At 36.8% G+C, this 57671-nt stretch carries 52 protein-coding genes and 1 riboswitch (2 of these 53 running past the window's edge); of the genes, 11 read left to right on the top strand and 41 right to left on the bottom strand.

Going from position 1 to position 57671, the window contains the following annotated elements; genetic code table 11:
- The 3 genes from RBQ61_RS04330 to RBQ61_RS04320 all read right to left on the bottom strand — a co-directional run.
- A protein-coding gene (locus RBQ61_RS04330; RefSeq protein WP_308139296.1) for a sigma-54-dependent Fis family transcriptional regulator crosses the window boundary here: on the bottom strand, nt 1–1761 show its 5' portion. The gene continues 3 nt to the left of window position 1, outside the view; 1761 of the gene's 1764 nt are visible here — the first part of the coding sequence; its start codon is at nt 1759–1761; the stop codon falls past the left edge of the window.
- Nucleotides 1762–1848: 87 nt separating this feature from the next.
- The gene (locus tag RBQ61_RS04325) at nt 1849–2847 is read right to left on the bottom strand and encodes an ornithine cyclodeaminase family protein (protein ID WP_308140092.1); all 999 of its coding nucleotides are present in this window, start codon (nt 2845–2847) and stop codon (nt 1849–1851) included.
- Between the two features lie 188 nt (nt 2848–3035).
- Nucleotides 3036–4721: a formate--tetrahydrofolate ligase gene (locus RBQ61_RS04320; protein ID WP_308139295.1), complete on the bottom strand. Its 1686-nt coding sequence runs from the start codon at nt 4719–4721 to the stop codon at nt 3036–3038.
- A 216-nt stretch (nt 4722–4937) separates the two neighbouring features.
- A riboswitch (THF riboswitch) is annotated at nt 4938–5030 on the top strand.
- Between the two features lie 75 nt (nt 5031–5105).
- On the opposite strand from RBQ61_RS04320, the gene RBQ61_RS04315 reads away from it, so the two are divergent.
- Complete coding sequence (locus RBQ61_RS04315; RefSeq protein WP_308139294.1) at nt 5106–5852, top strand: folate family ECF transporter S component; 747 nt, start codon at nt 5106–5108, stop codon at nt 5850–5852.
- Nucleotides 5853–5885: 33 nt separating this feature from the next.
- Here RBQ61_RS04315 and RBQ61_RS04310 read toward each other — a convergent pair whose 3' ends face one another.
- The 3 genes from RBQ61_RS04310 to RBQ61_RS04300 all read right to left on the bottom strand — a co-directional run bounded on the left by RBQ61_RS04310 (nt 5886) and on the right by RBQ61_RS04300 (nt 10096).
- Entirely contained in the window at nt 5886–7106 is a 1221-nt protein-coding gene (locus RBQ61_RS04310; protein ID WP_308139293.1) for an NAD(P)/FAD-dependent oxidoreductase, read from the bottom strand.
- Nucleotides 7103–8167 (bottom strand): hypothetical protein, encoded by a 1065-nt coding sequence (locus tag RBQ61_RS04305; RefSeq protein WP_308139292.1) that lies wholly within the window; start codon nt 8165–8167, stop codon nt 7103–7105. The genes RBQ61_RS04310 and RBQ61_RS04305 overlap by 4 nt, the downstream gene beginning before the upstream one ends.
- Before the next feature lie 81 nt (nt 8168–8248).
- Complete coding sequence (locus RBQ61_RS04300; protein WP_308139291.1) at nt 8249–10096, bottom strand: S-layer homology domain-containing protein; 1848 nt, start codon at nt 10094–10096, stop codon at nt 8249–8251.
- Nucleotides 10097–10329: 233 nt separating this feature from the next.
- Here RBQ61_RS04300 and RBQ61_RS04295 point away from each other — a divergent pair, with 233 nt between their 5' ends.
- A complete protein-coding gene (locus tag RBQ61_RS04295; protein ID WP_308139290.1) occupies nt 10330–11484 on the top strand; it encodes a GGDEF domain-containing protein in 1155 nt (384 codons plus the stop codon).
- A gap of 246 nt (nt 11485–11730) precedes the next feature.
- On the opposite strand, the gene RBQ61_RS04290 is transcribed toward RBQ61_RS04295, so the two are convergent.
- From RBQ61_RS04290 to RBQ61_RS04185, 22 genes are all read right to left on the bottom strand, one after another.
- Nucleotides 11731–13287: a sodium/proline symporter gene (locus tag RBQ61_RS04290; RefSeq protein WP_308139289.1), complete on the bottom strand. Its 1557-nt coding sequence runs from the start codon at nt 13285–13287 to the stop codon at nt 11731–11733.
- 221 nt (nt 13288–13508) lie between these two features.
- Nucleotides 13509–14552, bottom strand: coding sequence for a nitronate monooxygenase family protein (locus tag RBQ61_RS04285; RefSeq protein WP_308139288.1), 1044 nt, complete (start codon nt 14550–14552; stop codon nt 13509–13511).
- A gap of 146 nt (nt 14553–14698) precedes the next feature.
- Nucleotides 14699–15394 carry a V-type ATP synthase subunit D gene (locus tag RBQ61_RS04280; protein ID WP_308139287.1) on the bottom strand — a complete coding sequence of 232 codons (696 nt, stop codon included), beginning with the start codon at nt 15392–15394 and terminating at the stop codon, nt 14699–14701.
- A 16-nt stretch (nt 15395–15410) separates the two neighbouring features.
- The gene (locus RBQ61_RS04275; RefSeq protein WP_308139286.1) at nt 15411–16787 is read right to left on the bottom strand and encodes a V-type ATP synthase subunit B; all 1377 of its coding nucleotides are present in this window, start codon (nt 16785–16787) and stop codon (nt 15411–15413) included.
- Between the two features lies 1 nt (nt 16788).
- A complete protein-coding gene (locus RBQ61_RS04270) occupies nt 16789–18561 on the bottom strand; it encodes a V-type ATP synthase subunit A (protein WP_308139285.1) in 1773 nt (590 codons plus the stop codon).
- 37 nt (nt 18562–18598) lie between these two features.
- Nucleotides 18599–18919 carry a V-type ATP synthase subunit F gene (locus RBQ61_RS04265; RefSeq protein WP_308139284.1) on the bottom strand — a complete coding sequence of 107 codons (321 nt, stop codon included), beginning with the start codon at nt 18917–18919 and terminating at the stop codon, nt 18599–18601.
- Nucleotides 18912–19919: a V-type ATP synthase subunit C gene (locus tag RBQ61_RS04260; protein ID WP_308139283.1), complete on the bottom strand. Its 1008-nt coding sequence runs from the start codon at nt 19917–19919 to the stop codon at nt 18912–18914. Before RBQ61_RS04260 ends, RBQ61_RS04265 begins: the two co-directional genes overlap by 8 nt.
- 24 nt (nt 19920–19943) lie before the next feature.
- A complete protein-coding gene (locus RBQ61_RS04255; protein ID WP_308139282.1) occupies nt 19944–20525 on the bottom strand; it encodes a V-type ATP synthase subunit E in 582 nt (193 codons plus the stop codon).
- Between the two features lie 46 nt (nt 20526–20571).
- Nucleotides 20572–21054, bottom strand: coding sequence for a V-type ATP synthase subunit K (locus tag RBQ61_RS04250; RefSeq protein ID WP_308139281.1), 483 nt, complete (start codon nt 21052–21054; stop codon nt 20572–20574).
- Nucleotides 21055–21079: 25 nt separating this feature from the next.
- Nucleotides 21080–23038: a V-type ATP synthase subunit I gene (locus RBQ61_RS04245; protein ID WP_308139280.1), complete on the bottom strand. Its 1959-nt coding sequence runs from the start codon at nt 23036–23038 to the stop codon at nt 21080–21082.
- Nucleotide 23039: 1 nt separating this feature from the next.
- Complete coding sequence (locus RBQ61_RS04240; RefSeq protein WP_308139279.1) at nt 23040–23366, bottom strand: RNA methyltransferase; 327 nt, start codon at nt 23364–23366, stop codon at nt 23040–23042.
- A 381-nt stretch (nt 23367–23747) separates the two neighbouring features.
- Nucleotides 23748–24191 carry a 3-hydroxyacyl-ACP dehydratase FabZ gene (fabZ, locus tag RBQ61_RS04235; protein WP_308139278.1) on the bottom strand — a complete coding sequence of 148 codons (444 nt, stop codon included), beginning with the start codon at nt 24189–24191 and terminating at the stop codon, nt 23748–23750.
- A 3-nt stretch (nt 24192–24194) separates the two neighbouring features.
- A complete protein-coding gene (gene fabF / locus RBQ61_RS04230) occupies nt 24195–25433 on the bottom strand; it encodes a beta-ketoacyl-ACP synthase II (RefSeq protein WP_308139277.1) in 1239 nt (412 codons plus the stop codon).
- A 50-nt stretch (nt 25434–25483) separates the two neighbouring features.
- Complete coding sequence (gene fabG / locus RBQ61_RS04225) at nt 25484–26215, bottom strand: 3-oxoacyl-[acyl-carrier-protein] reductase (protein WP_308139276.1); 732 nt, start codon at nt 26213–26215, stop codon at nt 25484–25486.
- A 56-nt stretch (nt 26216–26271) separates the two neighbouring features.
- Nucleotides 26272–27213, bottom strand: a complete 942-nt coding sequence (fabD, locus tag RBQ61_RS04220; RefSeq protein ID WP_308139275.1) for an ACP S-malonyltransferase — start codon at nt 27211–27213, stop codon at nt 26272–26274.
- A complete protein-coding gene (gene fabK, locus RBQ61_RS04215; protein WP_308139274.1) occupies nt 27206–28165 on the bottom strand; it encodes an enoyl-[acyl-carrier-protein] reductase FabK in 960 nt (319 codons plus the stop codon). The genes fabD and fabK overlap by 8 nt, the downstream gene beginning before the upstream one ends.
- A 101-nt stretch (nt 28166–28266) precedes the next feature.
- Complete coding sequence (acpP, locus tag RBQ61_RS04210) at nt 28267–28497, bottom strand: acyl carrier protein (protein WP_308139273.1); 231 nt, start codon at nt 28495–28497, stop codon at nt 28267–28269.
- 158 nt (nt 28498–28655) lie between these two features.
- On the bottom strand, nt 28656–29777 hold the full coding sequence (gene wecB / locus RBQ61_RS04205; RefSeq protein ID WP_308139272.1) for a non-hydrolyzing UDP-N-acetylglucosamine 2-epimerase: 1122 nt from the start codon (nt 29775–29777) through the stop codon (nt 28656–28658).
- Nucleotides 29778–29805: 28 nt separating this feature from the next.
- Entirely contained in the window at nt 29806–30834 is a 1029-nt protein-coding gene (locus RBQ61_RS04200) for an MraY family glycosyltransferase (RefSeq protein WP_213923927.1), read from the bottom strand.
- 1 nt (nt 30835) lies between these two features.
- On the bottom strand, nt 30836–31297 hold the full coding sequence (rpiB, locus tag RBQ61_RS04195) for a ribose 5-phosphate isomerase B (protein WP_308139271.1): 462 nt from the start codon (nt 31295–31297) through the stop codon (nt 30836–30838).
- Nucleotides 31294–31794, bottom strand: coding sequence for a low molecular weight protein arginine phosphatase (locus tag RBQ61_RS04190; protein WP_308139270.1), 501 nt, complete (start codon nt 31792–31794; stop codon nt 31294–31296). Before RBQ61_RS04190 ends, rpiB begins: the two co-directional genes overlap by 4 nt.
- A gap of 8 nt (nt 31795–31802) precedes the next feature.
- Nucleotides 31803–32861: an L-threonylcarbamoyladenylate synthase gene (locus RBQ61_RS04185; protein ID WP_308139269.1), complete on the bottom strand. Its 1059-nt coding sequence runs from the start codon at nt 32859–32861 to the stop codon at nt 31803–31805.
- Nucleotides 32862–33021: 160 nt separating this feature from the next.
- Between RBQ61_RS04185 and RBQ61_RS04180 the strand changes: the two genes are divergently transcribed.
- Nucleotides 33022–33759, top strand: a complete 738-nt coding sequence (locus tag RBQ61_RS04180) for a ZIP family metal transporter (protein WP_308139268.1) — start codon at nt 33022–33024, stop codon at nt 33757–33759.
- On the opposite strand, the gene RBQ61_RS04175 is transcribed toward RBQ61_RS04180, so the two are convergent.
- The 7 genes from RBQ61_RS04175 to RBQ61_RS04145 all read right to left on the bottom strand — a co-directional run bounded on the left by RBQ61_RS04175 (nt 33760) and on the right by RBQ61_RS04145 (nt 41433).
- Entirely contained in the window at nt 33760–33984 is a 225-nt protein-coding gene (locus RBQ61_RS04175; protein WP_308139267.1) for a DUF3343 domain-containing protein, read from the bottom strand.
- A gap of 113 nt (nt 33985–34097) precedes the next feature.
- On the bottom strand, nt 34098–34682 hold the full coding sequence (gene yfbR / locus RBQ61_RS04170) for a 5'-deoxynucleotidase (RefSeq protein ID WP_308139266.1): 585 nt from the start codon (nt 34680–34682) through the stop codon (nt 34098–34100).
- Nucleotides 34683–34725: 43 nt separating this feature from the next.
- Complete coding sequence (locus tag RBQ61_RS04165) at nt 34726–35826, bottom strand: FAD:protein FMN transferase (protein ID WP_308139265.1); 1101 nt, start codon at nt 35824–35826, stop codon at nt 34726–34728.
- An 88-nt stretch (nt 35827–35914) separates the two neighbouring features.
- On the bottom strand, nt 35915–37300 hold the full coding sequence (locus RBQ61_RS04160; RefSeq protein WP_308139264.1) for an FMN-binding protein: 1386 nt from the start codon (nt 37298–37300) through the stop codon (nt 35915–35917).
- A gap of 239 nt (nt 37301–37539) precedes the next feature.
- On the bottom strand, nt 37540–39771 hold the full coding sequence (locus RBQ61_RS04155; RefSeq protein ID WP_308139263.1) for a beta-propeller domain-containing protein: 2232 nt from the start codon (nt 39769–39771) through the stop codon (nt 37540–37542).
- A 206-nt stretch (nt 39772–39977) separates the two neighbouring features.
- Nucleotides 39978–40286 (bottom strand): DUF1540 domain-containing protein, encoded by a 309-nt coding sequence (locus RBQ61_RS04150; RefSeq protein ID WP_308139262.1) that lies wholly within the window; start codon nt 40284–40286, stop codon nt 39978–39980.
- A 79-nt stretch (nt 40287–40365) separates the two neighbouring features.
- The gene (locus RBQ61_RS04145; RefSeq protein WP_308139261.1) at nt 40366–41433 is read right to left on the bottom strand and encodes a DUF3810 domain-containing protein; all 1068 of its coding nucleotides are present in this window, start codon (nt 41431–41433) and stop codon (nt 40366–40368) included.
- A 149-nt stretch (nt 41434–41582) separates the two neighbouring features.
- Here RBQ61_RS04145 and glsA point away from each other — a divergent pair, with 149 nt between their 5' ends.
- Complete coding sequence (gene glsA / locus RBQ61_RS04140; RefSeq protein ID WP_308139260.1) at nt 41583–42500, top strand: glutaminase A; 918 nt, start codon at nt 41583–41585, stop codon at nt 42498–42500.
- A 45-nt stretch (nt 42501–42545) separates the two neighbouring features.
- On the opposite strand, the gene RBQ61_RS04135 is transcribed toward glsA, so the two are convergent.
- Both RBQ61_RS04135 and RBQ61_RS04130 read right to left on the bottom strand, forming a co-directional pair.
- Nucleotides 42546–45122: a heavy metal translocating P-type ATPase gene (locus tag RBQ61_RS04135; protein WP_308139259.1), complete on the bottom strand. Its 2577-nt coding sequence runs from the start codon at nt 45120–45122 to the stop codon at nt 42546–42548.
- Nucleotides 45123–45134: 12 nt separating this feature from the next.
- Nucleotides 45135–45398 carry a metal-sensing transcriptional repressor gene (locus tag RBQ61_RS04130; protein WP_308139258.1) on the bottom strand — a complete coding sequence of 88 codons (264 nt, stop codon included), beginning with the start codon at nt 45396–45398 and terminating at the stop codon, nt 45135–45137.
- A 275-nt stretch (nt 45399–45673) separates the two neighbouring features.
- On the opposite strand from RBQ61_RS04130, the gene RBQ61_RS04125 reads away from it, so the two are divergent.
- Nucleotides 45674–47068, top strand: a complete 1395-nt coding sequence (locus RBQ61_RS04125) for a tryptophanase (RefSeq protein WP_308139257.1) — start codon at nt 45674–45676, stop codon at nt 47066–47068.
- Between the two features lie 124 nt (nt 47069–47192).
- Here RBQ61_RS04125 and RBQ61_RS04120 read toward each other — a convergent pair whose 3' ends face one another.
- The 3 genes from RBQ61_RS04120 to RBQ61_RS04110 form a co-directional block, all read right to left on the bottom strand.
- Complete coding sequence (locus RBQ61_RS04120) at nt 47193–48098, bottom strand: glycyl-radical enzyme activating protein (protein ID WP_308139256.1); 906 nt, start codon at nt 48096–48098, stop codon at nt 47193–47195.
- A gap of 8 nt (nt 48099–48106) precedes the next feature.
- Nucleotides 48107–50476 (bottom strand): pyruvate formate lyase family protein, encoded by a 2370-nt coding sequence (locus RBQ61_RS04115; protein WP_308139255.1) that lies wholly within the window; start codon nt 50474–50476, stop codon nt 48107–48109.
- A gap of 102 nt (nt 50477–50578) precedes the next feature.
- Nucleotides 50579–51127, bottom strand: a complete 549-nt coding sequence (locus RBQ61_RS04110; protein WP_308139254.1) for a helix-turn-helix domain-containing protein — start codon at nt 51125–51127, stop codon at nt 50579–50581.
- Between the two features lie 189 nt (nt 51128–51316).
- Between RBQ61_RS04110 and RBQ61_RS04105 the strand changes: the two genes are divergently transcribed.
- Together RBQ61_RS04105 and RBQ61_RS04100 are read left to right on the top strand one after the other, a co-directional pair.
- On the top strand, nt 51317–52849 hold the full coding sequence (locus RBQ61_RS04105; RefSeq protein ID WP_308139253.1) for a polysaccharide biosynthesis protein: 1533 nt from the start codon (nt 51317–51319) through the stop codon (nt 52847–52849).
- A 107-nt stretch (nt 52850–52956) separates the two neighbouring features.
- Nucleotides 52957–53508: a putative ABC transporter permease gene (locus tag RBQ61_RS04100; RefSeq protein WP_308139252.1), complete on the top strand. Its 552-nt coding sequence runs from the start codon at nt 52957–52959 to the stop codon at nt 53506–53508.
- Between the two features lie 58 nt (nt 53509–53566).
- Here the strand turns inward: RBQ61_RS04100 and RBQ61_RS04095 are convergent, their stop codons facing one another.
- Nucleotides 53567–53809, bottom strand: a complete 243-nt coding sequence (locus RBQ61_RS04095; RefSeq protein ID WP_308139251.1) for a hypothetical protein — start codon at nt 53807–53809, stop codon at nt 53567–53569.
- Nucleotides 53810–54376: 567 nt separating this feature from the next.
- Between RBQ61_RS04095 and RBQ61_RS04090 the strand changes: the two genes are divergently transcribed.
- The 4 genes from RBQ61_RS04090 to RBQ61_RS04075 form a co-directional block, all read left to right on the top strand.
- On the top strand, nt 54377–55318 hold the full coding sequence (locus RBQ61_RS04090) for an aminotransferase class IV (RefSeq protein WP_308139250.1): 942 nt from the start codon (nt 54377–54379) through the stop codon (nt 55316–55318).
- A 146-nt stretch (nt 55319–55464) separates the two neighbouring features.
- On the top strand, nt 55465–55845 hold the full coding sequence (locus RBQ61_RS04085) for a Na+/H+ antiporter NhaC family protein (protein ID WP_374049898.1): 381 nt from the start codon (nt 55465–55467) through the stop codon (nt 55843–55845).
- A gap of 37 nt (nt 55846–55882) precedes the next feature.
- A complete protein-coding gene (locus RBQ61_RS04080; RefSeq protein WP_308139249.1) occupies nt 55883–56647 on the top strand; it encodes a sulfite exporter TauE/SafE family protein in 765 nt (254 codons plus the stop codon).
- Nucleotides 56648–56879: 232 nt separating this feature from the next.
- Nucleotides 56880–57671 carry the 5' portion of a Xaa-Pro peptidase family protein gene (locus tag RBQ61_RS04075; protein ID WP_308139248.1) on the top strand. It continues 270 nt past the right edge of the window, so only the first 792 of its 1062 coding nucleotides appear in the window; the start codon lies at nt 56880–56882; its stop codon lies off the right edge, out of view.

The following is a 57671-nucleotide window of genomic DNA, read 5'->3' as shown; positions in this document are numbered from 1 at the left end:
TTCAATAGTATACTGTTTTAATTTATAATATAGAGTGCTTCTTGGAATATTTAGCATTTCAGCCGCCTTCTTTTTGTTATTTTCATTAAGTTTCATAACTTGAGTTATTATTTTTTTTTCAGTATTTTCAAGTACTTTCTGAAGATTGTACTGGTCAAGCTCATTAATGCTTTTTTCGTTTACATTTTTTAAAATGTCTTCAGGAAGCGCCTCTATATTTATTGATTTGTCATCTGACAATACCACAAGACGCTCTATTGTATTTTTCAGCTCTCTTATATTTCCCTTCCATTCATAATCCAAAAGTATCTTAAGAATTTGAGGGGAAATGCTCCTTACTTCCTTATGGTGCCTCTCTGAAAACTCTTTAAGAAATTCATTAATAAACAGCGGTATATCCATTGACCTTTCTCTTAATGGCGGAAGATACAGTGTAACAACATTAAGCCTATAATAAAGATCTTCCCTGAACTCTCCATTATTCATCATTTTTTGCAGATTCTGATTCGTTGCCGCTATAATTCGCGCATCGACTTTTATCGGCTTTTCCCCTCCCAGCGGATGGATTTCTCCATCCTGAAGAACTCTCAAAAGTTTTACCTGCATATCAAGCGGCATCTCACCTATTTCATCTAAAAACAATGTTCCCTTATCTGCAAGAAAAAATTTGCCCTTCTTACCTTTTGAAAGAGCTCCTGTAAAAGCGCCCCCTTCATATCCAAACAATTCACTTTCAAGCAAATTTTCCGGAACAGCTCCGCAGTTTATTGCAACAAAGTCGCCTTTACGCCCGCTTTCAGTATGTATCGCTCTGGCAAAAACTTCTTTGCCCGTACCGCTTTCACCGGTAATCAATACGTTCACGTCTGTTTTGGACAGCTGCTTAGCTAACACAATAACTTCCGTAATCTTTTTGCTTCTGCCTATTATTGATCCCATTTGGCAGCAGTCTTCCGTAAGCTTCTTATATTCTGTTTCAAGAAAGCTCACTCTTTCTTTTGCTTCTTCAAGCTTTATAGTTAGATTTGCTCTCTCTGTAATATCTGTCTCTGATGACACAGCCCCAATAATACAATTGTTTGTCATAATAGGCTTTGCCGATATAGCCACGACAGAATTTTCTCTCGGCGAATGATAAACATTCTCTATGGCTTTTTTTCTTTCCAAAACTATATTTAACAGCGCAGTAGGAAAAAAATCTTTTAATTTCTTTCCCATGATTTCGTCTGAGCTTACATTATACAACTTTTCTGCACTTTTATTCCAAAGGCCTACTACACCGTACTTATCTACCACACATACGCCTTCATGCAGGTGATCTATTATTTCGATCAGTTCATTTCTCATTTCAATTATTGATTTATAGCATCCGTATTCAATAGCATGATTTTCAATAATGCCTACAATTTTACCATGATTGCATACAGCTGCGCTCTTAGCTTTTTCCTTAAGCATAAATTTCTGCGCATCTTCAACATGTAATTCAGGTGATACAGTAAGCACAGAAGAATTCATAGCAGCACTTACAGGAGTCCTCAATGATTTATTTTCCTTTATAAGCTTATAAATTCCACTCATTGTGAGCATTCCCTGTATATTTTCCGCACCATCAGAATCAGTTTCAATCACAAAGGCTTCACCGCAGTCTTTTTCCGCAAATTCTTCTATTATATCCGCAACTGTTTTGCTTGGTGGAACCTTAATGATATTAGTGTCCATGATATCCATAACCTTAAATTTGACATTCATATTGAGAAACATAAATGTACCTCCTGTTTTTTGTTTGTCGCATCAATGGTAAGTGCGTCATTATAATCATAATTTAATATTTTAGTTTTTACTTTTTAGTTAAATTTCTACAACCTTCCCTATTCTGCTAGCTAATGCTTTTTCGTAAATTCTACGGGATGTTACAATATCTAAAATACTGCTTCCCACAGTTTTAAACAAGGTAACTTCATCCTCATTCTCTCTGGAAGGAACCTTTCCTAAAATTACTTCGCCAAGTTCTCCTGTCACAATATCCTTAGTAAATTTACCTTCTTTCATAGGTATAATAAAATCCCCGCTCTCATTGAGAACACCATCTCTTGTGTCAACGTATACCTTGTCCGCATTAAGAAGAGTCCATTCATCTAACTCCTGCATAGCAGGCGTATATGAGCCTACTCCGTTTATATGAGCACCTTTTTTAATCAGCCTTCCGTCAAATGTAGGCTGCATTGACGTTGTTACAGTAGTAATAATGTCTGCACCAGTTACGGCTTCTCCTGAGGATAAAACTGCTGTAATTTCAATGCTTGGTTTATATTTATACTTTTCTCTCATTTTATCAGCAAATTTTCTTGCATGTTCAATATTTTTACTGTGTATTCTTACTTCCTTAATATCTCTCACGCTTAGCACGGCATCCAACTGACTTTCAGCCTGTCCTCCTGTACCTATTAAAGCAAGTACAGCTGAATCTTTTCTTGCCAATATATCAGTTGCCGCGCCGGAAACAGCACCAGTTCTTATTTGCGTTAGGTATGTTCCGTCAATAATCGAATTTACCATGCCTGTTTCTTCATCAAGCAAAACCATGGTAGAAGGAACTGCTGTCAATCCACGTTTAACATTATTGGGATAAACAGACACAATTTTTATCCCAAGAGCATTCGCTCCTTCGGCATATCCCGGCATATAAAGGCTCTGACCTCCTTTACCGGCAATATCTATATTTGTTCTAAGCGGTATCGAACTTCCTCCTTCAGAATAAATTTTCAGCGCGTCCCTGCAAGCCTTAATAGCATCCTTCATGGAAAATATTTTACAAATATCATCCTTTTTTAAAATAATAACGTTCATCATGCATTCTCCGTTAAATTTTTTACTATATAATAACATTGTTTTTTTTATTATTCAATAAAATTTGTTTTAAGTAATCATCATATTTATAAAAATAAGTAATGACAAAATAATACAGATAATTAAAAAATCATAGGCTTAGAGGTTTTAATTACCTGTATATTGTAAAATTTATATTTTATTATTTATTAGAACAATCCCTTAATTCGTCCATCAACATCCACATCGATGTTTTCTGCAGCAGGAACCTTAGGAAGCCCAGGCATCTTCATTATATCTCCTGTCATTGCAACTAAAAATCCTGCTCCCGCAGATATTGTTATATCTCTGATTGTTATTTTGAAACCGGATGGTCGTCCCAATATCTTAGGATCGTCTGTCAATGAATATTGATTTTTAGCCATGCATATTGGAAGGTTTCCAAATCCAAGCTTTTCGAAATTTGCTATTTCTTTATTGGCCTTTGTTGAAAATTCAACATCATCTGCACCATAAAGCTTTCTGGCTATGGCCTTTATCTTTTCTTTTATTGTCATCTCCAGCTGGTATGCGTATTCCATACTGCTTTCTTTTTCTGTCAACCTCAATACTTCTTGCGCTAACTCTTTTCCGCCTTCGCTTCCTTTGCCCCATACTTCTGACAATGCTACATTTACTCCTAGCTCGTTACACTTACTTTCAATCAATTTCAGTTCTGCTTCTGTATCTGTGGGGAATCTGTTTATTGCTACTACTGCCGGAAGCTTAAATACCTGTGTTATGTTTTCAACGTGCTTTAATAAATTTGGAAGTCCTTTTTCCAGCGCATCCAGATTCTCTTCTGCAAGCTCTGCTTTTGGTATTCCTCCATTGTATTTCAATGCCTTAACTGTTGCTACTATTACCACTGCACTTGGGTTTAATCCTGTTTTTCTGCACTTGATGTCTATGAATTTTTCTGCTCCCAAGTCTGCTCCGAAGCCTGCTTCTGTAATTGTGTATTCTGCAATTTTGCTTGCCATCTTTGTTGCTATTACACTATTGCAGCCGTGTGCGATGTTTGCAAATGGCCCTCCGTGTATAAATGCCGGTGTTCCTTCTAATGTCTGAACTATATTCGGCTTAAGCGCATCTTTCAACAGTGCTGCCATTGCTCCCTGTGCTTTTAATTGTCCGGCTGTTATCGGTTCGCCGTCTCTTGTGTATGCAACTATTATTTTCGCCAGATTTTCTTTTAGTTCTGTTATATCATTTGACAAACAGAATACTGCCATTACTTCTGATGCTACTGTAATGTCAAACCCGTCTTCTCTGGTTACTCCTTCTGTCTTTCCTCCAAGGCCGTCTACTATATGTCTTAATTGTCTGTCATTCATATCAACGGCTCTTCTCCACACTATTCTTCTTGTGTCGATATTCAATTTGTTTCCCTGGTGTATATGGTTATCTATCATTGCTGCCAAAAGGTTGTTTGCTGCTCCTATTGCATGAAAGTCACCGGTAAAATGAAGGTTTATATCTTCCATTGGAACAACCTGTGCATAGCCTCCGCCTGCTGCTCCTCCCTTAACTCCGAATACAGGTCCAAGGGACGGCTCGCGAAGCGCTACTATTGTTCTTTTGCCTAGTTTTGTAAGTGCATCTCCAAGTCCTATTGTTGTAGTTGTTTTTCCTTCTCCGGCAGGTGTTGGATTTATTGCAGTAACCAGTACCAGTTTAGCTTCTTTGTTATCTTTTAATTCATTCTGCAAATATCTGTAATCGATTTTTGCTTTGTACTTGCCGTAATTTTCCACGTATTTATCAGGTATTTCAATCTTATCGGCTATTGTATTGATTACCTTCATTTCTGCCTGCTGTGCTATTTCTATGTCGCTTAAGTATTTTTCTGACATGTTTCCTCCTGATTAATATTTTGAAATCGTTAGCTTATTCTTTACCCTACAATTATAACAGATAAAAGCAACGACAACAAATTCAAATTATTAAATAATTTTAAAACAATACTTCTTCATTCTTGCGCTATTATTTAACTATTTTTACATTCTTAAAAATTCAATTGTATATTGGTACATACTGTGGTAACATATATAAAAAATCAATATTAGCATAACAGAGTAGACAAGATGCGTAAAGTGTTAAGGGATGGGATGTCGCCCTTGAACGAAAGACCGTGTCTGCGGTGTCTTGTCGCTTCCGCTGTATTCGAGAACCTATTAATTATAGGATTATTCTCCTGTATTGTGCGGAGGTATTATTGCTCAATAAAGGAGGATAATATGAGAGGTAATACTGATTCACAGAAATTTACATCACTGACAATAGTGAGGGCAGGGCTATTCATAGCAATGAGCCTTGTATTGAAAATTATTTTTGAAATTTATATACCGCTTGCAGGTATTCCTGCACTGCGTATAAATTTTGCATCTGTTCCACTGATAATATCGGGAATGTTATTAGGGCCTGCAGCCGGTTTTATATCCGGTGCCGCTGCAGATATAATTAACTTCATCGCCAAGCCGGGCGGACCATTTTTCCCTGGATTTACATTAGTAAGTGCATTGTCCGGTTTCTTGCCAGGTCTGATATACAAGTATATAAAAAAGGATTTAAATTATAATCTGTTAAATACAATATTTATTTCTTTGTTGTCTGTTGGGTTTGTTTCCGTATTTTTATATAAAGGTTTGATTACATTTGACGGCGGAATATTTTATGACGGAAAACCATTAAGCATTTTATATATTGCCGGATTCTTCACTTTAGTTGCAATTTACATTATGATTCCAATAAAAATGACATCGGCAAACAACAATTTAAACATGAACAAAATAGTTTTTACTGTTAGTGTCACACAACTTATTACGTCTGTAATACTGAACACCTATTTTCTGTCGGTTGTCTACGGCAAGGGAGTTATGATATTTCTGCCGGCGCGAATACTTGCAAATTTTTTCATGATTCCTTTGTATTCGGTAGCAATAACCGCAGTATTGAACGTAGTTAAAGGAAGGTTTAAAATATAAGAAAAAATCACCTTGGAATCCCACCAAGGTGATTTATTTTTTATTTATGCTGTCAGCAGCCAGCTTTCCTGTTGAAAATGCTGCCTGAATATTGAATCCACCCGTATCACCGTCATAATCAACTACTTCTCCGGCAAAATACAGACCTGGCCTTATCTTTGACTCCATGGTTTTAGAGCTTATTTCACGTGTTGAAACACCGCCGGCAGTTACCATTGCAGTATTAAAACCACCAAGTCTCTCAACTTTGAATTCGTGGGCAGAAAGAAGTCCGCACAAGTTCTTTCTTTCAGCTTTCTCTAATATGCTGCATAGTTTATTTTCATTTACACCTGCCAGCTCCATAATCTTTTCAGTAAAACGCTTCGGAATATTCATCTGCTTTAGAACCGTTTTTACACTTAATTTACCGGAGCTTAAAATTAAATTATCAAAATACCTTTTAAACTCTTCTGAATTCTTAAAAGAAGTAAAATTAATTTTCAGAACGTCCCCTTCTTCGATGTATCTTGAGTTATTAAGAATTACAGGGCCGGATATTCCGGTATGAGTAAAAAGAAAATCTCCGTTAAATTCATCTGACTTTCTGTTGTTTCTCCAAAGTGAAACCTTAATATCCTCAAAAGATATCCCTGCCAGTTCCTTAAATTTATAGTTTACGGTATAGACAGGCACAAGTGCTTCTTTTGGCTCCACTATAGTGTGTCCTAATTGTTCAGCTAAATTGTATCCGTCACCTGTAGACCCAGTGCGGGGATATGATTTGCCTCCTGTCGAAATAATAAGATTAGTTGATGCATAGGATGCTTTATTTGTCTTAATCAAGTACATTTTATTCAATTCATCATAGGCAGCTTTCTTTGCTCCTTCATCATAAAGTATATCAACTCCTCTTTTTTGCAAACAGTTAATAAGCACATTCAATACGTCTGATGACTTCATAGAAGCAGGAAAAACTTTTCCGTCCTCCCTTATAAAGCTTTCAAGACCATTTTCACTGAAAAAATTCATTGTATCAATGTTTGTAAAATTATAAAGTGCAGATTTTAAAAACCTGCCGTTCCTGCCGTACCTTTTCAAAAAATCTTCAATATCCATACTATTAGTATAGTTGCATTGTCCAAGACCCGAAATAAGCAACTTTCTTCCGGGCTCTTTATTTTTTTCCAAAACCAATACTTTTTTATTTTTAACAGACAACGCACTGAGCAGACCCGCAGGGCCTGCTCCTATTACTATAACATCATATTTCATTGTAAATTTCCTTCTGTTTCTTCTGCTTTTCCTGTTTCCGAATTTTCATCTGTGCTTGCACCATCATTTACTTCTTCTTCCGGTTTTGATTCTACCATACTTTTTTCCTGCTCTTCTGTACCGTCATCTTTTAACTCCAATGACTGATTCAGTGTCAAAACATCATATTTTTCTTTCAGCGTATCAATTTTAACTGTTGCCTTAAATAAATACGAAACTTCATTTTCATCATTGTAGTATCCTTCAAAAATCAGGTCGCCTGATGCATCATCACGCTTAAACGAAGTAAACCTGCTTTTCTGATCCAGATCTATTTCCTGTTCTTTCAAGCTTATAAAGTCGTACAACTCAAACAAATTTGTTTCCGGTTTTTGAATTATAAACGTAGATGTGTCCGGCAACAAAAAAACATTTTGCACTGAATAAAAAGTATTCACTACTAAATTATTCTCAATGTCCAATATTTTATATTCTTCGTTGTTCCCTGTATCAATTAACAGAAACTTTTCATCAATGGCAGAAATATTTCCTTTCTTTGAAAATGAAGCATTGTCAATTAATTCAGGTTTTTCCTTTCCTGTTTCCCATATAAAAATCTGATTGAAGCTTTCGCCATAGCCAGTTGTATAAAACAGCACTTTATCATACGCTGAATTATCGATTATCTCAATTCCTCTCAGACTTTTGTCCAGTACTTTTTTGTTGTTGTTCAAATAAGCCATAATACTATTCTTGTCAGTTTCCTCGGAAATAAACTTAGGAACACCGTCATTTTCTAAAATATCCAGCTTTGCTTCCGCATCGCTCAGCTTTGAATCAAGTGAATCTTTATTTTTAGATAACTTCAAATAATCTTTTTTTATTTTTTCTAGTTCTGTATTTAAGTCTTCTATCGTTGTCTTTAAACCTTCGTTCTCCTTTTTCAACTTTTCTGCTTCCCTCATTTCAGCATATTCCTTAGGTCCAACCCCGGTTTCTTCTGATGCGGGAAGTACGGTGCAGCCTGATAGAATAAGCACAAGCAAACTTGCTATAATAAAAATCGAGAAAATTCTCTTCATAATAATCCCCTCCGCTATTATAAATAGGTTAGCCTTTCATGATTCTAGTAAAAAAGCATCTAAAAAGATGCTTTTAATTCTTTATTGTATCATAATACTTATAGCTGTATATTCACCGTTTTGAGATATGGCAGTACTCATTATGCTCTGCCCTTCTTCCAGGTTCTTTAAATACTTTGTATCACCCGATGTATTAAATATCCTGGTATTGTTTGTAACTCTTAAATAAATCAGTTCCGTCTGACCGTTTCCGTTAACATTCTGCATCATTACAAGCTTATCGTCTGTATTTACAAATATTATTTTACCGGCAAAATTCATGGCTGCCTGAATTTGAGCTGCTTCGATAGTTACAATTTCATCTCCTGATGTATTAATATCAACATTGTATCCAACACGAAGATCATTAATTGATGCATTCTTATCCCCGATGGTTATAACAGCATTGCTGCTGACTATATACTGTTCAACATCCCCGTTGCTGTCAGATATCTTAATTTTATTTTCGGTACCTATGATGATTTCTTTAATTGTACCGCTCATTTCGGCTTCCTTAGCAACAGTGTTTATCTTTGTCATTTCATTGTATTCAGTAGTAACAGTAGCCTCATCTCCTACTCTGACTCTGTCAAAACTTGATTCCTTGTCGTTTCTTGTAACTTCAACTTCGCTGTCAAATTCGAAGATTTTAACTACATCTTTCTTTGTTTTCAGCGAAACCTTAATAGGATATGATTTATAATCGATTGATGCTATAACTCCTTCATAATCTTTAATTCTGCTTACAGAATTAATTTGATAAACCTTATCGTCTTCAACCAAAAGAGTAGCTTCATCTTTTTTATCAAGATCCCTTAGTGCAATTTCTTTTCCGTCAAGAAAAACATCCGCACTGCTTAAAACATCATATACAACCTTATCATCATCCTCGTCATAAATAGTAATAGATGCAGGTGATGAATATGCTACATAATATATGATCCCTCTTACAACATCTTTACTTTTATCAGCTTCAATTTTAACGGCAAGTCTATCTTCGTCAATCTTGCATTTAACAATCATTTCTTCCTTCAAATCAGAAAATTTTCGTACTCTATCATTAACATATATCTTTGTATCATCGTCAATCCTTATAATGCTCTCAGTTCCGTCAATATCTTCAATATAGATATATGATTCCGAGCTTTTATCCTCCAATTTAGTGATAATTCCCTCTTCTACAGTTGTAGGTACATAATTTTCAAATTCAGGATATATATCATTATCTTCTATGTAATCGCAAGCCTTGTCCAAAACAGTAGCAACCTCGGCCCTTGTTATGTTATCCTTCGGATTTATATTTTTCTTAGTGTCTCCCTGAAGAATTTCCTTGTCGTACATAATGTATATGTATGGTCTTGCTGCTGTTGAAATGTCTTCCGCATCAGTAAAAGGCAGAGTATACACCTTTAATTTTTGCGCTTCATCCGCAAGCATCATGGCCTTTGTAAGCAACACGGCTATTTCTTCTCTTGTTGCATCCTGAAAAATAGTCTTTTTTGAAAACATGTCTTTTAGGCCGTTTTCCGATACAACACCCATTTCTATAATAACTGACAAATAATCAAATGACCATTCGTATCCCTTAGTATTAGACATCGATTCTAAAGTATCTTCATAGTTCTCTATAACTTCATCCTTTAAATCGTCGTCAATATCGTAAAGCCTTGATAACATCACTAATGCTTCCAAGACTGTGACATTGTTGTCGGGTTTAAATGTCTTGTCATCGTAACCTGATACAATCCCTTTTTCAGAAACTCTTTCTATATAACTTTTTGCCCAATGACTTGATATATCTGTAAATACAGCGGCTTCCGCAGCCATTGTAAATAGAAGAGAAAGGACAACAACAAGCATCAATATTTTATTTATTTTACTATTTTTCATAATACCTCCTAACCAGCCATAATATAATAAATTATACCATACACCAAATAAATCTGCAAATTAATTTAATCTTCAACGCAAAGCATTGGTAAATATGACATCCTTCTAAAATACGTCATTTCTCACTTGAATAATTTTTATGTTAATAATATAATTGAAATCGTATAAAATCTCTAGCTCTATTTTCGAAATATAATTAAATCATACGTGCAAATGATTAAGGAGGACTCCCCATGGAGCTTCAAACACTTCAATATATTGAGTTGAATTGCTTTTCTATAATAATACTATTACTAATATTTATAAGTATTTATCATCAATGCAATCACTGTATAACTGGCAAAGAACTTTTTTTAGTTCTGATTTTTACTGATATTCTTATTCTGTTTTTTGACACTGCAATGTGGTCATTAAACGGAATTCAAGGAAACCATACCAGATTTCTGCATATTCTATCAGCTGTAATGTATAATATTCTTAACCCGTTAATATGTATCACATGGTATTTTTATGTAGATTTTTACATTAACGGCAGTAAAGAGCATTTGAAAAAGATGTTTTTCCCGATGCTTATACCTGTTTTAATCAACTTAATATTGTCAATTGCAAGTATTTTTGAAAATATTTATTTTATTATCGATGACAACAACATCTATAATCGTGGGAAATATGTCCATCTTTTGCTGATTATATGTCTTTTAATAATAATTTATACAACTTCGTTTATGGTGCAAAATAGAAAAAATGTAGAAAAAAAAGAATATTTTTGTTTGATTTCATTTGGAATTATAACTGCAGTCGGAGGCATTATCCAATATTTTTTTTACGGTGTTATCATTATTTGGACTTGCGTAACCGCATCTATATTGATTATTTTTATAAACATTCAGAATAATCAGCTTCACAAAGACTACCTTACGGGCCTTTATAATAGAAGATCTCTGGATAACTACTTAAACACAAAAATTAAAAGCCGAAACAACAGGCTTGTTGCCGGCATTATGATTGACTTAAATTATTTCAAAATGATTAATGATTCATACGGTCACCATATTGGAGATCAGGCTCTTAAATATACTGCCTCCATTCTTAAAGATACCTTCAGAAAAAATGATTTCATTGCAAGATATGGAGGAGACGAATTCATCGTTATGATGGAAATATGTACGCCGTCAGACCTTGCTGCTACGGTACAAAGGCTTAAGAAAAACGTATCACTTTTTAATATTAAAAATTCGGTTCCATATAAAATAAGTCTGAGTATCGGATATGATTATTTCTCAAATAAATCCGAGAAAGAGATAAGCTCAAAGGTATTTTTGGAACGTATCGATAATCTTATGTATTTAAATAAACAACGTCTTCATTCGCAAGAAAATATTACATAACAGCACGGCTTTACTTATATTCATATCATTCCTGTTCCTAAGCAAGCAATTTCTATATTAAAATTAAAACATTTAATTTTTGTTAGCACAAGCTAACTTTAATGTCAATTAACGGATTACTAAAACTTCCTATGATTCTCTATAAAACAATAGATTCCGCAAAATTGCGGAATCTATATATAATTTCTAAAATAATAATATTTCTATAAGTTTAAAAATTTATAAAAGCGTATCATTATCGACTTTTTATTTGCTTCTTGCCATATCAAATTCTTTTTGTATTTCATCAGACGGTTCCGGAGTTAATTTTGAAACAACATAGATAAATATACATGAAACTATGAATGCAGGAAGCAGTTCGTATACTCCGAATACTCCGCCCATGGGTTTTAGAATAAGCTTCCATATGAATACTATTATTCCTCCTGACAGCATACCGGCAATAGCTCCCTCTCTTGTTGTTCTCTTCCAGAACAAAGATAGAAGAATAATAGGTCCGAACGTTGCTCCAAATCCTGCCCATGCAAATGAAACAATTGTAAATATCACGCTGTTTTCATCAAGAGCTATTATCATTCCTACCACTGTTATCACAAATAAGATAATTTTTGAAAGATTCATAACCTTTAAATCTGTTGCCTCTTTATTAATAAGGTGCTGGTAAATATTCTTTGAAAATGCTGATGCTGCTATAAGCAGATAAGAATCCGATGAACTTATAGTTGCTGCTAAAATACCAGCCATTACAAATCCTGCAAGCATTGAAGGCAATAATTTTGATGACATGACTATAAATATGCTTTCTGATTCGCTGTAGGTTGCAAGAGCAACAGGAAATAAGCTTCTTCCTATAATACCTATTGATACGGCAGCAGCCAAAGAAATAACAACCCAAACTGTTGCAATTCTTCTTGACGTTTTTAACTCATTTGAATTACGTATAGCCATGAACCTCAAAAGCACTTGAGGCATACCAAAGTAGCCCAGCCCCCAGGCCATTGTTGATAAAATTGTATATAAACCATATTTTCCGGCTTCATTAAATTGCGGAACTCCATTAGCAACAATCTGCTTACCGCTTGCATCCAAAGCAGGCGATGCTATACCGAAAAATTCAAAGAATCCCGGAATACTCTCAGCATTGGCAACAACCACAGATATTCCTCCTGCAGCAGCCGTACCAATAGATAAAATAACAATTAGTGCAAAAATCATTACAAATGCCTGCATTGTATCGGATGCAGTTTCAGCCAGAAATCCTCCTAAAAATGTATACGCCAGCACAAATACAGCCCCTGCAATCATCATAAAATGGTAGTTAAAGCCGAACAATGCATTAAACAGTTTACCTACAGTAACAAAGCAGCTTGATGCGTACACAGTAAAAAATACCAAAATAAATACAGCAGAAATAGTCATAATTACCTTGTTCTTTTCCTTAAACCGATTGCTGAAATAGTCGGGAAGCGTTATGGAGTCTCCTGCTATTATAGAATAGTTGTGCAGCCTTTTAGCTACAAACAACCAGTTAAGATATGTTCCCGCTGCAAGACCAATAGCTGTCCATATTGCATCACTCAAACCGTACCAATAAGCCACTCCAGGCAGACCCATCAACAACCATCCGCTCATGTCCGAAGCTTCTGCACTCATTGCCGTAACCAGTGGACCCAGCGATCTTCCTCCTAAAAAAAAGTTCTCGCTGCTTTCATTGGCACGTTTTGCGAAATACAATCCGATGCCTATTACAACGGCCATATACACAATCATCGAAATAAATATTTGTAGTGTATCTCCTCTCATAATACAACCTCCTTATAGTATTTATTGCTGTTTCAGCAATATAATATTATAAGTATAATTGCAATTTTAAATGAAGTCAAGTATAAATAATAGAGTAATTTGAAACTTTATAGATATTAATAAAAGGCTATGTGTATCTAAAATGCTGATTATACATGCCATATGTCGTTAATGTAAAAGAATATACATGCATTATAGTGCATTTCTATTCTTTTGAAACTCTATATTAACAAACTGTTGACTACTTCTCTTACCGTGGATATTTTATTAATGCCACTTAAATTTGAACCGGAAAATATTAATCCGTCACGACCTTCCACCGCATCTATCAGACCCTTTGAGATACAATAAGGAATTGTCAAAGGATTGCATCCGGGCATGCACTTAAAACACTTGCCCACCTTGCATCCATTTGAAATTGAATCAATAAGAAAATTAGTTCTAATTGCTCTCGCAGGCATACCAACCGGACTCTTAATTATCATTTCGTCGTCTTCGGATGTATTGACATATGCAAGTTTAAAATTTTCATGAGCATCACATTCAACAGTTGGCACAAACAAGCTAGCTATTTGAAATCCGTCTGCCCCCTGGGCAGCCAGTTCTGCCATATCAGCTTTCGTTCGTATACCCCCTGCAGCAATAACAGGAATTCTAACACCATTTTCTGCTTCAATCCCTATTATAAGTTCCTTAACTTCCTTAACAATTTCCTTTAAAGACGCATATTTTTTTTGGAGCATTTCATCCATTTTAAATCCCAGATGCCCTCCGGCCAGCGGACCTTCCACTATTACGGCATCCGGAAGTCTATCATGTTTTAAATAGCTTTTTATTATTATCCTTGCTGCCTTAGCAGACGATACTATTGGAGCAATTTTTGTTGATGTACCTTTCACAATTTTTGGCAACGCAAGCGGCAATCCCGCGCCTGAAATTATTAAATCTATCTTTTCTTCCACAGCTTTTTTTACATAAAGCTCATAATTGTTCATGGCAGCCATCAGGTTCATGGCTATAATTCCTTTTGTTTTTTCTCTAGCTCTTCTTATTTCCTTTGCCATAGCTCTCAAATTAGCTTCAACAGGATTATTTTCAAAGTCAGGTTCACGAAAACCTATCTGCACGCCGGATATTGTACCTATCCCGCCTTCATTGGCAACTGCGGACGCAAGATTTGACAACGATACACCAATGCCCATACCGCCTTGTATTATTGGAATTTTAGCGGTTAGATTTCCTATTTTCAATTCTTTTAATTCCATATTTTCTCCATTGTTTTAAATATCTATTTATTTGATAGTCAAAGTATATATGTTTTATTAATTTTTGTCAAGTAAAAAGGCAGCGCCCTAATTATATAGGCACTGCCTTTAAATAACATTTAAGCTGTTAGTAAAATCAATCAAATCTACTCTTTTGAACTGAATTCATCAAGAGCAGCCTTCGTGAATTCTTGTTTTTCTTCTATTGCTTCCTGAACCATCATGTCTTTAACCTTCATAAGTCTGGTTTGGTTCCCTCTCTCGTTTTCATCCAGTTTCATCTGTATATACTTAATTGTTTCCTGGAACTGAGGAATCATAACATATTCAAGAGCATTAACCCTTCTTCTGGTTTTTTCAATTTCAGCCGCTAAAAGCTGTACCTCTTTTTCCACTGCCGCCAATTTAAGCATTTCCGGAAAAATATCCGACAAATTCTCAATAGCGCTGTCCAGTTCGGCAGAAGTATTTGCAAAACCATATGGATAAATGTTTGATGTATCGTCAGTTGTTGTTTTAAAATCAAAAACCGGAACATCTACACTCATAACATTTTTATTGCTCACCTCTATTGAAACACCCTGTTTTGGATACATCAACGCTTCGTTCAGCACCTCTGATGACATTACAGCACTGGCTATAACAAAGTTTGAATATACATCACCTATAAGTGAATCAACCTTCTCACGCAAAACTTTATTTTCTCTGGCAAGCTCCAAAAATTGCTTCATAAGCTCATCACGTTTATCCTTAAGCATCTTGTGACCCTTTACTGCCACCTTTAAGCGCTTTTTCAGAGAGGTTAATACCATTCTGGTCGGATTTACATTTAATCTTGCCATAACTTAACACCCCTCACTAATTTTGTTTCGGATAGTATTTTTCAAGATATTCGTCTCTGATACGTTTTAATTCGCTCTTTGGAAGAAGTGTCAGCAAATCCCAACCAATAGACAATGTTTCTTCTATTGATCTGTTTGTTTCATAACCCTGAGAAACATATTTTTTCTCAAACTCATCGGCAAATTTTGCATAAAACTTATCTGTATCCGAAAGTGCTGCTTCTCCAAGAATTGCCATAAGTTCCTTAGCTTCCTTACCTCGAGCATACGCCGCAAAAAGCTGATTTAAAACATCTGAGTGATCTTCTCTTGTCTTTCCTTTTCCTATACCTTTGTCCTTCAAACGTGACAATGAAGGAAGTACATCTATAGGAGGCTTGATGTTCTTTCTGTATAATTCACGAGACAAAATTATCTGGCCCTCTGTAATATATCCTGTTAAGTCCGGAATAGGATGTGTTTTGTCATCCTCAGGCATAGTCAATATAGGGATCATTGTTATAGATCCTTCCATACCTCTTTTCCTTCCGGCTCTTTCATAAAGTGTAGCAAGGTCAGTGTACAAATATCCTGGATATCCACGTCTTCCTGGAACTTCCTTACGAGCTGCCGAAACCTCACGAAGTGCCTCTGCATAGTTTGTAATATCTGTAAGAATTACAAGCACGTGCATTCCTTTATCAAATGCAAGATATTCAGCTGCGGTAAGAGCCATACGAGGAGTAGAAATACGCTCAATAGCAGGGTCATCAGCCAGATTCATAAACAGAACCGTTCTGTCAATGGCACCTGTTTTTCTAAAGTCTGAAATAAAGAAATCCGCTTCTTCATATGTTATACCAATAGCCGCAAATACAACGGCAAATTTAGACTCTGTTCCCAAAACTTTTGACTGACGTGCAATTTGAGCAGCCAAGTCAGCGTGCGGAAGACCTGATCCTGAGAATATAGGCAGCTTCTGCCCTCTAACCAATGTATTCAGTCCATCTATTGCCGAAACACCTGTCTGTATAAACTCATCGGGATAGTCACGCGCCGAAGGATTCATCGGAAGACCACTTATATCAAGTCTTTTTTCCGGTATTATTTCCGGTCCGTTGTCAATAGGTCTGCCCAGCCCGTCAAATACACGGCCAAGCATATCATAGGATACTGCAAGCTCCATGCCTCTTCCGAGAAATTTCACCTTGCTCTCTGCAAGGTTAATACCTGCTGAACTTTCAAAAAGCTGAACCAATGCGTTGCTGCCGTTAATTTCCAAAACCCTGCAGCTCCTTGTTTCGCCGCTTGGAAGTTCGATAACGCCTAATTCATCATACGCAACATTCTCAACATTTTTTACAAGCATCAAAGGTCCCGCTACTTCAGATATTGTTTTATATTCTCTAATCATATTATTCGACCTCCTTGCTTGATACAAGAGCTGACATTTCAGTTTCAAGCTGTTTTTTAATACTATCAAAAGCTTCTTGTACATTCTTTTCTTCAGTATATTTGAATCTCCCTATTTTCTCCCTTACAGGAAGGTCTGATAGTGCTTTAAAATCAGCTCCTTCTTTCAAGGCTGCAATACCGTCATCATGATATTTCAAAATTAATGTAAGCAGCTTATGCTGTTTATCAAGAGACGAGTAAGTATCCACATCATGGAACGCATTTTGGTGCAAATAGTCCTCTCTTATTGATCGTGTTGCCTCGAGCTTTAATCTGTCTCCAACAGATAGTGAGTCGACACCTACCAACTGAACTATTTCATTTAACTCAGCTTCTTCCTGAAGCATCTTTATTGCTTCCGAACGAAGATCCGACCAATCTTTTGCTACATTTTCATTAAACCATTTATTCAATCTGTCTGCATATAAAGAGTAACTGTTCAGCCAGTTAATAGCAGGGAAGTGACGTCTGTATGCAAGCTGTGCATCAAGTGCCCAGAAAACCTTAACTATACGCAATGTTGCCTGTGATACCGGTTCTGATATGTCTCCTCCAGGAGGTGATACAGCACCGATGGCTGATAACGCACCTTCTCTTCCTTCAGCTCCGAGGCTGATTACCCTTCCTGCTCTTTCATAGAACTGAGCAAGTCTGGATGCCAAATATGCTGGATAACCTTCTTCACCCGGCATTTCTTCAAGACGTCCGGACATTTCACGAAGAGCCTCCGCCCAGCGCGATGTAGAATCTGCCATAAGAGCAACTGAGTATCCCATGTCTCTAAAATACTCTGCAATTGTGATACCTGTGTATATTGACGCTTCACGGGCCGCAACAGGCATATCTGAAGTGTTGGCAATTAATACTGTACGCTTCATCAATGATTCGCCTGTTCTTGGGTCTTTAAGCTCAGGAAACTCCATCAAAACGTCAGTCATCTCGTTTCCTCGCTCACCACATCCTATATAAACAACAATTTCTGCATCCGCCCATTTAGCTAGCTGATGCTGCACAACCGTCTTGCCACTTCCGAACGGCCCCGGAACAGCTGCAACTCCGCCTTTTGAAATAGGAAACATAGTATCTATTACTCTCTGTCCTGTTACAAGAGGCTTATCAGGAACCAGTTTTTCTTTATATGGTCTGCCTTTTCTTACAGGCCATTTTTGCATCATTGTTACATTAACTGTTTCACCGTTTTCTTTTTTTACAACACATACTGTTTCTTCAATAGTAAAGTTGCCTGATTTTATTTCAGTTATGGTTCCGCTTATACCGTAAGGAACCATAATTTTTTGCTGAACAACCATTGTTTCCTGAACAGTACCGATAATATCGCCAGTTTGAACCTTGTCTCCTGATTTTGCAACCGGTACAAATTCCCACTTCTTTTCTCTGTCAAGAGACGGAACACTTATACCTCTGGCAATGTTCGGTCCTGCAATTTTTCTTATTTCTTCCAGCGGTCGCTGAATTCCGTCATAAATTGTTTCTATAAGGCCAGGTCCCAGTTCAACCGATAACTGAGCACCTGTTGTTACTACAGGAGCTCCTGGAGCTAACCCTGCTGTTTCTTCATATACCTGAATGGATGCTTTGTCACCGCGCATCTCAATAATTTCGCCAATCAGCGCCTGATCACCAACACGTACAACGTCAAACATGTCTGCTTCCTTCATACCTTCGGCTATAACCAGCGGCCCTGATATTTTTACTACTCTACCTTGGCTCATTAAAAGAATCACCTGCTTTCATTTTTTATAACTCTAGTTAATCGTTGTTAAATAATATATCCGCACCAACTGCCTTTTCAACAGCCTTTTTGATATTTTCAAATCCTATTCCGCGGCTTCCGCTCATACCCGGTATAGGAATAATTGCCGGCAGACGCTTTTCACCATATTCATAGATAGTGTCTCTGATTTCGTCATAGAAGTTTTCTGTTATATAGATAATAGCATAGTCTTCATTTGCAATTTTCTGCAGTTTACCTTTTGCATCGTCCTTGGTGGTGCAACCAAACACGTCGAGTCCCACAGCCTTAAACCCGAGAACACTTTGTTTATCTCCTATAATACCTATTTTATACATAAGTTTCTCTCAACCTCTCTCTTATTAATTCAGGCGAGATACCTGCAAGTTTACCTGCCATTATAATCCTTGCAATTTTTATCTCATTATCCTTTGCAATCAAATATGCCGCAAGCGGATCAATGCCAAATGAAACAAACTTAGCATCTTTAATGAATTGAATTAATTTATTGTCAAGAAGTTTTTCAAATACCGCAAATAAACCGGTTTCTTCTAAGTATTGAGCACCTTCAAGAAAAGCTTCCTTAAATCCATATCCGGAAATTTGTTCTGCAAATTTTTCTAGCGTCTCATTATAATTGCTTATAAAAGTTTGCTCGCTGATATTTCCGCCTTTAATAAAAACTTTGCTGAAAAAATCCCAAGATTTATCCATCCTCTTCAAACGCACATAAGTTTTTATATTAATTGTATCAATAAGCATTCTAACATAATCAACAATAAACTGGCTTCCTGTATCTTCCGCCGATTTATACATTTCATCGTAACAATACTTATCTAATATAATATCTATTATTTGAGGATCATTTAACTTTGGAAAAGCATCTATAATTTCATTCAATGCCTTGCCCATATTTTCGGTCAATGGTAAAAAGTCTCTTTCATTAAGTGAGTTTTTAAGAACTTTTATATTAATCGTCCCTGTATCTACCAATAAATCCGTTGCGTCAATCCCCAAATATTCTGCTTTCATAAGAACTTTTAAATTATGATAGTCATATGGATACAAAAACATTCTGAAGTAACTGAGCTCCGGAGCTATTGACATAATAAAATCATAAGACTTCTTATGCTCTTCCGTCAATAGTTTTTCAAAATCATCCGGATTTACAGCTTCATTTTCATATCCGTAATTGCATTCTTCCAATATTCTAATGGAATCTTCAGCGGTTTTTGCATCTATCATTCTCTCAGCTCTCTCATGCGACAACATATATTTTTCAACACTTCGCACTCTAGCAACAGAAAAAATATAATCCGTACCTGTTAATTTAGCCAAAGTCATTCCTCCTTTCAGCTGAAATTAATCGAAAAGAACATTAGCTACATCATTTGTCAGTTCATCTTTTATGGAGTCTAACAGCATTTCAAATGTGCTGTTAATTTCAATATCTCCGTTTTTAAGGATGAAACCTCCAATTGAGTTAGTTGTTTTTTCGCTCAATGTAAGCTTCTCTCCGTTTAATTTATTATTAACCAGATTTACCAACTTATCGCCAATTCTTTCCTTATCTTTTTCATTTAAGATAATAGTTCCGCTGCAATTGGGAATATTTATAATTTGTTCCGTTAAAAAGCTTATATATTTATCTTCAGGCATTTCTTTAAGTTTATTTAAAGCAGCACCGAATCCTTTTTTTATACCTTGCTGTTTAGTGCCTAGAATCATCTTTCTTCTTTGAAGCTCGGCGGAAGAAATCATTCTGTTTTTTAAATTTTCAGCATCAGCTTTAGATTTTTGTTCTTCACCGCTTAAAATTTCTTCTGCTTGTTTTTTAGCTTCTTCAATTATTTGCAAGCTTTTATTTTCTGCGTTCTTTATTATGCCTTCAGCAGTGCTGTTCGCTTCATCTAAAATATTCTTAGTAATATTTTCAATGCCCACCTATATCACATCCTTATTATATTTTTTATCTTTAACCAAATATACATTATATAACTATACCGTTTATTATAAGGAATGATACAAGCAGAGCCAATACTGCGTATGTTTCAACCATAGCTGCATAAACCATAGGTTTAGCGATTTGGTCAGGTTTTTTAGAAATCAGCATGATACCAGATGCACATACTTTACCTTGATGAATACCAGAAATAATACCTACTAAACCGATGGGTATGGATCCTGCCAAAAAGTATCCGCCCTGAGCAACTGTTAAAGCTGCTACGTCTGCGCCTAAAAATCCTATCTTATTTAAGATAATGAAAGATATCAAAAGCCCGTAAATACCTTGAGTTCCAGGTAATGCCTGCAGAATCAATGTAGCTCCGAATTTCTTAGGGTCTTCTGCCATAACTCCACATGCCGCTGAACCGGCATATCCTATACCTACTGCACTACCGCATCCTGCAAGTGCTGCTATTGCTGCTCCAAAAATTGCTAAAAAAGTACCTGTTGAAAAAAGTTGTTCCATTTAAAATTACCTCCTAAGATATTGTTTATTTTGTAATTTTTATATACTTTGTTTTCTTCATAAAAGGGTTAAACGCGTCCCCTCCGCCTTCGTAGAATTTACCGAAGAATTCAACATATTGCAATCTGGCTGCATGGACAAATGTACCCAGTGAGTTTATTGCAATATTAAATGTGTGTCCTATCAGTAAAACAACTACCAGCAGTATTGATGCAAATATCCCTGTGCCACCTAACGAACCTAGTACGCTTACAACGGAAGATATTACTCCTGTAGCAAGGCCTAATGCAAGCAGTCTAGAGTATGATAATACATCACTTAAATAACTTGTAATTCCATATAAGCTCAACACTCCGCTAAATAGCTTTGAAATCAATCCTTCCTTCTCTCTTCCCTGAGTCAAAATAAGGCCGATTCCAAATACAATTGTCATCCATTTTCCAACTACGTTAGAGCCTGCTATTACTGAGTTTCCAAATAACCATAACGCGATACCGATTATGAAACCATACCAGAACCCTATATCAAACAATGCGTCCAACGGATGTCCGTCCCTTATATCCATGTATGCCTTGATGCCCATTCCCACAAAAAGGTGCACCACGCCAAACAATAAAGAGAAAATTAAAAGCGTCATCGGTTCAGTAATAGGGTTAATCCATATAGGTTTTATTGCAAAGTCTCCATTAAACATAACTCTTGCAATAGTTGTAAGTGCATCTCCAAAATAGCTTCCAAACATTATTCCCCAAAAAATTGTAGCTAATCCGCAGTAGAAAAACATTTTCATCATCTTTTTCAAGTTGCCTTCGATATTAAATTTTCTGAGGATTATGAAACATGCACCGGATATTATCGCGCCATAGCCTACATCTGCAAGCATCAGACCGAAAAACATCATGTAGAACGGAGCCATTATACTTGTAGGGTCAATACTCGTAGGTGAAGGTAGGCTGTACAACTCTGTAATTGATTCAAATGGTTGTGAAAAAGAATTATTATTTAATAATATAGGATACGGTTCCCCTTCTTCAGGTTCACTGATTTCAAACCAGCATTCATATTTTTTTAATACGGAGCCAATCTGTTCCTTACTTGAATCAGGGATCCATCCCTGAAGGTAAAATGTAGTATCTGTCTTAAGCATGTTGCCTAATATTTTATTCTTGTCTTTTTCGATTGTCAAATAATCATAATAAGCTTGTATTTCTTCTTTATATTGAACATATTCAGAAAAGTTTTTTTCAATAGCAGATTTACTTTCTGATATTTCTTTTAACCTTTTCTCATACAAAGCAATATTTTCTGAAGCTGTTCCAGTTAAATCCTTAAATTCAGCATTATTAAAGCCAAATTGCTTTAATACTTCATAAACGTCATCTTTTTCTTTAGTTAAGCAAATAGTAGTAATATAATACTGCTCTTTGTCGCTAGCAAGTATGTCTATAACATATTTATCAGTTTCTTGGTCTAGATCACTTTTCAGCCTGTCAACATCAATGACACTGGGAACAACACCGATAAATATGCTTGTATATATTGTTTCACGAAATTCTAGGGGCAATTCATATTTTACCCATGGCTTTAAACTCAAAATTGAAGTTTCCAATTTATTTTGTTCAGAGCACAGGTTATTGTATGACTTGCTTAGCTCGACCACCTTTGCTACATTTCCTTCAACATCATTGATGTTGTCAACCATGCTGTCAAATTCCTTCGATGATACTAACCTTCTTGTGCTAAATAGTGGTTTTTTGCTGGTATCATAACCTTCAAGAGTAATAAGAACATCATTGATTTTTGAAATTTTAGAATCGTAGTTCAGCACTGCATCTTCGTTTCCGTCTTTTTTCACATAGCTAAGCCATTCGGGATCTGCTAACTTTGAATCCTGAGAGCTTACTTCAACAACGCCTAAATCCATAATATCCTTTACAAGCCATGATTTCTCGCTGTTTAAGCCCACTATGCTTATTTTGTTCATATTAACTATCGCCACTGGTATTCACTATCCTTTCCAGTATTATAGAAGCTGCTTTATCCATTTTTTCATCTGCCTTCTCTAAAATGTCCTCACATTCTTTATCGGCTTTATTAATAATGTCATCAAATAATTCCCGACCTTGGGATTCTGCAACTTTCAAAACTTCGGAGCTTGCATTTTCAGCAGACTCTCGGGCTTGTTCTGTAATTTGCAGAGCTTGCGCATTAGCATCGGTAATAATTTGCTTAGCTTGCTGCCCGGCTTCTTTTTTAATTGATTCTGCCTTTTCTTCAGCTTCTTTTATTACCTTGATAACCTCAATTGACACTTTACCACCGCCTCTGTTTAAAATTTTTTAAATATAAAAATTCTGCCCATGCTACTACTATAATTTCAAAAAACAAAATTGTCAAGACAGCATAACTATTTTTCGAAAACAATTGCCTGCTTAATAAAAAAGGAAATCCACTGTGTTTCCTTACAAAAATAATGTAATTGATTTTTGACTTTTGTCTTATTAAAAAAATAATGGTTTTTTTATATTTATCCGTAACATATGTTACGCACATAAAATATTTAACTTTTTTTAATATTTACGTTAAAATATTAACATATTGTTAAATATCCATTTTTTAATATTGTTTCCACAAAAATATAAAGTATGTTATAACTCTCTTATTATAACATACTTTTCCATTAAATTATATTGTTATTTTACATTTGTTTGCTTTTCCACCGCAAAAATTAACTCTGCTTCTGCTGCAATTTCATCGTTTACGTATGCAACAGCACTGCCGATTCCAAAACTTCCCTTCAACTTCGTTATTTCCGTAACTAACTTAAGAGTATCTCCGGGAATTACTTTCTTCTTAAACCTGGCACTTTTAATACCGCCAAAATAAACTGTACTTCCGCTGAATTTTTCAAGAGATAATATAGCCACCGCTCCCGTTTGTGCCAGCGCTTCTATTATTAACACTCCCGGCATTACAGGATTTCCCGGGAAGTGCCCCTGAAAAAACTGCTCATTAATTGTAACGTTCTTTATCCCCACAGCTTTTTCTCCTTTTTTCAGCTCAACTATTTTATCAACCAAGAGCATTGGATATCTGTGTGGAATTATTCTTTGTATATCAATTGAGTCATAAATCATGGCTTAGTTCCCTTTATATTTTTTTAATATAAGTGTGGCATTATGCCCTCCGAACCCAAAAGCATTGGACAGTGCGTAGTCATATTCTCTTTCAACACCTTTGTTGGGAACAAAATCCAATCCTAAATCGGGGTCTGTTACCAAGTGGTTTATTGTTGCGGGTATAAATGAATCCTGCAGGGACTTTGCACAAACTATTGCTTCAACAGCACCGGCAGCTCCAAGCAAATGGCCTGTCATTGATTTAGTTGAGCTTATAGGAATTTTGACAGCATACTCTTTAAATATGTTCTTAATTGCCTGTGTTTCAAACTTGTCATTATACTTAGTGCTTGTTCCGTGAGCGTTTATATATCCTATTTCTTCCGGTTTAATGCCTGCATCCTCAATTGAGTGAAGCATGGAACTTGATTGTCCCTCTGAGCTTGGATCAGGAGATGTCATATGGTATGCATCACATGTTGCTCCGTATCCCACTATTTCGGCATATATTTTGGCACCTCTTTTAACAGCATGCTCATAGTCTTCCAACACCATTACACCGGCGCCTTCGCCCATTACAAATCCGTTTCTTTCCTGATCGAACGGTATTGATGCCCTGTTAACATCTGTAGTTGTTGACAAAGTAGTCAACGCATGAAAGCCTGCTATAGAGCACGGAGTTATGGCTGCCTCCGAACCTCCGGCCAGCATAACATCACATATTCCGTCCTGAATCCTTTTATAGGATTCTCCTATGGCATTAGCTCCTGTGGCACATGCAGTCACCGTTGAATAGTTGATATTTTTAGCTTTATATTTTATAGCAACAAGCCCCGATGCCATATTTGAAAGCATCATAGGTATAAAAAATGTAGATACCTTTCCAGGGCCTCTCGTAAGAAGCTTTTCGTGTTCTTTTTCAATGGTGTGTATACCGCCTACAGCGCTTCCTACAACACATCCAAACCTGTCACTGTCTGTTTTTTCAATGTCCAGACCCGAATCTTTAACTGCTATATCAGCTGCCGCTATTGCAAACTGACTGTATCTGTCCATTCTTTTTGATTCTTTCTTATCTATATAATTCGTCGGTTCAAAATCTTTAATTTCTGCCGCCAGCTTTACATTGAAATTGCTTGTGTCAAAAGATTCAATGGGGCTGACTCCGCACTTGCCTTTTTTTACATTTTCCCAAAATTCATCTCCTGAACCTATGGGACTTATAACACCAACACCTGTTATTACAACTCTTCTTTTCATAAATCCTCCTACTAAATGAGCTGTGCTATCTACCAGCTCCTGCATTCTTATTACATATAAAATCCGCCGTTAACAGACAATACCTGCCCAGTTATATATGATGCTTTATCTGAAATTAAAAATTCTACTGCATCCGCAATATCACTTGGCTGCCCTAATCTCTGCAGCGGAATATTTTTCATCATTTCTGCTTTTATATTATCAGGGATTTTATCAGTCATTTCTGTCTGTATAAATCCCGGTGCTATGGCATTAACAAGAATATTTTTCTTTCCTAATTCTCTCGCCATGGACTTGGTCATACCTATTACTCCCGCCTTAGACGCGGAATAATTAACCTGCCCTGCATTTCCAGCAAGCCCTACCACTGATGATACATTTATAATTCTTCCGTGCTTCTGCTTCAGCATTCTTTTCGCTATGTGCCTGCAGCAGTTAAATGTTCCTTTCAGGTTTGTATCAATAACCTTGTCGAATTCTTCCTCCGTCATTAGAGGAAGAAGATTGTCCTTAGTTATTCCTGCATTGTTAATAAGCACGTCCACAGATCCAAACTCCTTGAAAGCCGAGTCTATAAGTTTTTTTGCATCATCATACACTGATATATCGCATTGAACAATAATATTCTCCGTATCCTTGTTGCTGAAATTGCTTATAAGCTCTTCCATACAAGACGTGCTGCTTCTGTAATTTAGCACAAGATTATATCCCAATTCATTTAATCTTGACGCAATGACAGCTCCAATTCCTTTTGAAGCTCCTGTTATTATTGCAGTTTTCATAATTCCCCTTCCTTTTATCGATATTTAAAATAAACTTCCTTTTTTAACAACGTTGCCTATGCGTATGACATCTGCAGGTACGTTTCAAGAGAAGCAATGCTGTCCACATTTATCGATTTGACATTTTTGTCGATTTTCTTTAAAAAACTTGACAGTGTTTTTCCGGGTCCTATCTCAACAAATGTGCTCACACCGTCTGATATCATTTTTCTTACGCATTCTTCCCATCTCACCGGGTTGTAAACCTGCTTCTCAAGCTTGTCGGCAATAGCGGAATCATCATTGTAGTATTCAGTATCCACGTTGGATATTACTGAACATAATGGTTTGCTGAATTTTATTTTTTCTAGATCTTCTTTCAGCCTTGCCCCTGCCGGTTTAAGCATGGATGTGTGAAAAGGCGCGCTTACCTGAAGAGGTACAGCTCTCTTAATATTGAATTCCTTGGTCTGCTGCATGGCATTTTCAATTGCTTCTTTTTTACCGCCCACTACAATTTGACCGGGGCAATTAAAATTAGCAGGTTCCAACAATCCAAACCTCTCTGTAGCAGTATTGCAAAAGCGAATTGCGTCCTCAGCCGTACATCCCAACAGAGCCATCATTCCTCCCTCACCTACAGGAACGGCATTCTGCATATAGTTACCTCGGTTATAAACAAGTTTTACCGCAGTTTCAAAATCCATTGCAGAGGCAGCTGTAAGCGCTGAATATTCTCCAAGGCTCAATCCTCCCATCACAACAGAATCCATCTTTGAATTCTTCTTAATAACCTCATAAATTGCCATGCATACCGTCAACAAGGCAGGCTGTGTAATTTTAGTTATGCTCAAGTCCTCATCCGGACCTTCAAAGCATAATTTTGTTATGTCAAATCCAAGGGCTTGGTTTGCTTTTTCGAATATTTCCCTGCTTTCATTAAAATTTTCATAAAAGTCTTTTCCCATTCCGGCATATTGTGCACCCTGTCCCGGAAATACAAAAGCGGTCTTACTCATCTTTTCCTCCCGTTACTAATGAACTTAATTCTTGCATTATTTTTTCTGCTTCTTCAAACATCTCTTCAATTATTTCCTCACAGCACTGCTCTTTATTAACCAACCCGGCAATTTGCCCGGACATTACAGAGCCGTAATCCACATCTCCTTCTACAGCCGCCTTGTAAAGCCGTCCTCTTCCCAGCTGCTCCATTTCTTCAACATCAGCGTTATTTTTTTCTAAATCTTTAAATTGCTTAACCAACTTATTTTTCAAAACCCTAACCGGATGTCCGGTTTTTCTGCCTGTTACCGCTGTATCTGTATCATTGGCATTTTTAACCTTGTTTTTATAGTTTGAATGTACATTGCATTCTTTTGCCAGCAAAAATCTTGTTCCAACCTGCACACCCTGCGCACCGAGACTGAATGCAGCGGCAATTCCTCTTCCGTCACCTATACCTCCTGCTGCTACAACTGGAACACTTACAGCATCAACAACCTGTGGTGTAATACACATAGTCGTTATTTCACCCACATGTCCGCCTGATTCCGTCCCTTCACAAATTAGGGCATCAGCTCCTGCTTTCTCCAAATGCTTTGCATATGCAACTGACGGAACTACAGGTATAACCTTGATTCCCGCTTCCTTCCACAGCTTCATATATTTCCCCGGATTACCGGCACCTGTTATAATAACGGGAACTTTTTCTTCAATAAGCATCATCCCCACTTCCTTTGCATGAGGGCTTAAAAGCATAACATTAACGCCAAACGGCTTATCTGTAAGATCCTTAATCTTTTTTATTTCTTTTCTGAGTGCTTCGGCAGTATTGTTTCCCGCAGCTATTACACCGAGACCTCCCGCCTCTGAAACCGCAGCCGCCAACCCCGCATCTGATATTTGAGCCATGCCCCCTTGAAATATTGGATACTTTATATTCAAGAGGCTACATATATTTGACTTTAACATATAATCTCCTTTGTATTTATTACTTAATCTGACATGTTTCACATATGAGAAAACGCCTGTCAAGGCGTTTTAGGTTGATGAAAATCATCAAGATGATATTATTAATTTTGTTTGCTTTCAATGTAATTTACGATGTCCCCTACTGTGACAAGCTTGCCGTAATCATCTTCCTCAATCGTTACATCCAGTTCATCTTCAATTTTGCTTATTAATTCAAATAAGTCCAGTGAATCAGCTCCCAAATCGTCCTTAATTTTGCTTTCTAATTTTATATTTTCCTCTTCAACATCCAATTCTTCAACTAAAATTTCTTTAACCTTTTCTAAGATCATTATGTCCTCCATTGATTTAAATATCTATTATTTTGATTTATACATTTATCCTTTGTCTAATATTTTGATATTCGAAGTATATAATAAAAATAATTCTTTGTCAATATTTTTTTTAAAAAAACCCGCCAAAGGGCGGGTTAAATTCGTATTATCCAATATTAAAGCATTTTGCTTATAATAGCTTTTCTGATATGTTCTGCAGCCATTCCGTCTCCGTAAGGATTAACTGCATTAGCCATTTTTTTGTATTCATCTTCACTGTTAATAAGCGCATCCAACTCAGCAAATATTTTCTCTTTGTCAGTTCCAACCAGTTTTGCCGTACCGGCATCAATGCCTTCGGGTCTTTCGGTTTCTCTTCTTACAACAAGCACAGGCTTCCCAAGTGACGGCGCCTCTTCCTGAACACCTCCCGAGTCTGTAACAACCAGGTAGCACTTATTCATTAGGTTGGTGAATGGAAGGTAATCAAAAGGCTCTGTTAAATGAATTCTGTCCATGTCTCCAAAAACCTTCCTTGCTATTTCTCTCACCTTTGGATTCAAATGCATGGGGTATATTACCTCCACATCATCATTCTTCTGTACAGCTTCTTTAACCGCTGAGAAAATATCCTCCATAGGCTTGCCAATATTTTCTCTTCTGTGAGCAGTTAGTAGCACAACCTTTTTATTTTTAAAATCTATTTTGTTAAGACTCTCATTTTCAAATTTATAATTATCATCTATAACCCATTTTAATGCGTCTATGGACGTATTTCCTGTAATAAATATTTTAGACTCTTCATAGCCCTCACGCAGCAAATTATTTTTTGATATTTCGGTGGGAGCGAAATGAAAGTCCGTTATAACTCCGGTCAACTTGCGGTTTGCTTCTTCCGGATATGGAGAATACATATTTCCGCTTCTCAGCCCCGCTTCAACATGTCCTATTTTTACTTGATGATAAAAGGCTGCCAAAGCTCCGGTAAATACTGTTGTAGTATCTCCCTGAACCAGTATCAAATCAGGCTTAAAATCCTCAACAACCTCCTCCAGACCGCTCAGTGCTCTGCATGTTATTTGCGTAAGCGTCTGTCCGCTTTGGAAAATGTTCAAGTCATAATCCGGCTCTATGGCAAATATTTTCAGAACCTGGTCAAGCATATCTCTATGCTGTGCAGTAACGCATATTTTCGTTGTGAAATGCTCTTCATCACTTTTAAGTGCCTTAACTATTGGAGCCATTTTAACTGCCTCCGGGCGTGTCCCAAAGATAATGAGAGTTTTTATTTTATTCATGAAACCTCCTATGTAACAAGATTATTTTTTACTGTTCTTTTCTGGTAAACAATCCGCCGATTTTAGCAAAATAAAATACTGCCACAACTACAATCGTAGCAACAATTATGCCTACAAACGGTTCTGTATCGGCTATTGCTATTGAAACAATTCCCAGCATCATGCTTATAAAATACATTATAAGTACAGTCTGTCTCTGGTTAAGCCCTGACTTCATCAGCTTGTGATGCAGATGATCTTTATCAGCCTGCATTATCGGTTTATTGTTCAAATATCTTCTGATAATGGCAAAAGTTGTATCAAAAATCGGAAGTCCCAATGCAAATATAGGCACCGCCAACGCAACAGCCGCAACACTTTTTACCATTCCCGAAACGGACGTAACAGCAAGCATGTATCCAAGCAACAGCGCGCCTGTATCTCCCATAAATATTTTTGCGGGATTGAAGTTAAAAGGAAGAAATCCCAGCGAAGCTCCCGCAATAATAGCACACTGCATAACAATAAAATCATGTCCCATATTTGCTGCAGTAAAAAGAAGAGTTGTAGCCGCTATGCTGGCTACTCCGGAAGCAAGTCCGTCCAGTCCGTCAATTAGATTTATTGTATTTGTTATCCCAACTAGCCAAAATAATGTTACGGGATATGAAAGCCATGTCAAAAGATAGCTCATGCCTGTTTCCGAGAGAGGGTTCGTAATAAAATGAATCTGAACTCCACCCTTTATGGCAACCATAGCAGCTATAACCTGCATAAGCATTTTAATCTTTGCAGGCATATCATACATGTCATCAACTATTCCCGTAAGAACAATCAAGGTAGCTCCAGCCATTATATGCAGGTTTGTTGCGTTTCTCGGCATGTACACAAACATGCATGCCATTATAGAAATGTAAATAGCAAGTCCTCCAAAATATGGCATAGGTTTGCTGTGTATTTTTCTCGGATCTTTCGGAACATCCAATGCCCCGACTTTAATTGCAAGCTTACGCGCAGGAGGAGTCATAATAAAAGATATTATGACTGCCGATATAAATGCTACAATATAACCGTTCATATTATTCCTCGACTTTAAGCGTTTTTTCTATATCCATATCAATTAATTTATTGACCCTTCTTTCATGTCTGCCACCTTCAAAATCCGTCGAAATCCATGTATCAACAATATTAAGAGCCAATCCTTTTCCGATTACTCTTCCTCCCAATGCAAGCATGTTTGCATTGTTGTGCATTCTTGACATTCTTGCCATAAATTCATTGGTGCATAATGCGCATCTTATTCCTTTTACCTTGTTTGCAGCTATGGAAATTCCTATTCCGGTTCCGCATATTATTATTCCTCTGTCCGCTTCATTACATGCAACAATTTCTGCAGCTTTCTTCCCATAATCAGGATAATCCACGGATTCTGTATTATAAACACCGATGTCATTAACATCATAGCCGTTTGTTACTAAGTGTTCCTTGATAGTTTCCTTTAATTGAAATCCTCCATGGTCACATGCAAGTACTATTTTCATTTTTTCCTCCATTGTTCTTCTATAGTTATTTGTATATTATTCACTATTATGTTTAGTTGTTCTTCTATTTCTTTTGCACTGCTTTCATAGACATTATAATTCAGACCGTAAGGGTCTGCAATATCCAAATTTTTTCTTTCTGTTTCTTCGCCATTTATAATCAGTGCAAATTCCTTAAGGGTATAAACTCTGTCCGAATACTCCGGAGCCGCGTCCACTATGATTTTTTTATGTCTCAATGTCATAGTTAAAATCAAATCTGATTCGGAAATAATTTGTTTAGTAAGCTGTCTTGATCTGTGATTTGATATATCAATACCTTTTCCTGCCAATGTACGTATTGCTTTCTCATTTGCACTTTCACCTTCAAACGTGCTGATTCCAGCTGATGACACATGGATATTCTCAATATTTTTTTCTTTAATCATATATTTAAAAATACCTTCGGCCATACTGCTTCTACAAGTATTACCCGTACATACGAACAAAATATACATAAACACCTCTATACTATTATTGTTTCACTGGAAGCCTTTCCCAGCCTGTTCATTATTGCCTTTCCAAGACCATTTTCATCTACGGCTTCAGCAAGTATGATATTAACTCCCATGTGGTCAAAATTTCTAAGGTCCTTAAATAGATTAGACGATATGGAAAGGGGTTTTGTTCTGTCTCCGCATAAAATAGTTAATTTTCCTTTATAATATTTTTCAGTCTGCGCAGTTGACATTATGCCTACTTTATATCCATCAGAAGAAAACTTTGCATAATCTTCGTTTATTTTTAAAGCAATTTTCTCAATATCTCCCTTATACAGAATCACCTTCGCCTTGGGAGAATAGTGCCTGTATTTTTGTCCCGGAGACTTTGGAACTATTTTTTCACTGCTTTTAATGATTGCGGGATCATACTTACAATCCCCTAGCAAATCTTTTATTTCCTCACCGGTAACTCTGCCTGGTCTTAGTATCATCGGGACCTCGGAAGTCATATCAACTACTGTGGATTCCAGACCTATATCCGTGCTGCCTCCGTCAATTATCATATCCACTTTTCCCATTAAATCCTCTATTACATGATCAGCTTCAGTGGGACTTGGTTTGCCCGATGTATTTGCACTTGGTGCTGCAATAGGCTTACCGCTTTCTTTTATCAACGCCAGTGCGATTTTATTTTCCGGAAGACGGATTGCCGCCGTATCAAGACCGGCTGTTATCTTATCTGACAATATATCTTTTTTGTAAAATATCATCGTAAGAGGTCCCGGCCAATATTTTTCAGCCAGCTTCTTTGCATTTTCCGGGATGGTTTTCGCCAAGCTGTACAGTTCATCAAGCTCTGAAATATGTACAATAAGCGGATTATCTTGCGGCCTTCCCTTTGCTTCGAATATCTTGTCAACAGCCTCGCCGTTAAATGCGTCCGCACCTATGCCATACACTGTTTCTGTAGGAAATACAACAGTTCCTCCCCTGTTAATAATATATGCCGCTTCCTTAATCACACCAATATCTATATTTTCACGATCCATCTTCACTACTTTAGTCTTTATCATTTTTTCCATGTTACACCTCTGTCAAAATTGATATCTCTGCCAATCTAAGGCTTATTATATAACACATTATAAACATAAACAAGATTTTACTTCTTAATATTTTATTTCATAAACCTAAAATTTAAATATCCACATATATATTAATATAAAAGGTTACAGGAGGACAAACGTGAACATTTTATATTATTTTGCAGCAGGTTTCATAATAGGAGGAATAGGAACACTAATAGGAGGATTGATTGCCGTCATTATTCCAAAGCCTGATGAACGAACGCTGTCTGGTATGTTGTGCCTTGCTGCAGGTATAATGCTTTCAGTAATATCTTTTGATCTCATACCTGAAGCATACGAAATAGGCGGCTTTTTTATAGTTACACTAGGCTTGGCAATTGGACTCTTAATTGTGTTTACAGCAGAAAAAATGATACCCTCACATAAGTTTGCCCGATATAAGGGAAAAAAATTAAGCTACATAAAAATGAGCTTAATAATTATGATTAGCATGAGCCTCCACAACTTTCCAGAAGGAATTGCTGTGGGTTCAAGTGCTGTATATTCAGAAACTCTCGGTTTAAAAATAGGTATTTTAATTGCCGCGCACGACATACCAGAGGGAATGAGCGTAGGAATTCCCCTAATCATGAGCGGAGTTTCACCGTTATCAGTAATACTTTTGACAATACTAACCGGGCTTCCCACAGCATTTGGAGCAGTGGTCGGAGCGGCTCTTGGGGGTATTTCTAAATATTTCATAGCTTTCTGCCTATCGGCAGCAGCCAGCAGCATGCTTTATGTTTCCGCAAACGAGCTTATTCCGGAAGCAAACCTATTGCACAGAGGAAGAAGCAATGCAGTATTTTTACTTGTGGGATTCATATGCGGATGTTATTTAAGCTATGCTGTATAATCACGCGCTTAAATAGATATTATCATAAACAAGCTTGTTGTTTTCAATAATATCCTTCATTTTATTCATATCTGACTTAAAAAAACGAATGCATATCCCGCAGCTTGAGCTTATACTTCTGGGAACAGGTATTACCTTGTATTCAATGTCATGTTTTTTTACCTCTGTTTCCACTTTCATAGCATAGGACACAGATTTAAATGTCATGTAGTTATATTGATCCATATTGTACCTTCTTATTTTATACTCAATTTCAGTATATCATACATAGCCTAACAGTCTAATGAAAAAAAGTTATAATAACAGATTCTATTATAACCTTTTTTATATACTTTTATCTATTCCATTTCATCCAAAGTTAAACCATAACCGCCCAAAAATTCATCCATAAAGATTTTTACATCCTGCCTGTTCATACTGCTCAGTTCCCTGAATATGGATTGCTTTGCATTTGTAAATTCTCTGTTGCCGGATTTTTCTTCTTCAATACATTTGATGTAAGCGCTCAGCTTGTCCGCAGCCTTAACTGTTTTCCATACTTCTTCATCCTCAGCCTCAGGTATAAGTATGGGCTCATATTCCTGATAAAAATCCTCCGGCAGCATCTTTAGGAGAGTTTTGCTTGCAGACAATTCAACTTCTTTGTACGCATTATTGATTGCGGGATTAAAATACTTAATCGGTGTTGGCATATCACCTGTCAATATTTCCGACGAATCATGATAAATTGCAAATAATACAGTCTTATTGACATCAATATCTTTTCCCATTCTTTTTTTCTGTATAATTGCCAAAGCATGTGCAATTACCGAAACGTCAAGACTGTGTTCCGACACATTCTCCTCTTTCGTGTTTCTCATTAGCCCCCACCTGTTAATGTACTTCATCCTGGAAATAAGGGCATAAAAGTTCGATTTTTTCATAAATTCTCCATATTCAAATTCCTTGTGAAAATCGTATATAAATTTATTTTCCTTTGGCCGCAGTTGCTCCGGTAGATTTCATTATTTCCTTCATGCCTTCTGTTGTTTCAATAGTTCCATCCTTAAATATCCACAATGCTTCAGCATCTAAAGATTCAACCAAGACTCTGCCTTCCTCGTACGGCATGAGGAAAACCGTAGTAGACAGAAAGTCTGCCATCCCTGAATTGGCAGTTATAACAGAAACAGCCCTAAAATAATCTCCCGGCATCAATGTATCGGGATCTATCAAATGATGTACCACCTTGTCTCCTACCATGTAGAATCTCTGGTAATCTCCACTTGTAACTACAGAAGCATCTGTAAGAAACACCGTTTCAATAATGCTGTCTTCTGAATTTCCCACTACTGCATCAGGGTTTTGAATTCCAACACCCCACTTATCTCTTAAGCCATCCATAGGTTTACCAAATGCTCTAATATTTCCACCTGCACTGATGATTCCCGATGTTAAACCTTCCTCGGTTATTTCCTTCACAACAATCTCAGTGGCAAAGCCTTTTGCAACAGCTCCCACATCAATATTCATAAGCGGGTCATTAATATAAACAGTGCTGTTTTCCACATCAACCATTATTTTTTCAATATCTGTGTGTTCATTTGCAGCAACAAGATCCTCCATTGGAGGCAGCTTTGCATCAGCAGGATTATAATCAGCCTCATCTCTGTATTCATGCCATATGTTCAGCACAGCACCCATAGCTATGTTTGTCTTTGTTCCTACTTCCTCATACTGTTTTTTGCAGAACAGTATTAAATCAATAATTTCCTTGTCAACCTTAACCGGCTTTACTCCAGCATTGTCGTTGATTGTCTTAATGTTGTTAATTCCTTCATAGTCATTGTACTTGTCATATAATTTATGAAGTTTCTGCATTCTCTCATGAATATGCTCCGCATATCCGTTAAATTCTTCTTCAGTCTTTGCATATCCTACAACCTGAGTTACAGTATCAAAGGTATCAAAAAAAGTATTTGTATACTTTTCATATTCCTGTTCAGTTGGAGGTTCTTCTTCCTGACAGCTTGTTAGCAAAGTAAAGGTTAAAACTGCTGCCAAAATAAAAGCAATTATTTTTTTCATTTTATCACCCTAGGTTATAATAACAAATATTTTAAACATTATCAATAAAAAACTCCCCTGACAATAGAGGGGAGTTTTGTTTTATAATTTATCTTGCGTTTTCAATTGCTTCCGCAACTATTTTTTGATATCCGTCAACAGTTATTGTTACAGATGATGTTAATTCTGGTACATCTGGAACTGCTGTATGGCTAGCATCTCTTTCTTTAACTTGCAGCCCTGCAATTTCATCAGCTGTTTTGCCTGCCATCCACTCTTCGAATGCTTCCATTTGCTCGAACCATTCTTTGCCTATGCTTGAAGCTTTAACCATTCCGTAGTCGGCTCCAATTTCTTTCTTTGTTTTTAATTCTGCAGTCTTGTCAGAAGTTAAAACACCGCTGTCATCATAGTTAATTCTAACCTGAGCAACGTCAACTATTGATTTAGCAACTTTTCCATCTTTATCAAGAGCTACTGCTGTCATGTAAGTATCAACCTGTGCCATTGGCAGCTCATCTGCTGATTTATCTTTTGACTTTCCAATGTGAGTTTCAATTCCAAGTCCAACTGATTCAGCTCCTGCAACATCTTCTGCTTTTTCCCAAGCTTCTTCAACTGCTGCTATATAACTTTCAACCGAAATTGTAACCGATGATGTCAATTCCGGAACATCCGGAACTGCAGTGTGGTTTTCATCTTTTACTTTAACATTTAAGCCGGCAATTTCTTCAACAGTCTTGCCAATCATCCAGTTTTCTAAAGCTTCTATCTGCTCATACCATTCTTTGCCTATGCTTGAAGCTTTAACCATTCCGTAGTCAGCGCCTATATCTTTTTTAGTCTTAACTTCAGCTTCTCTGTCTGAAGTAACCTTCATATCTTCGTCAAAAGCAACTTTTGTCTGAGCCACATCAATTGTTACGCTGGCAACCTTACCTTCAGCATCAAAACCTACAGCAGCTATAGTTACGTCTGCCTGTGCTGTAGCTGTAGCATCAGCTGTTGCGTCTTTTGATTTAGCTATTGAAATACCTTGGCCTAGGCCTATTTTTGAAATAGATCCTGCTTCTCCTACAGGCTGCTCTTCTTTTGGCTCTTCCTCTGGTTCTTCCTTAGGCTCTTCAGCTTCTATAGGCCATGGGTTTGCTTCAGGATCCAAAGCGTTTTTAACCGCATAGATTATAGCATTACTTGTTACCGTAGCACCCGCTACAACATCTACATCGGCTGAATTAGCTTCAACTATTTTTGCAGGAAGTTCATCAATTGCATTTGAACCTATACCTGCTGTTTCGCTATCTCCAACTGCCTTAACATCAGTTATTTTATCTCCTTCTTTTGTAACTGTAACAGTTACTTCTCCACCAAAGCCTTCGCCTGTACCGTTTAATGTAACTGCTTCTGCAGCAGGTTCATTTGCAGGCTGGCTGGCGCATCCGAATAGTGATACCACCATCAAAACTACTAAAATTAATGATACTGTTTTTTTCATAAAACCCTCCAAATTATGTATATAATTTTTTAATCAAACATGTCCGATTATAACATATTGCTCAAAGTTTGACAATACGTTAATTAGTTTTTGTCCACACTATACCTGCATATACATATCAAAATATTGATCAACTTTAATACCTCATCGCCTTTTATATTGGGAAGCTGAACAATAAATAAGAAATACAATTAATTTTGCATAAATCATTGTTGCACTTATGTAAAATTATGTTTCCATTACTTAATTATTAGCTCGTTGACCTTTTTATCAGTACCAATGTTATATATCTGCATCTCATTGTATGAAAAACTGTATATGTAGTCTCCGATATATATAACTCTTCTTATTTCTGAACCGCCATATGAAGAATTTTCTGTCTCATGGCTTATTTTATTTTTCAGCTTGAAGCCGTTATTATTCACATTGTATATATATGCACCGTTAAATTCAGTCTTATAGTTTTCCCCGTTAACAGTAACAGGAAATGTCATCAGTCCCTTGTTCAGTGAAAACATCAGCGCTTTATGATTATACAGGATCTCAGAATATGTGCCTGCTTTTCCGATCGTTTCCGTTTGCAGTTCAGCCGGCTTATCTGCATCTGTGACATCGAACAATGATAATTTTAACCCTCCGTTAGTGGTTACTCCGCCTGAATTTTGTTCTGTGTCGTAACCAAATCCAATAATATGATTCTCGTCCACTACATGAAGATATGTGCTATAGCCCGGTACTTTCAGCATTCCCTCGACCACAGGTTTTGCAGAGTCAGATGCATTTATAACATAAAGCGGGTCTACCTGCTTAAATGTAACCATATAGATGCGGTCTCCGGCAAATCTTGTTGAATATATTTTTTCTCCCGGGGCTAATCCCTCTAATTTTCCGATAGCATTTAACTTTTCATCCAATATATAAACATTATTTTGAGAAGTGCCCCTCCACATTTCTCCTGTGGTAGTAGCTATCCTGAACATCCCGTTGTGCTCATCCATGGAAAATTGATTTATAATAGTTCCCGGTACACTGCCCTGCGATACAACATCTACGTTTCCTTTGTTTAAGCTGAATTTATAAATTACGGTTCCGGAAGTATAGACCGGATTATATAATTCTTTCTGCTCAATTGAATCGTCATAGGAATAATCCGTTATGGCGGCATACATATTGTCTTTAGATACATAAATGGAATCCGAGCCTCCCAGGTACACATCTACATCGGGCTTTGAAGATTTATCCGACAAATCTATCCCCGCCGTGTACATATACCTTGCTTCAATGTGATTGGGAAAATACTTTATTTCATCATAATCAAATTCATATGTTGAATCAGCCAGCACATCTGTATAATACGGCATAGGTATTTCGACATCACTTTTGCTGTACATGTCATATCCGTAATTTATATACTTTGTACTTATTAAATATAATTTGTCTTCTATCATTCTTCCCGACAAATAATTTCCGTCAAAAAGGTATTCTTTTTCCAGAACAGGCTTTCTGATATTTTCAATATTGTAAACCAACACATTTACTCTGTCTTCATAATACCTATACGGCATCATCAAAGAACCTACTTCCATTGATTTATTATAATTCATTGTGTGGAAATAATTGTTCTCCCCGATTACAGCCAGCTTTCCGCCGGCAGCAAATATTTCGCTGATGTACGTGTTTTCGGGTACATTTATTTCTGCTTCTACCTTTGGATTATCAGGGTCTGAGTCAATTATTTTCAAACCGCTTTCAGTATTAATAAATATGTATCTGCCGTCATTTTTAATTATATCTCCTTCCTGCACTCCGTCCACCTGATTATTTGTATCTGAACTATCATTCATTTCCGGAGCCATAGGAGCCTGCGAAGTTCCGACCTCTTTTGAAACAGTGTTTTCGTTTGTATCTTCCACTATATCATCTATGGCAATACCGCTTTCAAGACCTATATAACCAAAAAGCCTTGAGTTGTACTCAAGCAACGCTAAAAGGTTATCTTTTGATCCCACTGTCAATACAATGCTTCTTGAAATTTCGGATGGAGCGTTTGTCGTTATGTATATTGAGTTTGAGTTGCCGTCCCAACTTACCGTATGACCCAAGCTTTCAGTTATAAATCTCAAAGGAACAAATGTCCTGCTGTTTATCATTCTTGTAGGAACATCAATTGTTCTGATTTCACCGTTGACCATAACTTTGTCCTTACCCAGAATCATTTCAATTTCGTTGTAATCGTCCTTTATTACCGCTTCTGATAAGCTTTTATTCCAGTCAACCTTTGCACCGATTTTTTCAAAAACTCCCCTTAGCGGTACCAGCGTTCTGCCGTTTTCTATCACAGGACTGACATCGAATTCCACATATTTGTTATTTACGTAGACATTAACTTCGGTTGAAGCAAACGCGGCAAAGCTGAAGCTGAATATGAAAACAATTATAAGCACTGCTGATTTTCTAAGTATATTTTTCATAATATCTCCTTTCTATTATTAAGGGCTTTTTACCTTTCTCTGTTATATTAACTTAGACGAACCGCATTATAATTTGTTCCTGAATCCAGCAACTTCTTGATACCCATATTACTACTTTCAAATATTAAAGCTACACAATAAAAAAGGAAGCGCCGTATCCTTTTAGGATTGATGACACTTCCTTTTATACCCTTAATAATTCTATTCTAATCTTTAAATGTACTGCAGCATGTTTCCTCCGAATGCTGAGCATTTTTTCCGTTCACAACTACTCTGGATGCCTCGCATCTCTCATTTGTATTGTACACACAGTTTCCTGCCTTGCACATAATATCCGTTTCGCTTTTAGGTTCATGAACGGAACTTCTGACTCCAGGCTTTTGTTCTATAAATGTTTCACAGCATGTGAACCTGCTCTCGTTAGCTTTCTCTCCGTCTACGTTCAAGTTCGGAGCTGTACACCCTTCTCTTTTGTTAAAATAGCAGTTTGATACCGTACAAACAATATGCGCCATGTTTTTTCTCCCTTCAGTTCATTTTTAAAGTAGTCTATCCTTTCTGAACCAAATTATGCACAACTGTACGGTCATAGTCTTACGAAAAATATGCAAGAAGCAAATCAACCATTCTTCCGTAGCTTTTTACCCCGTCCTTCTGATTGTTGCTTTTCAAATATCCGTCATTTATTTTAGTTGATATTTCAGCGACCTTCGTTTCATACCTCTTCCAATAACTTGTCGAGTATCTCATGTCATTTTTGACTTTTTCCGAGTACATTTCAATTAAATTCGTATATGCATTATAATCCTCGCGATAAAGTGCATTCATGCTGTATGACAAGGCAAGCATTGTTCCGCTGTATGCAAAATCATCATAGCCTGAACTCATGCAGGCAAGATAAGAAATAAAATTAGCTTCATCCTCCCTCATAAATCCTCTTAAATGTACCAGCTCATGCAACATCGTAGACGGCAGCTGGTAAGGAGGTACATTTTTATTCACATTTGCCTCAAATGTAAAAGGAAAAAACATTCCCGTTATGCGCATGTTTGACATAACATTTGAGAAAGTAACCAGCTTGGGCTGAGGGTAGTTTCCCTCCAACACTTTGTATTTTTGTGACAGGCTGTCAAATGATATCTTAGCTCTTTCAGCTGTTTCATAATAATTTTCATCAAACAGCTTTGCAGTATTCTGTTCCCCTGTATCCAGACCTTCCCTTAGATTATTTGCATCTTTTATCAACTGTTTGCAGAGATTAATTAATTCCTCCTCAGACGATTCCTTTATTTCCAAGCCGCTGTAATAAGCAAATTCATACCTGTGGTAATTTATGCCGCAAAACAAAACAAAAGTAAACAAAATTACACTCACCACAAGGACGGTATTCACAAAAAAATTCTTTAAATGAGACATTGATTTATCTGATGCGGTTCTAAATACTGTAACTGATAAAAAAGCAACCCCTGCCGCAATTAATGCTATTATAATAAATTCTGCTAATGAAAATTTAATCTTAGATGTAAAAAAAGAAACTGTTTCCGCAAAAAATGGATATATTCTTAATGCGTAAAATTCCGCAAATCCATCATAAAGCCTCGCACATGCTGTAAGCATCACCGAAGCGGCAATAAAAATTGTAATAAGGACTTTTTTGTTCATAACTGCCCCTCCTGTTTAATAATGTTATTATACCATAAAGTATTAAAATAATATTAAAAATACATGATCATATTTATCAATGTTTAATTTTCTTGAAATATTTCCCTTTCGGATATATTATTAATGTAAGAATTTTTTTGGAGGATTAAATGGAGGATATTTTCAGAGATATAATTAAAAATAATATCGGATACACATGGCGAGGAAAAGTTGCCACTTATATTCCTGAACTGGCAAAAGCAAATCCCGGAGACCTTGGGGTATGTTTGGTTACATTGGACGGACGTGAATATTCCGCGGGAGATTACAGCAAAAAGTTTACCATGCAGAGTATTTCAAAAGTTTTGACTTTCATTCTTTCTTTGATGGACAACGGAGAAAAAAAAGTATTTGAAAAAGTTGGTATGGAGCCTACGGGAGAAAGCTTCAACTCCATAGTAGATCTGGAATTAAAAAACATACACAAACCGTACAATCCCATGATAAATGCGGGAGCTATAGCAACAACCTCACTTCTTGCAGGAACCTCCGTAGAAGAAAAAACAGAAAGAATACTGGATTTAGCGAGAAAACTTGCAAATAATCCTGAAATTCAAATAAATAACAGTGTTTATTTGTCTGAAAAGCTGACTGGAGACAGGAATCGTTCAATCGCTTACTTCATGAAAAGCTTTAATATTATAGATGGTTCAGTTGAAGAAATATTAGATGTATATTTCAAGCAATGCTCAATAGAAGTAAATTGCCGCGATATTGCCGACATGGGCTCCGTGCTGGCTAACGACGGCGTATCTCCAAAAACAGGCAAATCAATAGTTCCTAAGCATATTTGTCGAATAGCAAAGACTATTATGTCAACATGTGGATTATACGATGCTTCCGGCGAGTTCGCCGTACATATAGGCATTCCGGCAAAATCAGGAGTAGGCGGTGGAATTATGGGAGCCGTTCCAAAAAGAATGGGTATTGGTGTATACGGGCCCGCGCTGGATGAAAAAGGAAATTCCATAGCCGGAATTCAAATACTAAAGGAACTTTCAGATAAACTTGATTTGCAAATATATTAAAAGAACAGAGCGCCCTCATTTATAATTGAGGACGCTCTGAGAAAATTATTTTACTTCTGTTACATCATAGCCTGCATCTGTAACTGCTTTAGACAGCACCTCGCTGCTTACTTCTTTTGCCAATATCACATGGGCTTTCTTTTCTGCCAGGTTAACTTCTGCGCTTTCAACTCCGTCAACTGCTTTCAGAGCCTTTTCAACTGCAGCCTTGCAGTGCCCGCAGCTCATTCCTTCGATTTTCATAACTTTATTCATTTCATTTCCTCCGTTTATATTATTTGATTTATCTGATAAGTCTTCATTTATGACCTTTATGTCATCGTAGCTATTATCTTTAATTTCTTTATCAAATTGCCCAGACATCCTTACCGGTTTGAAAAATTTAAGCCTCAGAGCATTGGACACAACTGATACAGAACTCATACTCATGGCTCCTGCCGCAAACATAGGATTCAGTTTCCAGTCCAGAAAACTGTAGAATACTCCGGCAGCAAGAGGTATGCCTATAGTGTTGTAAATAAATGCCCAGAACAGATTCTGCTTGATATTTCTAATTGTTGCATTACTTAGCTGAACCGCAGTTACGGCATCCAATAGGTCACTTCTAATCAGCACTATGTCAGCCGACTCTATGGCAACATCAGTTCCGGCTCCTATGGCAACTCCAACATCTGCTCTCGCCAGTGCAGGTGCATCGTTAATTCCGTCACCAATCATTGCAACCTTTCTTCCCTGCTCCTGTATTTTTCTTATTTCTCTTTCCTTATCTTGGGGAAGAACTTCTGCTATTGCCCTTGATATTCCAAGCTGCTTTCTGATTGCCTCTGCTGTCTTTTTATTATCTCCAGTAAGCATTACAACCTCTATCCCCATAGCCTCAAATTCCTGAATAGCCTTCAGGCTCGTAGGCTTAACCACATCGGCCGCAGCAATTATACCCAGCACATTTTTTTCGTCAGCAAAATACAAAGGAGTTTTCCCTTCGTCAGCCATATTTGTTCCTATTTCCACAAAATTATTTTTAATGTTTTTCTCGTTTAAAAGCCTTAAATTGCCTATATAATATTTTTTGTCATTAACCAGTGCCTGAAGCCCCTGCCCCGGAATCGCCTCAAAGTCTTCCACCTGATACAGCTCCAGATTCCTTCTTCGTGCTTCTTCAACTACAGCTTCAGCCAGAGGATGTTCAGAGCTTTTTTCTGCAGATGCGGCAATTCTAAGCATCTCTTCTTCGCTTATACCTTTTGCATACACGTCGGTAACTTTTGGCTTACCTTCAGTTATTGTCCCTGTTTTATCCATTACTACCGTCTTGATTTGATGAGCAATTTCAAGCGCTTCTGCAGACTTAATAAGTATTCCGTTTTCTGCTCCCTTGCCGGTCCCCACCATTATTGCCGTAGGCGTCGCCAGCCCCAAAGCACAGGGGCATGATATCACGAGAACTGCAATTCCTATGGACAATGCAAATTCAAAAGTTGCTCCCAATATAAGCCATACAATTACCGATATAACCGATATGGAAATTACCACAGGAACGAATATGCTGCTTATTTTGTCAGCAAGCTTGGATATAGGTGCCTTTGAGGAACTGGCCTCTTCCACAAGCCTTATTATCTGTGACAGTGTAGTATCATCACCAACATTCTTTGCCTCAAACTTAAAATATCCTGATTTATTTATACTGGCTCCTACCACATTGTCTCCGACCTTTTTTTCAACCGGTATGCTTTCACCGGTAAGCATAGACTGGTCCAATGAAGAGCTTCCGGAAATTATTATTCCGTCAACAGGCACAGACTGGCCCGGTTTTACTATTACAATATCTCCTTTTACAACATCCTCCACGGGAATTTCAGCTTCCATTCCATTCCTTTCCACCAAAGCCGTCTTAGGTGAAAGATCCATGAGCTTCCTTATAGCATCGGATGTCCTTCCTTTAGCCCTGGCTTCAAGAAATTTACCCAAAGTTATAAGCGCAAGGATCACTCCTGCCGACTCAAAATATAAGTCCATGGAATACTGCATAACCATATCCGTATTCATGTGGCCTAATCCATATCCTATTTTATATATGGCAAATATTCCATACCCTACGGCCGCCGTCGTACCCAAAGCTATTAGCGAATCCATGTTAGGAGATCCCTTAAACAGAGTTTTAAACCCCACAACATAATATTTTTGGTTAATAATCATAACTGGGGCTGCAAGCAGAAGCTGTGTAAATGCAAATGTTATGGAATTCTCCATTCCGTGAAATACAGCCGGAAGCGGCCATCCAAGCATGTGCCCCATAGATATATAAAACAGCGGCACTGCAAACAGAAATGAAATTATTAGCCTTTTCTTCATTTCCTTAAATTCCGCTTCAGCATCAGGTTTTTTTTCCGCTCTCGTCTGCATCCTTTTTTCCGCAGATGAAGCTCCGTAACCTGTATCTTCAACAACCTTTATGATATCCCCTTCCGACAGCAAAGCTTCATCATACTTAATTGTCATAGAATTACTCAAGAGATTTACATTGGCTTCAATAACTCCCTCGGTTTTATTTATATTTTTTTCTACTCTTGCTGAACATGCCGAGCATGTCATGCCTGTAACATTAAATTTCTGTGATTTCATTCATTTCACCTCTTATTTTGAGACCTTGTTAATCAATGAAATAATTTCATCAATTTTTTCATCCTCACTGCCCTGCTCAAAAGCCTCTTTTACGCACATGTGCATGTGAGCCTTTAATATTTCATTGTTTGTTTTTTTAAGAATCGAAATTACTGCCGCTATTTGGTTGCATATATCCATACAGTATCTATCATCTTCAACCATCTTGGATATTCCCTCTATCTGCCCGGCAGCTGTCTTTAAAAGACGGTTAATTGTATTTTTATCAGCTTTCATACTTCCTCCTCGCATACTCCCCCCCTGTGGGGGTGGTGTGCCTAAATGATATACTTTTTTTATCATTTTGTCAACATTGTTTTAAATATTTTTCGTATAATTATTATGAGCAATTATTTTCATTTTATTTTACGCCTTTCAGCTCCATTTTTAAAAAAGCGAAACAACCTTTAATTGGTAAAAAAACTTGAACCAATATTAAAAATATTATATAATTATTGTGTATACTGACCGCTAGTCGAAAGATAACCGGGGTGTTTTTGAGGAGGAAAAATATGAGAATTAAGTACATTCCTGAGCCATTTAGAATTAAAATGGTTGAAACAATCAAAATGACAACTCCAGAAGAAAGAGCGCAAAAAATTAAAGAAGCAAACTACAATCTATTTAACCTCAGAGGAGAGGATGTATACATCGATCTTCTGACAGATTCCGGAACAAATGCAATGAGCTCTAACCAGTGGGCAGGAATCATGGTTGGTGATGAGGCTTATGCCGGTGCAAAAAGCTACTATCGCCTTATTGAAACTGCCAAGGAAATTTTCGGATACAGCTACATTCAGCCCGTACATCAAGGCAGAGCTGCGGAAAAGGTTTTATTTCCGGCATTGCTAAGCAAAGGACAGTTCGCTGTTTCAAATATGTTTTTCGATACAACTCGTGCTCATGTTGAACTGGCAGGCGCACGCTGTATAGACTGTGTAGTCAAAGAAGCCAAAGATCCTGAAAAGCGTGCAAAGTTTAAAGGAAATATGGATATTGAAAAGTTAGAAGAAATCATTAAGGAACACGGTTCTGAAAAAGTTGGTCTCGTTGTTATGACGGTTACTAATAATTCAGCCGGCGGCCAGCCTGTTTCAATGAAAAATATGAAAGATGTTGCTTCAATATGTAAAAAATATAATATACCTTTAGACATTGACTCAGCAAGATATGCTGAAAATGCATACTTTATAAAACGTGATGAAGACGGATATTCAAATAAATCCATAAGAGAAATAGTAAGAGAAATGTTTTCTTATGCTGACATGTTCTCCATGTCATCCAAAAAAGACGGAATTGTCAATATGGGCGGTATGATCGGCGTAAAAGATGAAAAGAAATTTGAAGATATTATAATGAAAATTAAAGCAAATTGCATCAGCTTTGAGGGATTTATCACATACGGAGGATTAAACGGCCGTGATTTAGAAGCGCTGGCAATAGGTTTGAACGAAGCTCTTGAGGAAGACTATCTGAAATATCGAATCGGTCAGATGGAATACCTTGCAGCACTGTTAGATGATGCCGGCATTGCCTATCAATCTCCTGTCGGTGGTCACGGAGTTTTCATAGATGCAAAAAAAATGTTGCCTCACATACCATATTACGAATTCCCCGCTCAGGTACTTGCAATAGAACTATACAAGGAAGCCGGCATAAGATCTTGCGACATAGGTTCTTATATGCTTGGAAACGATCCAGATACAGGTGAACAAATAAAATCGGATTTTGAATTTACAAGGCTGGCAATACCGCGCAGGGTGTACACTCAAGCACACTTGGATGTTATTGCAGATGCTCTTATTTCTATTAAAGAAAGATCCGGAGAAATCAAGCGCGGATATAAAATAGTCTGGGAACCTCCTATACTCAGACATTTCCAGGCTCATTTACAGCCTATAGAATAAATATTTTCATTATAATTGCAGTAATTTGATAGATATACGGTTATGCCGTCTTAATGACTTTGTCATCAAGACGGCATTTTAAAATATTATGAAAATCATCATTAAACAGGATATCCTTACTTTTCTAAGAATAACTTACAACACAGACTCCCCTGCATCTTATCTTTTCCTTTAGTTCATTTATCCACTCTTCAGATGGTTTTTTAAATTCTCCCGACGGCTTCTCAAGACCGAGTGCCTCATACTTTTCATTGCCATAGCTGTGATATGGCAGCAGCTCTATTTTTGGATTTTTAATGCATGATTTAACAAATTCCGCAGTTTTTAAAATATTTTCCGCATCGGCATTTACGCCTTCTATAAGAGGAATTCTTACAATAATGTCCGCATTTAACTCACCGGATTTTTTTATGTTGTTCAGTATTTTTTCATTTCCCTTGCCTGTGAACTTTATATGCTTTTCATTATCCATATGTTTTATGTCTACAAAAATCATGTCCATTTTTTCCAGTATATCGTGAATTTCATCAAACTCAAAATATCCCGAGGTTTCTATTGCCAAGTTTATGGCTCTGTCGTACAGACTATTTACCATAACCCTCAATACATTGTGCTGCATTGTTGCCTCTCCTCCGGAAAATGTAACTCCACCGCCGGAGCGCCTATAAAATATCTCCTGTCTGTCTAAAATATTGAGTATATCTTCAGCCGAATACCTCTTCACTAGCTTCCTTCTGCTGCCGGAGGGACAAACATCGGCACATATACCGCATGATGTGCATTTTTCCCTCTCTCCCGGAAAATTTAGGTTAATTCCTATGTTTTCGGGACAGTTCACCATACATTTGCCGCATCCTATACAGCTTCCGGTAATATACGATATTCTATCTGCGCGTACCAACGCCTCAGGATTGGCACACCACTCGCAGCTAAGCGGACATCCTGCAAAAAATACTGTTGTCCTTATTCCGTCTCCATCATTAACAGAAAAATTTTGAGGCTCCATAAAGTATCCGTATATTTTATCCATATCTTCTCCTAAAATTTTTCGTGTGATGTCCTTGCAATAATTGCATCCTGCATGCTCTTTGACAGGTTAACAAATTGTGTGCTGTAGCCTGCCACTCTCACAAGAAGATCCTTGTAATTTTCCGGATGCTCCTGCGCTTTTATGAGAGTTTCGGTAGAAATGGTATTAAATTGAACATGGAACGCTCCCAGTGAAAAGAATGTCTGTATCATACTTCCCAGATTGCTCTGTCCTCTCTTTGTGTTTACAAGATCCTGGCTTAATCTCAGGTTCAAAAGCGTACCTCCGGAATGCACATCCTGATTCAATTTAGCTGCAGAGCGCATTGCCGCCAAAGGTGTTGATGTGTCCGAGCCTGCAAATGGTGAAACTCCTTCAGACAAAGGTTCCTTAGCCCTTCTGCCGCACGGTGTAGCTCCCACCACCTTGCCTGTAGGAAGATAATTGGATATTCCCATAAATGCCGTAATAAAATTGTTTCCGTTTATATCCTTGTATTTATGGCATTCCTTGTAATAATAGTTTGCCATCTTTATGGCTATATCATCAACATAATCTACGTCGTTGCCGTACTTTGGAACATTTAGTGCCATCTGTCTAAGTTCTTCGTAGCCTTCCCAGTTAGCATTCAAAGCATCTGCAAGAGTCTTAATATCCGTTATATTATCTTCAAAAACCAGCTTCTTGATTACAGCCAGAGAATTTGATGTAACGGCAAGCCCTATTCCTGTCAGTACAGGCCCGATATTATATTTTGCTCCGGCATCAACTAAATCCACTCCATCCTTAAGGCAGTTCTCCATGCATGAAGATAAAAACGGTCTGGGAACAAGCTGCTTATGGAGCTTCTGAGCAACAATTGTCGATATTACGGAATGTTTTATAAGATTGTCAAACTGTTTATAAAATGCATTTTCAACATCTTGATAACTTTTGAATAACCCAGGATCTTTTTCGTCAAGCCCTATCTTTTCACCGATTATTCTGCTGAACCCGCGGTTCAATGCAAACTCAAGCGCTGCTGTGAAGTTAATATTTGCGGCAGATGTCCATTCGCCTGTTTTGCGGAAGTGAGGAACCACACACCCGCAATTGTTCCAATCTCTGGCATCTTCAGGCTCATATCCGGCGTTTATTAACATCTGGTATCCTGCCTGATCGCTGTGTATTGCCGGGAATCCCGTTCCCTTGCTCACTAGGTGCGTTACAGCATCTACAAATTCTCTGGGACTGTCCTGATGAATTCTCACGCTCAATCCGGGCTGGTGCGTCTTAATTTCTTCCGTTGCTTTAAGAGCCATATATGACAAATCATTTGTGGCATCCTTTCCTTCTCTTGTCTTTCCTCCAACTGTCAGATTTTGAAACTGGTTGTAGCCGGCAAAAAATTCCGCAGTATTTGCAGATATGGTCCATACCCATTCCGAAAGTTTAAGCCAAAAAGCTTCTATTAATTCTTGTATTTCTTCCTTTGACATTATGCCTTCGTCAATATCATGCTTGTAATAGGGATACATAAACTGGTCAAACCTTCCTATATTTAAAGCAAGTGGATTTTCTGAAAGTATTCCTCCTACCTGAGTGAACCACACGAACTGTATAGCTTCGTAGAAGGTTTCCGGCGGATTTTCAGGCACATTTTTGCATATTTGAGATATTTTCAGCAACTCATTCTTCCTTGCACCGCTTTTTTCTTTCTCCGCCAGTTGGCTCGCCTTTTCGGCATATCTATTTGCATAGGATATTATACCCTCTGAAGTAAGTATAACTGATTTATAAAATTCAATTTTTTTCATATCATCAGCTGACGCCGGATTTAACTCCATCATGTGAATTTTTGCTTCTTTGAGTATTCCCCCAAAGCCTTTTTTAAACAATACATCCTGGTAGTCGGGAGTTATTTCTCCCACTGCCTGACGCCACTTAGAGTCATTGTCTACAAAGCCTGTATCTACCACAACCTTTGCTGTTTCTTTCGGAAGCTGAGCTAAGAATGATTCTTCAAGAGATTTTCCTTTCCAGTAAGGAAATATATTTTTTCTAACATAATTTCTTTGCTCATCTGTCATAATATAAGGGTCCTGCACCCTTTTATCGAAATTATCCATTTCTCTGTCAACCCACACCCACGAGAATTCGGGAGTTAAAATACCGCACTTCCTGAATTCCCCGATTGCTCCCACAATCAGCTCGTCGTCATATATATTTACTGCAAGCTGCTCACAGGCATCTTTGAAAGCCACAGCCCTTCTGATAGGCACTGAATGTCCCTCCGTTTTCTTATGTGATTCTGTCCATATTCTTGCCCTTTCGTATGAGACAGAAGGCTTAGACTTAATATAGTTCTGCCTGATTCTTTCAATTCTTTCGGTTGTCATATAATTTCCTCCTATTATTAGTTTGTTTTAACATTCTGTGTGCGTTATAACATATGCTGATGTTAAAATATAACGCCGAGAACTGACTCAGCGCTACTTATATCAATATTTAACGATGTTTTGAAATACCACTTCCGCATCATACGGATTATTGTATTCATGACATTTATCTGCTCTGAACGTCAGTGCGGCAGGTGCTTCTAAAACATGCTTCCTTCCGTCAACCACAACCTCAAGAATGCCTTCCGTAACAACTATATACTCAACCGTAGATGCCTTGTGAGGCGGTGACACGTGATGTGCTCCCGGAAGAAGCTTTATATAAAAATATTCGAAACCTGACAGCGGATTAAACGGAAAAACATTGTATAGCACCATTTTATCCTCTGATTCATAAACCGGATCAAGCTCTCCGATAACAACGGCATTATCATCTTCCTTATCAGAGCTGAGCAGCTCGGAAAAGGATATTTTCAATCCTGTAGAAATTTTCCATAGTGTTGATATGGTCGGAGTAGATTCACCTCTTTCAATCTGTCCAAGCATTGCCTTGCTCACTCCGGTCAAGGCAGAGGTTTCTTCAAGTGTAAGTTCCATTTCGAAGCGGGTTTTCCTCAGTTTATTGCTTATACTAATTAACGGATCTGCCAAAATATTAAACCTTCCTTAGTTTAGTAAATCAATTATACAATAAATCAGACTATATTACAACACTTTAGTACAATAAATCGCACCAGATACGTTATATTGTCCGAACAAACAATTTATCTACCCTACTTTTCCTCATTAATTGAAGTATAAAGCATATTATTATATGGAACATATTTTTAGAGGTGGACTATGAGAAGGGAAAATATTATTTTCGGAACGTTAATATTGACTGCCGCAACAACCGTTGTAAGAGTTGTTGGAATACTGTTTCGCATCTATCTTGCCAATGTCTTGGGAGCCGAAGGTATGGGATTGTACCAGCTGATACTTTCCGTGTACCTGCTGATGGTGACTCTTGCAACAGCTGGGATAAGAGTTGCTGTTTCAAGACTTATATCAGAAGAGCTGGCGCTGAGAAATTTCAACAATGCCAAACGCGTGCTTCGTCAGTCTCTGGTGCTTTCCGCATTCACAGGGTTTGCTTCTGCTTTTATTTTGTATTACTTCGCAGACTACATGGGCGGCAGCATACTTAACGACAGCCGCACAACCATGGCGCTTTTATACCTTGTTCCCAGTCTACCTTTCATAGCTGTTTCAAACTGCTACAAGGGGTATTTCTATGCTGTGGGCAAAATAACAAAGCCGGCAGTTATTCAGGTTGCAGAACAGCTGGTAAGAATTGCGGTTATATTTTATATAATGGATATTTTTCTGCCGAAAGGAATTGAATACGGCTGCGCCGCAGTTGCCATAGGCATGACCGTCGAAGAATTATTTTCCCTCATATTAACCTGGTTTTTTTATATTTTTGATAAAAAACCATTCAAAAAATCTAATATAAAAGCTGATAACATGATTTTTAAAATTCTAGGAATATCCCTTCCTCTTTCTGCTACATCTTATTTAAATGCTATTTTGAGGACGGTTGAAAACACGCTTATTCCTGCCAGACTGCTTTTATTTGGCTTATCCCCGGCTGCTGCTATGAGCATTTACGGAATGATTAAGGGCATGGTTTTGCCGATTTTATTTTTTCCTTCTTCATTCCTGACATCTCTGTCATCAATTTTAATTCCTGCTGTGGCAGGTGATAACGCCGCTTCTAATGAAAAGAAAGTTTCCGGCACTCTTTCAAAGGTACTTCATTTCACCTCCATTTCAGGAATATTGGTAGTTGCCGTATTTGTAGCGTTTCCAAAAGAAGTAGCCACTGTGGTTTACAACGATTCTCAGGTTGGCGTCATGATAAAAATAATATCCTTCGTATGCCCGTTTATGTATCTAAACATGGTCATATCATCTATGCTCAATGCACTGGGTGAGCAGATGAGCTCATTCAAAATAAATATAATTGAATCGGCACTCAAAATATCCATAATATATTTCTTTGTACCTGTCTACGGGTTTAACGCATACTTATTTTCGTTGTTCATAACCACCATACTCAATACAATACTGTATCTCACAAGGCTTCTGCAGGTTTCATGCATAGTATTTGATATCTCAAACTGGATTTTTAAGCCTGTTGCTTCAGGAGCAGCAGCCGGATTTATTTCTAAATTTTCATACAATATTTTTATGGCAAACTCTCCAAATCAAATATTTCCGTTGATTTCTTCCATAATAATATGCATGCTTTTGTATTTAATGGGACTTATTTTAACCAGAAGCGTTAAATTATCATCTATTAATGAACTAAAAAAATATATAAAAAAATAGCAGCTGTTGAAACTTTCTTCATTATGAACATATTGGCATAAAAACCAAAGGATATTTCTTCGATTAATTCAAAAAATACTTTTAACAAGTAAAAAAGGAGAGATATCATGCAATATAATTTGATAAATATGTTGATGTTTTTCTTTGTCTACGGATTTTTAGGTTTTATTCTGGAAACTGTGTTTAGAAGTGCCGCGGAAAGGAGATTAGTCATAAGCAGAGGTTTTTTGACAAATATGTTCTGCCCTCTTTACGGAATTTGCGGCCTAGCCATAATCCAGATATTTATCTTCACGGAAATTACGATCACCAGCCGCCTTGCAGCCTTGATTCTTGCTACTGTGGGAAGTATGCTGGCCGTAACTGTCCTTGAATATGCATCCGGACGAATTTTAGACAGGGTTTTTGACCACAAAATGTGGGATTACAGCAACCTACCCTTTAATTTTCATTCATATGTCTGCCTTGATTTTTCACTTATGTGGGGAATTGTATCAATAATTTTAGCAAGTATAATTCATCCGCTGGTTCAAATGGCTGTATATGCTACAGCCGAAACAACTAAAATTATTTTTTTATACTTTGTTTTTTCGGCACTGTTTATAAATGCTTCCTATAACTTTAGAAAAATCTATCGTCTTAATTTAATAAGACTATAAAAAATGTCATGTTCAGAAATAACTGAGCATGACTCATGTCAAGTAGACAATTTAAATATTAGACACATATGGATGCATAGTTTAGATATTCTAAAGGAGCCATGCATCCTAGTTTTTTTGAAATCCTTTTTCCATAAAATATCTCGAATTTTAATGCGCCGAAAAATCCTTCCATAGGCCCATTATCTATGTACTCACCAACCTTAGACATACGTTCCAGCTTTTTCAATTTTATTTTCAAAGATATTTTCAGTATACTGGAATCTTCTATCGCTATGAAATATAAACTTTGCATCAACATACTTATTGATGGCTTTATCAAACAATATTATTGTTGTTCTTCTTAAATGATAATTCAATAATACTGTTATCATAAATATCCATAATTGAACAATTCATCTTGTTTTTCTTTTTCAGATTTTATCCTACTTTTATATTTGTAATATCCATTTCTTGAAACATCTAGAATCTTACATAGTTGGCTACTAGATAACCTTTATCTTTAAAAAAATCTACTGCTTTGTACTCTGCTTCTAACCTTACTTTCAAAAGCGAAATTTCTTTTCGTATTCTCTTCTTTTCTTTAATGCTATTTCTTTTTACAAGTTGAAGCTTTAACTTCTCAATTTCAGTTAAATTACTTTCATCAATTCCTGACCTTGGCCCACGCTTTTTATATTTTAATGTATCTGTTCCTTTGTATATATGCCCTTATTAAGAATTTTTTGTGAATTAACTTTTTTGTAGCCTAACGAATTTAAAAAAAGTTTTATTTAAAATAGAAAAACGTTTGACTTTATGTATATTTAATATTATAATTTTGGATAATTGGTAATACCAATTATCCAAAATTATAAGGAGAATAATTATGTACAAATTATCACAGCTCACACCAGATGGCAGCATTGTTCTTAACGGTGAAAAAATTGCAGACACAATTCTTTATGTAAACGGAGAATATGTGAAAAAGTCAGAGGCAGTAATTTCTGTTTATGATTCGGGATTTCAGCACGGTGATGGCGTTTATGAAGGTATACGTGCATATGATAGAAGAGTCTATCGCTTAGAAGAACACATTAAACGTCTTTATGAATCATGTTACACACTTGGTATTAATATCGGAATGACACAGGACGAAATGAAACAAGTTGTTAAAGAGCTTGTTAAAAAGAACATAGAGGCAGGCATACATGATATACACATGCGATTGCAAGTAACAAGAGGCTTTAAGGCACAGACAGGTATGCATCCTACCCTCAATATAACAAATTCATCAATTGTTATATGTGTTGATGAAAAACCACCTATATTCAATAAAGATGGGATTACACTTATAACTACTTGGCTCAAGAGATATAATCCACAGTATATGGATCCAAAAATCCATTGCTGCAATCAGCTTAATCAGATCATGGCGGCTTGCGAAGCAATGAGGCAGGGTGCAGATGAAGCAATTATGCTTGACCAGAATGGATATGTTGCTGAGACAAACTCAACAAACCTTCAGCTTATAAAAGACGGTGCACTCGTTCTACCTACTCTGGACTCACAGCTTCCAGGCATAACAAGAAAAACAATGATACAAATTGCAAAGGATCTTGGAATGGAAGTTCAAGAAAGAAACGTATCTATTTCTGAATATTACAATGCAGACGAAGTATTTATTTGTGGTACAGTTGGCGAAGTTGTTCCTATAAAGATGATTGATGGTAAAAAGATAGGTCATAAGGTTCCAGGCTCTATTACAGAAAAGTTCTCACAGGAATATAAAAAGATGACCGAAACTTTCGGTGTTTCAATTGATGATTAATTAAAAAAAATCAATGGAAGAAACTTATGGAAAACTAAGAAAACGTCACCCTTTTTTATAGCAGTTCTACCCATAATAGTTATGGCAGTTGTTATGGGAGTAGGTTTTGGTAAATATCGTTACAGCGTAGAAGTTTTACTTCTTCTATGCTCTTTCCTCACCATTATTCTTGCAGTGACGGCACGCTTATTCTTGTAACAGTTATAGCAACATTTATTGTTACTATAGTTGTGGGAAACGCATATATTCCAATTCTTCTCTGTGGCGAACTTTTTAAGGATGCTTTTAAAGAAAGATGTTTGGATGCGAAAAACCTTTCCAGAACTTTGGAGGATTCAGGAACATGTGTAATTCCGCTCGTACCTTGGTCAGGCGGTGCATACATGGCGGCAACCCTCGGCGTTGCAACATGGGATTATCTGCCTTGGACTATATTTTGTTACACAGGTTTCATATTTGCTATAATCTGGGGCTTCACAGGCTTTGGTATTGCAAAAACAAAGAATGAAAAAATTGTAAATATTTGACATTAAAAATAATCAAGAAGAATTACTGGAGAATATTATGTTTATATTTTATTTTCTTATAGCATTTATCGCTTCCACCATAGGGGCTATAAGCGGTATAGGCGGAGGAATTATAATAAAGCCTGTTATGGATGCCATAAGCGGGCTTTCAGCAAGCACTATAAGCTTTATGTCCGGATGTACAGTTTTGTCTATGGCTCTATTCTCGTTTATAAGAGGACTTAAGGGAGAAGTAAAGCTTAACTATGCAGTAAGTATCTGGCTAGCAGTAGGTGCTGCTAATGGAGGATATATAGGCAAAAGTCTTTTTTCAGCTTATACTGGAAACATTGCTCTTGTACAATCCGTTATGCTACTTATTATTAATTTTCTTGTATTTATTTATATAACAAATCAAGGAAAAATCAAAACACTTACACTTATGAACCCATTTTTGTGCTTTGTCATTGGGCTTTTGCTGGGCATGGTTTCATGTTTTCTTGGAATTGGAGGCGGTCCAATAAATATTGCTGTACTTTACTACTTTTTTTCTATGTCACCAAAGGTTACAGCCAAAAATTCACTTTTTATTATTCTTTTTTCCCAGGTTACAAGCTTTGTAACTACTTTAAGAACAAATACTGTACCATCATTTGACACCTTGTCTCTTTACGTTATGTGCACAGGTGGTGTAATAGGAGCAATCGCAGGATTAATAGCATCAAAAAAAATGTCTAACAATAATGTTGAAACTTTTTTTACACTTGTTCTTGGTGGGCTTATAATGCTTAACACTTATAATGTTTTACAAATTATGATGTAACTTTTGTAATTTATATTAGACAAAAAACAGTATTTATTAATGTGTCAATTTATTACTAATTATTTGTAATAATTGATACTATAAAAATTATTGACAATATTTCGCATTTGAATTAGCTATATATAGCTTGCTATATAAAATGAATTAAATTATATGTTAAGAGAAAAAATAAATATAAAAGATTAAATTCAAACTAAAAGGTAATTCGAAATTTAATAAAAGGAGTATGAATATGTACAGAAGAGTAATGAAAAAAGTAAAAGAGAGCAATGTAGATGCCTATATTGTGCGTAATGATGCAAACAGAAATTATCTTTGTAGCAAGGGAAACTATTATCTGCCAGGTATTTTACTTATAACGGCAGAAGAAGTTTTTCTTGCAACACCTTCAAGAAATATAAAATATTTTAAAAATATTTATTCAGAATATACTGTGTTTTTTGGTGGTATTGATGAAATTGTAAAAACAAGCTTTAGTAAAGGCATTAAATCTTTAGGATATGAGTCGACAACAACATCTAAATATGATTATGATATGCTTGTAAAAAAATTTTCCGGCGTAGAACTTGTAGATATGCCTCAATTTATTGAAGATGTACGTATGATTAAGACGGAAAAAGAGGTGGAATTTATTCAGCAAGCTGTTGATCTTGCAGATAAAGCATATTTAGAATTTCTTAATTTCATTAAAGTTGGAATGACGGAAAAACAAGCAAGAAATATATTCAATGATATATTAATGCATATGGGTGCAGAAGGGTTTTCGTTTGATACATTATTATCTTCAGGATCAAGATGCTTTATGCCACATTGTGCACCTACTGAAAAGGTTATTAAAAAAGGTGATTTAGTCCTTATGGATTTTGGTGTTGTACTTAATGGATATTGCTCTGACACATCTAGAACTATTGTAATGGGCAATGCTGATGACAGACAAAAGGAAATGTATAATCTTGTATTAAAAGCACAAATTATGGCGCTCGAAAATATTAAAGCAGGAATGACATGCAGAGAGGCTGATGCA

The organism is Sedimentibacter sp. MB35-C1, from assembly GCF_030913635.1.
Taxonomy (GTDB): Bacteria; Bacillota; Clostridia; order Tissierellales; family Sedimentibacteraceae; genus Sedimentibacter.
This window is presented reverse-complemented; position numbering and strand designations above follow the sequence as displayed.

What these genes read in the sequence shown, in the direction of transcription:
- RBQ61_RS04325 (WP_308140092.1), bottom strand. Translation starts at nt 2,847, where the DNA reads ATGAACGTTATTATTTTAAAAAAGGATGATATTTGTAAAATATTTTCC.
- RBQ61_RS04320 (WP_308139295.1), bottom strand. Translation starts at nt 4,721, where the DNA reads ATGTCAGAAAAATACTTAAGCGACATAGAAATAGCACAGCAGGCAGAA.
- RBQ61_RS04315 (WP_308139294.1), top strand. Translation starts at nt 5,106, where the DNA reads ATGAGAGGTAATACTGATTCACAGAAATTTACATCACTGACAATAGTG.
- RBQ61_RS04310 (WP_308139293.1), bottom strand. Translation starts at nt 7,106, where the DNA reads ATGAAATATGATGTTATAGTAATAGGAGCAGGCCCTGCGGGTCTGCTC.
- RBQ61_RS04305 (WP_308139292.1), bottom strand. Translation starts at nt 8,167, where the DNA reads ATGAAGAGAATTTTCTCGATTTTTATTATAGCAAGTTTGCTTGTGCTT.
- RBQ61_RS04300 (WP_308139291.1), bottom strand. Translation starts at nt 10,096, where the DNA reads ATGAAAAATAGTAAAATAAATAAAATATTGATGCTTGTTGTTGTCCTT.
- RBQ61_RS04295 (WP_308139290.1), top strand. Translation starts at nt 10,330, where the DNA reads ATGGAGCTTCAAACACTTCAATATATTGAGTTGAATTGCTTTTCTATA.
- RBQ61_RS04290 (WP_308139289.1), bottom strand. Translation starts at nt 13,287, where the DNA reads ATGAGAGGAGATACACTACAAATATTTATTTCGATGATTGTGTATATG.
- RBQ61_RS04285 (WP_308139288.1), bottom strand. Translation starts at nt 14,552, where the DNA reads ATGGAATTAAAAGAATTGAAAATAGGAAATCTAACCGCTAAAATTCCA.
- RBQ61_RS04280 (WP_308139287.1), bottom strand. Translation starts at nt 15,394, where the DNA reads ATGGCAAGATTAAATGTAAATCCGACCAGAATGGTATTAACCTCTCTG.
- RBQ61_RS04275 (WP_308139286.1), bottom strand. Translation starts at nt 16,787, where the DNA reads ATGATTAGAGAATATAAAACAATATCTGAAGTAGCGGGACCTTTGATG.
- RBQ61_RS04270 (WP_308139285.1), bottom strand. Translation starts at nt 18,561, where the DNA reads ATGAGCCAAGGTAGAGTAGTAAAAATATCAGGGCCGCTGGTTATAGCC.
- RBQ61_RS04265 (WP_308139284.1), bottom strand. Translation starts at nt 18,919, where the DNA reads ATGTATAAAATAGGTATTATAGGAGATAAACAAAGTGTTCTCGGGTTT.
- RBQ61_RS04250 (WP_308139281.1), bottom strand. Translation starts at nt 21,054, where the DNA reads ATGGAACAACTTTTTTCAACAGGTACTTTTTTAGCAATTTTTGGAGCA.
- RBQ61_RS04245 (WP_308139280.1), bottom strand. Translation starts at nt 23,038, where the DNA reads ATGAACAAAATAAGCATAGTGGGCTTAAACAGCGAGAAATCATGGCTT.
- fabZ (WP_308139278.1), bottom strand. Translation starts at nt 24,191, where the DNA reads ATGATTTATGACTCAATTGATATACAAAGAATAATTCCACACAGATAT.
- fabF (WP_308139277.1), bottom strand. Translation starts at nt 25,433, where the DNA reads ATGAAAAGAAGAGTTGTAATAACAGGTGTTGGTGTTATAAGTCCCATA.
- fabG (WP_308139276.1), bottom strand. Translation starts at nt 26,215, where the DNA reads ATGAAAACTGCAATAATAACAGGAGCTTCAAAAGGAATTGGAGCTGTC.
- fabD (WP_308139275.1), bottom strand. Translation starts at nt 27,213, where the DNA reads ATGAGTAAGACCGCTTTTGTATTTCCGGGACAGGGTGCACAATATGCC.
- fabK (WP_308139274.1), bottom strand. Translation starts at nt 28,165, where the DNA reads ATGTTAAAGTCAAATATATGTAGCCTCTTGAATATAAAGTATCCAATA.
- acpP (WP_308139273.1), bottom strand. Translation starts at nt 28,497, where the DNA reads ATGATCTTAGAAAAGGTTAAAGAAATTTTAGTTGAAGAATTGGATGTT.
- wecB (WP_308139272.1), bottom strand. Translation starts at nt 29,777, where the DNA reads ATGAATAAAATAAAAACTCTCATTATCTTTGGGACACGCCCGGAGGCA.
- RBQ61_RS04200 (WP_213923927.1), bottom strand. Translation starts at nt 30,834, where the DNA reads ATGAACGGTTATATTGTAGCATTTATATCGGCAGTCATAATATCTTTT.
- rpiB (WP_308139271.1), bottom strand. Translation starts at nt 31,297, where the DNA reads ATGAAAATAGTACTTGCATGTGACCATGGAGGATTTCAATTAAAGGAA.
- RBQ61_RS04190 (WP_308139270.1), bottom strand. Translation starts at nt 31,794, where the DNA reads ATGTATATTTTGTTCGTATGTACGGGTAATACTTGTAGAAGCAGTATG.
- RBQ61_RS04185 (WP_308139269.1), bottom strand. Translation starts at nt 32,861, where the DNA reads ATGGAAAAAATGATAAAGACTAAAGTAGTGAAGATGGATCGTGAAAAT.
- RBQ61_RS04175 (WP_308139267.1), bottom strand. Translation starts at nt 33,984, where the DNA reads ATGGATCAATATAACTACATGACATTTAAATCTGTGTCCTATGCTATG.
- yfbR (WP_308139266.1), bottom strand. Translation starts at nt 34,682, where the DNA reads ATGAAAAAATCGAACTTTTATGCCCTTATTTCCAGGATGAAGTACATT.
- RBQ61_RS04165 (WP_308139265.1), bottom strand. Translation starts at nt 35,826, where the DNA reads ATGAAAAAAATAATTGCTTTTATTTTGGCAGCAGTTTTAACCTTTACT.
- RBQ61_RS04160 (WP_308139264.1), bottom strand. Translation starts at nt 37,300, where the DNA reads ATGAAAAAAACAGTATCATTAATTTTAGTAGTTTTGATGGTGGTATCA.
- RBQ61_RS04155 (WP_308139263.1), bottom strand. Translation starts at nt 39,771, where the DNA reads ATGAAAAATATACTTAGAAAATCAGCAGTGCTTATAATTGTTTTCATA.
- RBQ61_RS04150 (WP_308139262.1), bottom strand. Translation starts at nt 40,286, where the DNA reads ATGGCGCATATTGTTTGTACGGTATCAAACTGCTATTTTAACAAAAGA.
- RBQ61_RS04145 (WP_308139261.1), bottom strand. Translation starts at nt 41,433, where the DNA reads ATGAACAAAAAAGTCCTTATTACAATTTTTATTGCCGCTTCGGTGATG.
- glsA (WP_308139260.1), top strand. Translation starts at nt 41,583, where the DNA reads ATGGAGGATATTTTCAGAGATATAATTAAAAATAATATCGGATACACA.
- RBQ61_RS04135 (WP_308139259.1), bottom strand. Translation starts at nt 45,122, where the DNA reads ATGAAATCACAGAAATTTAATGTTACAGGCATGACATGCTCGGCATGT.
- RBQ61_RS04130 (WP_308139258.1), bottom strand. Translation starts at nt 45,398, where the DNA reads ATGAAAGCTGATAAAAATACAATTAACCGTCTTTTAAAGACAGCTGCC.
- RBQ61_RS04125 (WP_308139257.1), top strand. Translation starts at nt 45,674, where the DNA reads ATGAGAATTAAGTACATTCCTGAGCCATTTAGAATTAAAATGGTTGAA.
- RBQ61_RS04120 (WP_308139256.1), bottom strand. Translation starts at nt 48,098, where the DNA reads ATGGATAAAATATACGGATACTTTATGGAGCCTCAAAATTTTTCTGTT.
- RBQ61_RS04115 (WP_308139255.1), bottom strand. Translation starts at nt 50,476, where the DNA reads ATGACAACCGAAAGAATTGAAAGAATCAGGCAGAACTATATTAAGTCT.
- RBQ61_RS04105 (WP_308139253.1), top strand. Translation starts at nt 51,317, where the DNA reads ATGAGAAGGGAAAATATTATTTTCGGAACGTTAATATTGACTGCCGCA.
- RBQ61_RS04100 (WP_308139252.1), top strand. Translation starts at nt 52,957, where the DNA reads ATGCAATATAATTTGATAAATATGTTGATGTTTTTCTTTGTCTACGGA.
- RBQ61_RS04095 (WP_308139251.1), bottom strand. Translation starts at nt 53,809, where the DNA reads ATGTTGATGCAAAGTTTATATTTCATAGCGATAGAAGATTCCAGTATA.
- RBQ61_RS04090 (WP_308139250.1), top strand. Translation starts at nt 54,377, where the DNA reads ATGTACAAATTATCACAGCTCACACCAGATGGCAGCATTGTTCTTAAC.
- RBQ61_RS04085 (WP_374049898.1), top strand. Translation starts at nt 55,465, where the DNA reads ATGCTCTTTCCTCACCATTATTCTTGCAGTGACGGCACGCTTATTCTT.
- RBQ61_RS04080 (WP_308139249.1), top strand. Translation starts at nt 55,883, where the DNA reads ATGTTTATATTTTATTTTCTTATAGCATTTATCGCTTCCACCATAGGG.